Consider the following 55,387-nt stretch of genomic DNA (forward strand, 5'->3'; position numbering starts at 1 on the left):
CATATCCGAATTGGCTGGCATGTCCATCTGGACGTTCTGGCAACAGAATTTCTTGACGACCATAGAGCATTGGAACCACCTGATCCCATCCCGAACTCAGCAGTGAAACGATGCATCGCCGATGGTAGTGTGGGGCTTCCCCATGTGAGAGTAGGTCATCGTCAAGATTCATTTCGCAAAACCCCTATCTGCGCGAGCAGGTAGGGGTTTTGTCTTTCCGGGTCTGATAACCGCGCCCGGGGTCTACGGCCGCTGCGCGCCCGCAAACCTGCATCCTCGATTGATCTCAACCGCGTGCCAGCTCCGCCAGGTGTGCCGTAGCTTCTTCACTCTTGAGCACCAGCACATCCCCTTCGAGCGAGTCGAGCACCACCTCTGAAGTATTGCCAATCAAGGCGCCTGAAATACCAGTGCGGGCGACGGTACCTATAACAGTCACCACGGCATCAAGCTGCTTCTCTGTATAAGGAATCAATACATCTGCCGGCCCTTCGGCGATATGCAGATGATCGTCGGGAATATCGAATTCCGCCTGAAAAGCCTTACATGCCTCCCGATAGCGCTGCTCGATGGTTTCCGAAAGCTGGTAGGCCGGGTCGGACGCTGCGAGCATGGGGGAGGGGTGGGCGCTGATCACATGCAATTGGCCCTTGGCCAGCCCCGCAATGGCGTAGCCGTGATCAACGATGCTGGCATGCAGGCGTCGATGGTCTTCATCAGTGTTGCCGACATCCACGGCCGCGAGGATCGCACCGCCTGTCCATGGGCGCTCGCTCTTGACCATCAGTACCGCGCAGGGGCACTGACGCAGCAGCTTCCAGTCGTTGGGCGTGAGCAATGCCTTGCGCAAGGGGTTGTCCGGGCGATGCTCCTTGATCACCAGTTCGCAGCCCTCGGCCTGCTGCACGTCGATGATGGACTCATGCAAGCTGTCATGCCAGGCCTGCTCATGGGTAACGTTATCGTACCCATCATCGTGCAGTTGGCTACTGAGCAGGCTGAGCAAGGCGCTATGGTCTTGTCGCTTGTCGCACATCAACAGGTGCAGGCGTGCGCCTGTTACGCCGGAAATGAGCTTGGCGCGGGTCAGGGCGCGACTGTGGGCATGCTCGGGGTCAAGGACGACGAGAATACTGCGGACGGCTTGCATGGGCGTGAGCTCCCTTGGTAAGTAACGGCCAGTGCCTGACTATAGTTGGCGTTGCGCGCAGTGCCGCTTGATGTGTATCAAGCATAGTCGCTGGCGATTGCCGCTACCCCCGGTATAATCGCCGATCCTGCCGTTGGCCTGTAGTTTATGAGCTTATGTCCCTGATTCCTGAAATCGACGCCTTCCTTGGCTGCCCAACTCCCGACGCCTGGATCGAAGCGGCGCTGGCCGACCAGGAAACCCTGTTGATCGACCACAAGAACTGCGAATTCAAGGCTGCCAGCACCGCATTGAGCCTGATCGCCAAGTACAACACGCACATTGACCTGATCAACATGATGTCGCGCCTGGCCCGCGAGGAGCTGGTCCATCATGAGCAGGTGCTGCGCCTGATGAAGCGCCGCGGTGTACCGCTGCGGCCGGTTTCGGCGGGGCGCTATGCCTCTGGCTTGCGGCGCTTGGTACGGGCACACGAGCCGGTCAAGCTGGTCGATACCCTAGTGGTCGGTGCTTTCATCGAGGCCCGTAGCTGCGAACGTTTCGCGGCCCTGGTGCCGCACTTGGACGAAGAACTGGGGGCGTTCTACCATGGTCTGCTCAAAAGCGAGGCGCGCCATTACCAAGGCTACCTGAAGCTGGCCCACCAATATGGTGACGAAGCGGATATTGCGCATGTCGTGGAGCAGGTGCGCGAGGCGGAAGCGCACTTGATCCTCTCTGCCGACCAGGAGCTGCGTTTCCACAGCGGCGTGCCCATGGCCCGTGCAGCCTGAGTGCATAGCGCGCCAACGCGATCAACGACGCCGCCCCAGCAGCAGCCCGACGACCAAGCCCAGGCCTGCGCTAATCGCTACCGTTTGCCATGGGTGACCACCTATATAGTCTTCGGCGGCTGCTACCGCAGGTTGTGCCTTGCCCCGCAACCTGGCCACGGCCCGATTCGCCTGTCGCAGCTTCAGGTTGACCTGGGCACGTAAGGTATCGGCTTCATCGCCTACCAGCGCAGCGCTGTCGTTCAGCAGCCGCTCCGACTCTTCGATCAAAGCCTGCAATTCACTGAATACCTGGTCCTTGATCTGTTCGCTGTCTGTTTGCGGGGCGCTTTTCCTGGCCATGAACACGTCCTCATTCGCTGATTGTCAGGGCAATGGATACCGCTGCCCGTGGAAAGTTGCGTCGGCGTACCGGTCGCTCGCCGCTACAGTGTAAGATAGCGGCCATTTTCAAGCGGCAGGTAATACCATGAGTTTCAATCTGGCCAACAGAAGCTTCGAGGAACGGGCGCAGATCGAGGCGGAAAAGGCCCGGCTGTTCGAGTATTGGCAGAACAACCTCGGCAAGGCCAAGGGCGAAGCTGCGCGGCTGATCGGTGAAAAGCCCCGGCGCAAGAGCAAATGGGCCGAGTGGGTCCGCGCCGAGCTCGATGGCATGTCGCCTCCGGAATTCGTCGGCCTGGTGCGCAGCGAAGTCAACAAGATGATGGCTGCCGCCAGCAGTAATCGCTGATCCATCAACGGACCAGGCTGCCCTCGGGCAGGTCGAGTGTGCCCTCGTCGGTAAAGCGCACGGTGCCCAAGGGGCCGCCGGCCATCTTGCCACGCAGTACGTACGGCAGGCCCTGCAGTGAATCCAGTCGGCTCAAGCCATAGGCTTGGCGCAATACAGCAAAGGCAGTGATGCTCACCGGCACCACCAGGACCGCTTCGTCATAACGCCCGATATGCCCTTTCTGGTCACTGACGCCAGCCGCCAGGGGCTGGTCGTTGACTTCGAGGTTAAGCGCAATGCCGTTGAAATCGACGGGCGTCTCGTTGGGGTTCTGCACGCGGATCTTCACCGCCATGCGCATTTCCAACGCCTGCGACGGAAGTGGCTCGATGCCGACCACGCTGATGTTCAACGGGTCCCGCGGCTGGAACAGCGCGCAGGCGTTGAGCGTACAGGCAAGCAGGACAGTCAGCCAGAAACGGCTTGGTCGCAAGTTCATGGCATATGCCTTGTGTCCAGTTCCAGACCGCAGTGTGGCAAAAGCACGCGAACGTTGAAAGCACTGGCGCACGAACCCTCGATCATTGGGCACTGCGCAGCGGGCCCTTCGGGCCATACTGAAATATCAGGAATCATCTCTACCGGCATTCGCTCTTTCGACGCGAACCTGTCGCGCCTTAGGCTATCCAACGTTTGAGCGCGCCTTTCGCAAAGGAGGTGAAGCATGAATTCGACACTGCCAACCCTGGCCATCGGCCTGTTGCTGAGCCTGCCATTGCCGACTGCCCCCCTGGCGCAACCGCTGTCCATTGCCAGCGACAGAAACAACCCCTACAACAGCCCGATCCAACGCGCCAACCCCAACAGCCGCCAAGGCAGCATGCCTGCGGCGCCGCCGATCCGGGGGCCTTCGACGCAACCCAACCCGCGACCGCCAACCTTGGATAACCGCGGTGTCGGTAACGGCGACAACCTGCGACGCGAACAGCGTGCGCCCAATCTGGAACCCACCCGGCCACCACGGGATAGCCAACGTCTGCCCTGAGCCGCCACCTGGAAGGAACCAAACATGAAGCCACGTACCTGGTTGTTCACCCTGGCCGTTGCAGCCCTGATGCCGCTGGCACAGGCCGCCTCCGAACGCCAATTGCCCAGCGAGGAAGGCCAGCTGACGGTCAGCACGGTAGCCGACGGTCTGCGCCATCCTTGGGCCTTGGCCTTCCTGCCCGAAGGCAAGGGCATGCTCGTCACCGAACGGCCTGGCAACCTGCGCGTGGTCAGCGCAGACGGCAAGGTCGGCCCGGCCATGAGCGGCGTGCCCAAGGTCTGGGCCGAAGGGCAGGGCGGGCTGCTGGATGTGGCACTGTCACCGGATTTTGCCAAGGACCGTACGGTGTACCTGTCGTTTGCCGAGCGAGGTGCCGATGGCAAGGGCGGTACTGCGGTCGGCCGCGGCCAACTGTCTCAGGACCTGTCCCGCCTGGAGAATTTCACCGTGATCTTCCGCCAGCAGCCCAAACTGTCCGATGGTATCCATTTCGGTTCGCGGCTGGTGTTCGACCATGATGGTCACCTGTTCGTCGCCTTGGGGGAAAACAACCAGCGCCCTACCGCCCAAGACCTGGACAAGCTGCAGGGCAAGGTCGTTCGGATCCTGCCGGATGGCGAAGTGCCCAAGGACAACCCGTTCGTCGGCCAGGCCAATGTACGGCCGGAAATCTGGTCCTACGGCCACCGTAACCAGCAGGGCGCCGCCCTCAACCCCTGGACCGGCCAGTTATGGACCCATGAGCACGGCCCCCGAGGGGGCGACGAAATCAACATCCCGCGACCGGGCAAGAACTATGGCTGGCCGATGGCCACCCACGGAATCAACTATTCGTTGCTGCCGATTCCGGAGGCCAAGGGCAAGCATGTGGAGGGTACCCAGCCCCCGCACCATGTATGGGAAAAATCACCGGGCATAAGCGGCATGGCCTTCTACGACAGCCCGACCTTCAAGGCCTGGGACCATAACCTGTTCATCGGCGCGCTGGTGTCCCGCGAACTGATCCGCTTACAGCTCGAGGGCGACAAGGTCGTACACCAAGAGCGTCTGCTCGGGGAACTGGAGGCGCGGATCCGTGACGTGCGGGTAGGGCCGGATGGCTACTTGTACCTATTGACCGATGCCGAGGACGGCGCACTGCTCAAGGTCGGCCTGAGCGAAAACTGACAGGTCGAGGCCCCAGCCGTTACGAATCGGCTGCCCACTCGGTCGCTTCGCCGGTTACCATGGCGCTTTTGCCCAAGGCTCCGGCATGTCACTCGACCCGAAAACCCTCTACCGCCAGGCTCTCGACGAACACGGATTTGTCCCCGATGTAGCCCAGGCCCTGGCAGTAGACGAGCTTCAGGCCTGTTTCGAGGCACTGCGCCAGGGCACGCCCACCCAGGGTATCTACCTCTGGGGCCCGGTCGGGCGTGGCAAGACCTGGCTGATGGATCAGTTCCATCGAGCGCTGCAAGTGCCGGCGCGCCGCCAGCATTTCCACCACTTCATGGCCTGGGTGCATCAACGGTTGTTCCAGCTCAATGGTACTGCCGACCCATTGCAGGCCCTGGCGCGGGCGCTGGCGCAAGAGATTCGCGTATTGTGCTTCGATGAACTGTTCGTCAGCGATATTGGCGACGCGATCATCCTCGGCCGTCTGTTTCAGACACTGTTCGACCAAGGCGTGGTGGTCGTGGCGACCTCCAACCAGCCTCCGGAGCAACTCTACCGCGACGGATTCAACCGCGAGCGTTTCCTGCCGGCCATCGCTGCCATCAAGCGGCATATGCGGGTTTTGCCTGTGGCCGGTGAACAGGACCATCGCCTGCACCCCGGTGCCTCGCACCAACGCTACTGGGTAACCGAACCTGGGCGACCCAGTGCTCTGCCGGCAGTGTTTCATCAGCTGAGCCACGGCGACGCCGGCACCGATGCGCCTCTGTCGATAGGTGCCCGTCAGGTCAATGTGATACGGCGCAGCGACGCGGTTGTGTGGTGTCGCTTCAACGACCTGTGCGAGCAACCCCTGGCAGCCCTGGAGTTCATGGCCTTGTGCGACCTGTTTCCGGCGATCCTGGTGGAAGGTATCCCGGCGCTCGGTGGGCAACCGCAGGCCGGTCGCATCGCCCGCGGTACCGAGGATGGGGCTGAGCGTGTGGTTGCCGGGGACCGTGAGCTGCCGACCCTGGCACCCAAGGATGACGGTGTGCGGCGCTTCATCGCCTTGGTCGACGAATGCTACGACCGTCGGGTCGCCCTTTACCTGGAAGCCGAAGTACCGCTCGAAGCACTCTACACTCAAGGGTATCTGGCGTTCCCGTTCCAGCGAACCCTGAGCCGGCTACGGGAGATGCAGCTGCAACGCTTCGTCTGAAGGAGCCGACCATGGAGCCGCTGTCGCATCATCTGCTGACCCAGGCCTACAACAATGGCTGGGCCAACCATCGCCTGTACAAGGCGTGCCTGCAACTGACCCACGACGAGTTCGTCGCCCCCCGATGCAGCTTCTTCCCCTCGATCAAGGCCACCCTCAATCACCTGCTGACGGTGGATTGGTTCTATCTGCATGCGCTGGAATGCGAGCAGCGTGGCGAAGCGCCAGGCCCCGACGGTGAGCGCTTCTTCGAACCCGAGCAACCATTCGCCACCTGCACCGATCTGCTGGCCGAGCAGGCCCAGGCCGATCATCGACTCATTGCCTATTGCCGGTCGCTGCAGGACGACCAACTGCAACGCTATGTGAGCATCGTGCGCCCCGATCGCCTGCAACGCGAGCCGCGCCTGCGCCTGCTGGCCCACCTGTTCGAGCACCAGATCCATCACCGGGGCCAGGTGCATGCGATGCTCAGCGATACCTCCGTGCATCCACCGCAGTTGGATGAGTTCTTCTGCGAGGAGGAGGCGAACCTGCGAGCCGATGACTTTGCCGAGCTTGGTTGGAGCGAGGCGCTGATCTGGGGAAGGACCTGACGGTGCAGAGCACTGGCGCATGAGGCGGTAGGCGCAGGTTCTTCTCCGACGGCAGGCCCCCGCGACCGGGCTGGTCCTACCATCGAATGGATAGCGAGGGCTGCGCCCTTGATCGCGGGGCGCGCCAGGCTCGCGCAATAGCGTGTGGGAGCCTAGCGCTCCAGCCAATCGACCAAGGTCTTGTGGAAGCGCGCCGGCTCTTCGATCTGCGGCGCATGCCCCAGCCCTTCGAAGGTGACCAGTTCACCTTGTGGTATTAGCCCGGCCACCTTTGGCCCCAGTTCCTTGTACTTGCCCAGCCGTGCCTTCACCTCGGGCGAGGCGATATCGCTGCCAATGGCGGTGGTGTCCTGATCGCCGATCAGCAACAGGGTCGGCATCTGCAGGTCCTTGAATTCGTAGTACACCGGCTGGGTGAAGATCATGTCGTAGATCAATGCCGAGTTCCACGCCACCGCCTCATGTCCCGGGCCTTGGTTCAGGCCCACCAGCATCTGTACCCAGCGTTCGTATTCCGGCTTCCAGCGCCCGGCGTAATAGGTGTTGCGCTCATAGTTGCGCACCCCGTCGGCATCGAGCTTGAGCTCGCGTTGGTACCACTGGTCCACACTGCGATAGGGCACACCCAGGGCCTTCCAGTCTTCAAGACCGATGGGGTTGACCATGGCCAGGCGCTCGACCTGCGCGGGGTACATCAAGGCATAGCGGGTGGCGAGCATGCCGCCGGTGGAATGCCCGAGAATAATCGCCTGTTTCACACCCAGGTGTTCGAGCAGCTCATGGGTGTTGTGCGCCAGCTGCTGGAAGCTGTACTGGTAGTGCGCCGGCTTGCTGGAGGAGCAAAAACCGACCTGGTCCGGAGCGATGACTCGGTAGCCTGCCTGGCTCAAGGCGTCCAGGCTGGTTTCCCAGGTGGCGGCGCAGAAGTTTTTGCCGTGCATCAGCACCACACTGCGGCCATTGGCCTTACCTTTGGGAGGCACGTCCATGTAGCCCATTTGCAGCGCTTGGCCTTGGGACTGGAAGTCGTAGTGCTTGAGAGGGTGCGGGTAGGTGAAACCTTCGAGTTGCTTGCCGTAGGTCGGCGCCGGGGCGGCGAAGGCCGGGCTGCCCAGGAAGCAGGCCAGGGCCAGGGCGGTTGCGCGCAGCATGGGGCACTCCGTGTTGGGCCATGTAGGAATAGGCGACTTTAGCAGTCAGAAGAAAGCCAAACGCGTAAAAAATGTCACCGGCCGTGTAGCCAGCCCAGGGTGATCATGGCCAACACCAGGTAGCGCCCTCCCTTGGCCAGGGTAACCAGCAACAGGAAACGCCAGAAGGGTTCGCGCATGATGCCGGCAATCAAGGTGAGGGGGTCGCCGATCACCGGCATCCAGCTCAACAGCAGCGACCATTGCCCCCAGCGCCTGTAGCGTTGCTGTGCGCGTTCGAGCTGGGTGGCGCTGAAGGGGAACCAGCGACGTTCGCGCAGGTGCTCGATGGCGCGCCCTAACAGCCAGTTGACGATCGAACCCAATACGTTGCCCAGAGTGGCGACCAGCAGCAACGTCGCCCAGGCGGCCGGCTCTCGCAGCAACAGCCCCACCAGCACCGCTTCCGATTGCAACGGCAGCAGCGTGGCGGCGCCGAAGGCGCTGAGAAACAGCGCCCAGAGGCTGAGCATCAATAGTCGGCCAGTACTTCGTCCTTGCCCTCGCGGGTCACACCGATGACCTGGTAATGGTCCTTGTGGTCGCCCATTTCCATGCCAGGCGAGCCCATAGGCATGCCGGGAACAGCGATACCCTTGAGGTCATCGCGCTTTGCCAGCAGGCGAACCTGCTCGGCCGGCACATGGCCTTCGACGAACTTGCCATCGATCACGCCGGTGTGGCATGAAGCCAGGCGCGGTGCCACACCCAGGCGCTGCTTGACTTCGCTCATGTTCGGCTCGACATGATCATTGACGGTGAAGCCATTGTCGCGCAGGTGGCTGATCCACTCCTTGCAGCAGCCGCAGTTGGGGTCGCGGTAGACATCGATGGTCTCGGCGGCCTGGGCCAGGCTGGAAATCGCCAGCAGGCCGAGGGGGAGCAGGTGTTTGCGCAGCATGGTGAAACTCCTCTTCAAACGCAGGCGTGCAGGCTGCCTGGCAGGTATGGCCCGCAGCATAGCGCAAGCCGGCCCCAGGCGCAGCGCGAGCGGTGCCGGTCGCGCTTGTTGCAATGCTCGCCTGTGCAGGCTGTCATTGAGCTGAAGGCAAGATTACAGCGTTGTCAGGTGGCGTTTTGCCCTGGGTCCAGATCACGCATCAGCAAGCCATGCTCGAGCGGCACCTGCTCCGGGATCGGCAGATAGACCACATGACCATCCCCGGGAGCTACCTGGATCGCCTGTTGCTGGCGATCGCTCAAGCGATCCAGGTCGAAGTGGTAGTTGCCGCGAGGCGTCATCAGCTCCAGGTGATCACCCACGGCAAAGCGGTTCTTGACCGTGACCTCGGCCAGGCCATCCACCCGAACACCGGTCAGTTCACCAACGAATTGCTGGCGCTCGGACACAGAATTACCACGCTGGTAGTTCTGGTATTCATCGTGCACATGGCGTCGCAAGAAGCCTTCGGTGTAGCCGCGTTGCGCCAGGGACTCCAGGTTGTCCATCAGGGCCAGATCGAACGGGCGCCCGGCCACCGCATCGTCGATGGCCTGGCGGTAGGACTGCACGGCACGGGCGCAATAGAAGTGCGACTTGGTCCGCCCCTCGATCTTCAACGAGTGCACGCCCATCCGGGCGAGCCGTTCCACATGCTGGATCGCGCGCAGGTCCTTGGCATTCATGATGTAGGTGCCATGTTCGTCCTCGAAGGCGGGCATTTCTTCGCCTGGGCGGTTGCCCTCCTGGAGCAGGAATACCTGGTCGGTGGGCGTTCCCAGGCCTAGGGTCGGTTCGACTTCGCGAACGATCTCGCCTGTGGTGTTCTCGGTGGCAAGTGTTGCCTGGTATTTCCAGCGGCAAGCGTTGGTGCAGGTGCCCTGGTTGGCGTCGCGACGGTTGAGGTAGCCCGACAACAGGCAGCGCCCGGAATAGGCCATGCACAGGGCGCCGTGGACGAACACTTCCAGCTCCATGTTGGGTACTTGCTGACGGATCTCTTCGATCTCCTCCAGCGACAGCTCGCGTGACAGGATCACCCGGGCTACACCTTGCTGCCGCCAGAACTCGACGCTGGCCCAGTTGACCGTATTGGCCTGCACCGAAAGGTGGATGGGCATGTTCGGGAAATGCTGGCGCACCAGCATGATCAGGCCTGGGTCGGACATGATCAGCGCATCCGGCGCCATCTCGATCACCGGTGCCAGGTCCTTGAGGAAGGTCTTGAGCTTGGCGTTGTGCGGGGCGATGTTGACCACCACGTAGAAACGCTTGCCCAGGGCATGTGCCTCCTGGATGCCCAGGGCCAGGTTGGCATGGTCGAATTCGTTGTTGCGCACCCGCAGGCTGTAACGTGGCTGGCCGGCGTAGACCGCATCGGCGCCGTAGGCGAAGGCATAGCGCATGGTCTTGAGGGTGCCGGCAGGGGCCAGCAATTCGGGCTTGGCGAGTGGGATCATGGACGCACCAGGGGCAAAAGGCGCGGATGCTACGGCCTGTTCGTCGAAGCGATATTGACGTGGATCAACGGCACTTTTGCGCGCGCCGGGGGCACTAAATTGTTGAGCCCACGAGGAATGCCCATGAACGAGATCGCATTGCAGAACAAGGCCCTGGCCGTGCTCCTGGCGCTGGTGACCATCGCTTTCGTGTGGATCCTGCTGCCATTCTACGGCGCGGTGTTCTGGGCAGTGATACTCGCCATCCTGTTCGCCCCGCTGCAACGCGACCTGGTGCTGCGCCTGGGACGCCGACGCAACCTGGCCGCAGCGGTCACCCTACTGGTGTGCCTGCTGATTGCTGTGCTGCCAGTCATCATCATCAGTGCCCTGCTGGTGCAGGAAGGCGCAACGATCTACCAACGCATCGAGAAAGGCGAGCTGGACATCGCCGGCCACATCGAAGGGCTCAAGACGCTATTGCCGTCATTCGCCCAGAGCGGCCTGGAGCGCGTGGGCATGGGCGACCTGGAAGGGCTGCGCGAGAAGATCACCAAATGGGCGATGCAAGGCAGCCAGTTCCTGGCCAGCCAGGCGTTCAGCTTTGGCCAGGGAACCTTCGACTTCCTGGTGAGCTTCGGTGTGATGCTCTACCTATTGTTCTTCTTCCTGCGCGAGGGGGCGGAGCTGGCGCGCAAGGTGCGTATGGCCGTGCCACTGCCCGAACAGCAAAAGCGCCGCCTGCAGCTCAAGTTCAGCCGTGTGGTACGGGCCACGGTCAAGGGCAACCTGCTGGTCGCCGCTACCCAGGGCGCCCTGGGCGGGCTGATTTTCTGGGTGCTGGGCATTCCCAGCGCGCTGGTCTGGGGCGTGCTGATGGCTTTTCTGTCATTGCTGCCGGCGGTGGGGGCCGCCATGGTCTGGGCGCCGGTGGCCGCCTATTTCCTTGCCACTGGCGCGATCGTACCGGGCCTGGTGCTGATCGCCTTCGGCGTGCTGGTGATTGGCCTGGTGGACAACCTGCTGCGCCCGGTCCTGGTGGGCAAGGATACGCGCATGCCCGACTACCTGATCCTGATTTCAACCATCGGCGGCCTGGCGGTGTTTGGGCTCAACGGATTCGTCATCGGACCGCTGATCGCCGCGCTGTTCATGTCCAGCTGGGCGATCTTCACTGGCAGTCGAATGCAGGTACAACTTCCGTAGTCGTCAGCGCAAGCTGTAGGACACGCCCGCATACACGGCGAACCCTTCACCGGGCGTGGAGTGCGGGTTATCCAGGCCTTGGTCGTCATACCCGGGCGTGACCGTGGCGGCGTAGCGCTTGTTGGTCAGGTTGCGCAGGTCCAGCCAGGTCTGCCAATCCTGCTTGAGCGAATTCCAGCCCAGGCGTGCGCCGAGCAGGGCATAAGCGTCGGCATGGTAGCTGTTGGCATAGTCGACCTGGACCTGGGAAGCCATCTGGGTGTTGAGCCCGGCATAGAACCCGTTGGGCCAGTCGTAGCGCATCTCGGCCTGGTAGTAGTGCATGGGAATGCCGGGCAGGCGGTTGTCGCCGAACCGGTCATCGTCGCGGTAGTGGAAGTCGCTGAAGGTGTAGGCCTGGCGCAGGGAGAGCCTGCCGATACCGGCCTGCTCCCACAGGGTGCTGTCCAGGCCGGCCTCGATGCCGTGGTGGATGGTGGGGCTGGCGTTGAACTCTTTGGCTGGAGCGCCCTGCACGATTTCCACGGCCAGTAGTTCGTGACGCACACGCGAGTAGTACCAGGTCAGGTCCCAATCGCCCAAGACCGAATCGCCGCGCGCACCCAGCTCCAGCGTGGTGGCAGTCTGGTTTTGCATCTCGATTGGCTGGGTGGCGACTGTCGAACTCCAGATGAGCGACCATGGGTGTGGCGGCTCGACCGATCGGCTCAGGTTGCCATAGACCTGCAATTGCGGATTGATGTCGTAGCGCAGGCCAAGGCGCGGTGCGTAGTCCCAATCGTGCTGGCTGACCTTGCCGCCATCAGCAGGGTAGGTGACATCGCTCTCACGGCGGGTGTAGATCATCGCCAGGCCGGTGGTCAGCCATAGATCGGGAATGAGCTCGAGATCGTTGCCAATATGAAAGACGGTATCCGAGCCTTGGTAGCTGAAGTCGCGGCTTCGAGGTCCGAAGACATCACCATCGCGCTCAAACTGCGAGGCGCCGCTGTTAGGCAGGTGCTTGGTCGTGCGCCAACCGACGGTGGTCTTGCTCTCATGGCCGAGCAGGGTCTCACGACGTACGTAGTTGAGTGTCCCGCTGACATCGGTATAGGCGACTTTCAGACGCATTGGGCCTTCGCGCAGATCCATCGGGTAGTCGTGGTAGACCAGTCCTGCCTCAAAGTGTGAATCATCGTCGAGGTAAAATGTGGTCTTGTTGGCCAACCAAGTACTGCCCGGCTGTGGTCGGCTGTCGTCACGCTCCACGTAGGCAGGGTTAGCCGCACGCGGGTCATGCTTGATCTGCTGCTTGGTCAAGCGCCCGGCCAACTCGTTCTCGGTCTCCCGGTAGCGCAGGTAGAAGCGCGTTTCCAGGTTGGCGTTGAAGCGATAACCGATATTGGCGGCGATGCCCTTGGCACTGCCGCTGCTGTGTGCCTGGTAACCGTCGTATTCGGCATCGGTCAGGGCGACGTAGTAGTCCAGGTCAGCCAGCACCTGGCCAGAGCTGATGTGCCGGTGGGCGTAGCCGCGGCTGCCCACTTCGTAACGCAACTGCAAAGGGGCGGCGTCATGACCGGTATGGGTCACATAGTTGATCGCGCCGCCCAGGGCCAGGGCGCCCTGGTCGAACCCGTTGGCCCCGCGCAACACTTCGGCGCGGCTCAGCCACAACGGCTCGAACAGTTCATAGGGCGTGCCGCCAGGGCCTGTCAGCGGAAGGCCGTCGAACATCGTATAGACCCCTGACCCGTGGGCGCCAGGGGCGCGGTTGATACCCGAACCACGAATCGACAGCTTGATGCCATCGTTGCCAGCCGATTGGGCGAAGACCCCTGGCTGATAGGCAAGTACGTCCTGGTTGCTGGCAACCCGTCCTTGCTCCACCCGTTGCATGTCCACCAGGTTGGTCGCGCCTGGTGTTTGCCGCAGACGTTGCGCGGCCAGCTCCTGTTCGTCTTGCTGTTCCTGGATCAATACCTGGTCCAGCTCCACGGGGGCAGCCGCCAGGTCAGGGCTATTGGCACAGATCGCCAACACGCCAGCAGCGCAAGTGACAGGTAAAACGGAACGCATCGCAAAACTCCAGGCAATTTACAGGCGGCAACCCTCCTCAGACGAACGAAAAATCCACCAGAGCACGTCGAATAATCCAAAGGTGTGCGCATTAAATGCCAGTCATTTTTGTCGGGAGCGCTTTTACAACGCTCACTGCTGGAGCGTGCCGCTCATTAGTTCGTAAGGTGCAAGGACAGCAACAGCGAAGCCCCTGAGGGGCAAATTATGAACGTATGGAGAGCGTCCTATGAACCTGCAAAGCCAACTGAAGCCCGACGCCACCGTCGAGCAGTCCATCCATCTCACCCCAAGGGAAAAAGAAGTTCTGCTTTGGTGCGCCTATGGCAAGACATCTTGGGAAATTGGCCAGATCGTAGGATGCAAAGAGTCAACTGTTAATTTTCATATCAGCAATATCCTACGCAAGTTTGCTGTAAATACCCGGGTCGCTGCGGTGATCAAGGCCATGCGGTACGGCCTGTTGAAAGACCAGTAAGAAGGAAGCCGTCGATGAACCGTAACGCTTCAGCAACTACCGAGGTCGACTCCCAACTCCAGGGGGCGCGTTATCTGGCATGCCACGACTTGTTCTGGCCACGTATCGATCTGGATGTATTGCGTGACCGCTTGCGCCTTCCTCCTGGAATCAGCGATACGCAATTGGAATTGGCCGCCAGGGCGTCGGTTGAACTGGCAGCCCAGGAGTTCGCCCAATGGCGGCGGTGCCTGCGCGAGCGTGGCTATAGGCGGCTCATCGACGTGGCTCGGCACGACCAGGGCAGGGCGCTTTCGACCTGCTACCTACGGCTGGTGGAAGCGGGTACCCGCAGAGCCTTGGCCCGACATGTCACCGAGGTTGGGCTGGGCGCGCCATTACGCAACGAGGTGTCCCATGAATGAACTGCTGGAGACGACCCTGCATACCCTGGAGCACTTCCAGGAGGTCGGCGGACCGACCAGCCTGGACTTCAATGCCCTGTTCGGAGCGATGCTCGGCGCCTGGCTGGTCAGCAGCTCACGACGTCGGCTAAGGCAATGGGGCATTCTGAGCAACGACGACCGGTTGAAGGTCTGGCAACGCATGGTCGCCTTGGCATTGGCAGGTGGCGTTGGCTACCTCTTCACGCCATTCGTGCTGTCGCTCGCGCCCTCCCTGCCCAGTGGTGTCGCTGCATTTGTCGCTGCCCTGGTAGTCATTCCCATCAGCATCAAGGTCATGCACTGGGTGGATCATGCAGACCTGCAGGACATGATCCAGCGCTGGCGCAAAGGACATTAGGAATGATTGCCGGGACGGCTTGCAAGCTCTTCGAGGCGACGCTCCAGTTGATAGATGCGCAGCTTGTCCTGAACGGTCGCACGGATGGTTTGCAGGTCCAGGTCGGACAACTCCCTCAACTGCACGAGCAGATCCGCCTCCCAGGTCGGCATCGAGGTGTCCGCCTGTGGGGCTGGGGATATCCGAGCCTGGGGGCCATCCCCCAACAATAACCAGTCCAGTGACAAACCCTGTTGTTCGGCCAGCGCGACGCACAGCGAATAAGGGACGCGCCCACGCACTTTCCAACTACTCAGGGTTTGCGGGCTGATGCCCAACGCTCTGGCAAGCTCGATATCGGTTGTGCAACCGGAAATTAGCTTCAGTCGGCTCAATATCGCAGCAATGCAGGTTTTACTCATTGTGAATACCATGGAAGAGTAGTGATAAGATTTGTAGGCAAAGGTATGCAATATGAATATATTGGCGATATATCACTCGGCGTGGATGGCACAAAATATGGCTGCGATGAAAAGGACTACATATATTTGGGTATGTGCCTACGATAATTCCAATGCAAGATTATAGAGTGTTCTGGCGCAATAAGCTAAGAGGGCAGGGTTGCCCGGCTCTGTTGTTGCGATGCGGAAGTATTACTCAATATGAGTATCGTGGTGATGGCTATTTTTTCGCCGCGATCAAGCTCATCCCATTAGATTGGCAGGATTCCACTCAGCATAGAATGGTAAGTAATATGAATTTGTTGAAAAAACTTATAGGTGCATTGGCACATGCTTACTGCAACTTCCGAATAGTCTTGCGAGGGCTGTGCGAGGCACTAAGTATGAGTGAGCAGGGCTGCGTCAAGGTGCTCAGCGGTTCGAATATTTCCCTGAAGGACGGCGGGAGGCTCCTATGAGTAGCTACAAACTGGTATGCCCGCATTGCAGCGGCAAGATGCGGATCCGAACCAGTGAAGGGCGTCACGTCTTTCTCCGGATCGCTTACCTGCAATGTGTCAACGAAGCCTGCGGTTGGTCGGTGCGCGCTCAGTTCGAGATGACTCATGAACTGTCTCCAAGTGGCATGCCCAACCCGGACGTTCACCTTCCAAGCGCTGCCGGTGAGTTGCGCCGGGCAGCCAATAATCCGGGCCGGCCACGCAAGACCACCCGCAGCGTTACGAACGCCTCCGGTGTGGCGTGATCTTCCGCGCACCGTAATAAGAACCCCAAAACAAAACACCCCGCATAAGCGGGGTGTTTTGTTTTGGGCGGGTGATCAGCCGATCAGTTGCAGGCCGGCTTGTTGCACCATTTCCAGCAGAGGCTGTGGGTACACACCCAGGACGAAGGCGAGGATGGCGATGGCCAGCAGCATGACGCCGCCGGTGCGCTGTTCCCACTTCAGCGGGGCATCGTGGCGACGCAGGTTCGGCTCGACCAGGTACAGAGTGACCATGACGCGCAGGTAGTAGTAGACGCCGATGGCGCTACCAATCACCAGGGCACCGACCAGCCACCACAGGTGCGACTCGACGCCGGTGGCGATGATGTAGAACTTGCCGATGAAGCCTGCGGTCAGCGGGATACCGGCCAGCGACAGCATCATCACGGTCAGTACCGCGGTCAGGTACGGACGACGCCAGAACAGGCCACGGTACTCGTACAGGGCGTCGGCGTCACGGCCGGCATAAGGCGAGGACATCAACGTGATCACGCCGAAGGCGCCCAGGCTGGTGATCACGTAGGTGACCAGGTACACGCCGATGGCTTCGGTGGCCAGGCCCTTGCTCGCCACCAGGGCGATGACCAGGTAGCCGAAGTGGGCGATGGACGAGTAACCGAGCAGACGCTTGAGGTTGCTCTGGGTCAGTGCCAGCAGGTTGCCGATGATGATCGAGGCTACTGCGATCACGGCCAGCACAGTGCTCAGCACGCCGCTGCTGGCAGCAGGGGAGAGCATGAACAGGCGCACGACCACGGCGAACACCGCGACCTTGCTGGCGGTGGCCAGGAAGGCGGCGACCGGCGCCGGAGCACCTTCGTACACGTCCGGGGTCCACAGGTGGAACGGTACCAGCGACAGTTTGAAGGCCAGGCCGACCAGCATCATGCCCAGGCCCAGTTGGGCCAGCAGGCTTGGCATGCTGGTGCTGGCCAGGGCCTTGCCGATCTGGTCGAAGGTCAGGCTGCCGGCGTCGGCATACAGCAGGGCCATGCCGAACAGCAGGAAGGCCGAGCCCGCGGCCGAGAGCACCATGTACTTGATACCGGCTTCCAGCGAACGCTTGTTGAAGAAGGCATACGCCACCAGGCCGTAGACCGGTACCGACAGCAGCTCCAGGCCGATGAACAGGCCGGCCAAGTGGTTGGCGCTGACCAGCACCAGGCCGCCCAGGGCAGACATCAGCAGCAGCAGGTACAGCTCTTCACGGTTGCCTGGGTAGCCCTTGGCGCCCTCGCCCAGGTAGGCGTGGGCAAGGGTGACGCAGGCGAGCGTGGCCACCAGGATCAGGGCCATGTACAGGCAGGCGAACTTGTCGATGGTCACCAGCGAGGTGACCGCCAGCGGCGCGACCTTCAGCGCCGGCAGGATCGACAACAGGGCCAGGTTCAGGCCCACGGTGGACAGCAGGAAGGTCTGCGAGTGATTGCGCTTCCAGGCGATCGCCAGCATCACCACCACCGTGGTCACGGTGGTGATGAGCATCGGCGCCAATGCGATGAAGTGTTGAGTGGTGAATTCCATAGCGCTCTTACCGGGCCGAAGCGAGTTGAGTGAAAGCGGAACCGAGCCACTGCTGCACACCGCTCATGGTGGCGGCAGAGGTGTCCAGGAACGGCTGCGGGTACACGCCCAGCAGGATCAGCAGGCCCGCCAGGCCCAGGACCATGACCAGCTCGCGACCGTCCATGCCGGCCAGTACGGTATCGCTCTTGGCCGGGCCGAAGTAGGCGCGGTGGATCATGATCAGCGAGTAGACCGAACCGAACACCAGGCCGGTGGTGGCGATCACGGTGATCCACGGCACGCTGGCGAAGCTGCCGATCAGGATCAGGAACTCGCCCACGAAGTTGCCGGTGCCTGGCAAGCCGAGCGATGCAGCGGCGAAGAACAGGCTGATGGCCGGCAGGTAGGCGATGCGGTGCCACAGGCCGCCCATCTGGCGCATGTCACGGGTATGCAGGCGCTCGTACAGCTGGCCGGCCAGGATGAACAGCGCGGCAGCCGACAGACCGTGGGCCAGCATCTGGATCACCGCGCCCTGCAGGGCCTGCTGGCTGCCGGAGTAGATGCCGATCAGCACGAAGCCCATGTGCGAGACGCTGGAGAACGCGACCAGGCGCTTGATGTCCGTTTGCGCGAAGGCCAGGAAGGCACCGTAGAAGATACCGATCAGGCCCAGGGTCATGGCGATCGGCGCGAACTCGGCCGAGGCGTTCGGGAACAGCGGCAGGGCGAAGCGCAGCAGGCCGTACGCCGCCGTCTTCAGCAAGATACCCGCCAGGTCCACGGAGCCCGCGGTCGGCGCCTGGGCGTGGGCATCAGGCAGCCAGGAGTGGAACGGCACCACCGGCAGCTTCACCGCGAAGGCGATGAAGAAGCCCAGCATCAGCACGTACTCGACACCGGCCGGCAGTTCGGCCTTGAGCAGGTCGCTGTAGTTGAAGGTGATCACGCCGGTGGCGTTGTAGTTCACCAGCACCAGGCCGAGGATCGCCACCAGCATGATCAGGCCGCTGGCCTGGGTGAAGATGAAGAACTTGGTCGCGGCGTAGATCCGGGTCTTCTTGCCATCCGCGGAGCTGTGACCCCAGAGCGCGATGAGGAAGTACATCGGCACCAGCATCATTTCCCAGAAGAAGAAGAACAGGAACAGGTCCAGGGCCAGGAACACACCGACCACGCCGCCGAGGATCCACATCAGGTTGAGGTGGAAGAAGCCGACGTGGCGCTGGATCTCTTTCCAGGAACACAGCACCGACAGCACACCCAGCAGGCCGGTGAGCAGGATCATCAGCAGCGACAGGCCGTCGAGGGCCAGGTGGATGCTGATGCCGAAGCGCTTGATCCACTCGACCTTGTATTCGAGGGTCCAGGCAGGTTCGGCGCCCGGGGCCGGGGCCAGGGTGTAGTCGCCGTTACCCCACAGCCACAGGCCGATGCCGAGCAGCAGGGACATGGTCAGCAGCGCGATCCAGCGGGGCAGGGTGGTGCCGAAGCGCTCACCCAGCCAGCACAGGAGGCCGCCGATGAAGGGGATCAGGATCAGCCAAGGCAGAATCATGACGGGTTCGTTTCCTTTCGCAGAGTCGCAAGGTTCGCAAGGTTCATAGTCATACCGCCGCCACTACCACGGCGCCCAGTACCAGTACGGCACCCACGGCGATGGAGGCTGTGTACCAGCGCAGCTGGCCGGTCTCGGTCTTGCTCATGGCGACGTGACCGCCGCGAGCCATGCGAGGAATCAGGCCGATGCTGCGGTCAACCGGGTCCTTGCGCAGGAGGTGGCTGATCAGCAGGTAAGGTTTGACGAACAGCTTGTCGTAGATCCAGTCGAAGCCCCAGGCAGCGAACCACCAGGCCGACAGGACGCGGCCGATGCCGCTGTTTGCGATGGCCGTGACCAGGGTACGCTTGCCCAGGAATAGCACCGCGGCCAGCAGGATACCGGCGATGGCGATGGCACCGGAGACGATTTCCAGCGAGTGCTGGGCTTCGCCACCGGCATGGCCGACGCTCTGCGGCAGTACGCCTGCCAGCGGTGGGTGGATCCAGGCGCCGACGAAGGTCGACAGCACGATCAGCACGCCCAGCGGCAGCCAGTGGGAGATCCCGTGGCCGGCATGGGCTTCGGTCTTCGCTTCGCCGTGGAAGGCGATGAAGATCAGGCGGAAGGTGTACAGCGAAGTCATGAACGCACCGACCAGGCCGGCGTACAGCAGGCCGGAGTGGCCGCTGGCGAAGGCTTCCCAGAGGATCTCGTCCTTTGAGTAGAAACCTGCGGTCAGGATCGGCAAGGCGGCCAGGGCAGCGCCACCGACCACGAAGCTGGCATAGGCCAGCGGCAGCTTCTTCCACAGCCCGCCCATCTTGAAGATGTTCTGCTCGTGGTGGCAGGCGACGATCACCGCACCGGAGGCAAGGAACAGCAGGGCCTTGAAGAAGGCGTGGGTCATCAGGTGGAAGATCGCGCCTTCCCAGGCACCGACACCCAGGGCCAGGAACATGTAGCCGATCTGGCTCATGGTCGAGTAAGCGAGGATACGCTTGATGTCGGTCTGGACCAGCGCGGCGAAGCCGGCCAGGACCAGGGTCACGCCGCCGACGATGCCCACCAGGTGCAGGATGTCCGGCGCCAGCAGGAACAGGCCATGGGTACGAGCGATCAGGTAGACGCCTGCGGTCACCATGGTGGCGGCGTGGATCAGCGCGGAGACCGGGGTCGGGCCGGCCATCGCGTCGGCCAGCCAGGTCTGCAGCGGCAGCTGGGCCGACTTACCGACCGCACCACCGAGCAGCATCAAGGTCGCCAGAACCATCCAGGTGTCGCCAGCCTGGAACTTCTGCGGTGCCAGCACCAGCAGTTCCTGCACGTTCAGGGTACCCAGCTGGGCGAACAGGATGAACAGGCCGATGGCCATGAACACGTCGCCGATACGGGTGACGATGAAGGCTTTCAGTGCCGCGTTACCGTTGTTGCGGTTGCTGTAGTAGAAACCGATCAACAGGTACGAGCACAGGCCCACGCCTTCCCAGCCGAAGTAGATGAACAGCAGGTTGTCGCCCAGCACCAGGAACAGCATGCTGGCGATGAACAGGTTGGTGTACGAGAAGAAGCGCGAGTAACCGGCTTCGCCGCGCATGTACCAGGAGGCGAACAGGTGGATCAGGAAGCCCACACCGGTGACCACGCCGAGCATGGTGACCGACAGGCCGTCCAGGTAGAGGGTGAAGTTCGGCGCGAAGCCGTCCACCGACATCCACTGCCACAGCAGCTGGCTGTACGCGCCACCTTCAGGCGGCGCGACGTTGAATTGCCAGATCACGTAGGCGGCGACCGCGGCCGAGAGGCCGACGGAGCCAACGCCGATCAGCGCGGACAGGTTCTCCGAGAACCGCCCGCGCGAGAACGACAGCAGCAGGAAGCCGATCAGGGGGAAGACGAAAGTCAGGAAGAGAAGGTTCATCCGCGCATCTCACTGGCAGCATCGATGTCGAGAGTGTGGAAGCGGCGATACAGCTGCAGCAGGATCGCCAGGCCAATGCTGGCCTCGGCGGCTGCCAGGCTGATCACCAGAATGAACATCACCTGGCCGTCGGGCTGGACCCAACGGGCACCGGCGACGATGAACGCCAGGGCAGAGGCGTTCATCATGACTTCCAGGCTCATGAGTACGAAGAGGATGTTGCGGCGGACCATCAGGCCGACCAGACCGAGGCAGAACAGAATACCGGCGACTGCCAGACCGTGCTCGAGAGGGATAGCACCCATGATTTACTCCTTCGCCTCGTTGCGGCCCAGGTGGAAGGCCGTGACGGCTGCAGCCAGCAGCAGCATCGAGGCCAGTTCGACCACCAGCAGGTACGGGCCGAACAGGCTGATGCCCACGGCCTTGGCATCCACGGTGGTACCGCTGATGGCTGCGCCGCTTGGCTCGGCGAACAGCACGTAGAGCAGCTCGAGCAGCAGCAGGGCGCCCAGGACCACAGGCCCCGCCCAGATGCCTGGCTTGAGCCAGCCACGTTCCTGGGCGACCGAGGCCGGCCCGAGGTTGAGCATCATCACCACGAAGACGAACAGCACCATGATGGCGCCGGCATAGGCGATCACTTCCAGGGCGCCGGCGAACGGCGCACCCAGGGAGAAGAAGATCATCGCCACGGAGATCAGGGAAATGATCAGGTAGAGCAGGGCGTGCACGGGGTTGGTGCCGGTCACCACCCGGAGGGTGGAGACCACGGCGATCCCGGATGCGAAGTAGAAAGCGAATTCCATCTTTCTGTCCTTATGGGAGCAAGCTCTTCACGTTGATCGGCTCGGCTTCGTTCTGCGCAGCGCCTTTCGGCTTGCCAGCGATCGCCATACCCGCAACACGGTAGAAGTTGTAGTCAGGGTTCTTGCCGGGGCCGGAGATCAGGAGGTCTTCCTTCTCGTACACCAGGTCCTGACGCTTGAACTCGGCCATTTCGAAATCCGGAGTCAGCTGGATCGCGGTGGTCGGGCACGCTTCCTCGCACAGGCCGCAGAAGATGCAGCGCGAGAAGTTGATGCGGAAGAACTCCGGGTACCAGCGGCCGTCCTCGGTCTCGGCCTTCTGCAGCGAGATGCAGCCTACCGGGCAGGCCACCGCGCAGAGGTTGCACGCTACGCAGCGCTCCTCGCCGTCGGGGTCGCGGGTCAGGACGATGCGGCCGCGATAGCGCGGCGGCAGGTACACGGGCTCTTCAGGGTATTGCAGGGTGTCGCGCTTGCGGAACCCGTGGGAGAACACCATGGCCAGGCTGCGCAGCTGGGTGCCGGTGCCCTTAACGATGTCGCCGATATACTTGAACATGGGTCAAATCCTCACTGGGCCGCGACGGCTGGCGTGTTGTAGAGCACGATCGCAGCGGTCACCAGCAAATTGATCAGGGTCAGCGGCAGGCAGAACTTCCAGCTGAAGTCCATCACCTGGTCATAGCGTGGGCGCGGGATCGAGGCGCGCAGCAGGATGAACAGCATGATGAAGAACGCGGTCTTGAGGGCGAACCACAGGAATGGAACCTGTGGCAGCAGGCCGAACGGGCCATGCCAGCCGCCGAAGAACAGGGTCACCAGCAGCGCCGAGATCAGGATGATGCCGATGTACTCACCGACGAAGAACATGCCCCATTTCATGCCGGCATATTCGATGTGGTAGCCGTCGGCCAGTTCCTGCTCCGCTTCCGGTTGGTCGAACGGGTGACGGTGGGTCACGGCGACGCCAGCGATGAAGAAGGTGCAGAAGCCGAAGAACTGCGGAATGATGAACCACAGGTTCTGCGCCTGGTAGTCGACGATGTCGCGCATGTTGAACGAACCGGCCTGGACCACCACGCCCATCAGCGCAAGGCCCAGGAACACTTCGTACGACACGGTCTGGGCCGAGGCACGCAGGCTGCCGAGCAGGGCGTACTTGTTGTTCGACGACCAGCCGGCGAACAGCACGGCGTACACCGACAGACCGGCCATGGCGAAGAAGAACAACAAGCCGATGTTCAGGTCCGCCACGCCCCACAGCGGGGTGATCGGGATGATCACGAAGGCGATCAGCAGGGCGCTCATGGCCACCACCGGTGCCAGGGTGAAGATCATGCGATCGACGAAGGGCGGGTTCCAGTCTTCCTTGAAGAACATCTTCAGCATGTCGGCAGCGATCTGGAACATGCCGAACGGGCCGACACGGTTCGGACCGTAGCGGTCCTGCCACCAGCCGAGCAGGCGGCGCTCGACGAAGCTGAGCAGCGCGCCGCAGACCACCACCGCCAGCAGCACCACGATGGCCCGGACGACGGTGAGGATCACATCGATCACTTCGGGGGTGAACCAGCTCATTGTGCTGCCTCCTGCAGGCCTTCGACGGATGCGCCGAAGATGGCTGGCGGGATACCGGCCAGGCCTTTCGGCAGGGCGACCAGGCCTGCGCCCAGCTGTTCATTGACGCGCAGCGGCAGGCGCAGCGACACGCCGGCCACATTCAGGCTCAGCAGGGCGCCATCGTTGACGCCCAGGCGGTCGGCTTCGGACTTGGCCAGGGCCACGTAGGCGGCCGGGATGCGCTCTTGTACCGGGGCGGCGCGGGAGGAGGATTCCTCGCTGCCGAACAGGTGGTAGAACGGCACGGCAGTCCAGGTACCGCGGGCCGGGTTGAAGGCGCCCGGGATGGCGGTGAACCAGTTCAGGCGATCACCCTGCGATTCGATCAGGCGTACGCCTGGGTCGCCGGCGCGCAGGTGCCCTCCGACCTCGTCCTGGAATTTGTTCCAGGCCTGGGGCGAGTTCCAGCCCGGCGACCAGGCGAACGGCACCTGCTGACGCGGTTCGGCGCTGCCCGAGTAGCCTTCCATGGAGAAGGCGAAGGCGGTGTCCTTGTCCTGCGGGGTACGCGGCTCGTGCACGCTGATATTGGCGCGCATGGCGGTGCGGCCGGAGTAGCGCAGCGGTTCACGGGCCAGCTTCATGCCCTTGATGCGGAACGCGGCGGAAGGCGCGGCGTTGACGATGCCGGCCAGTTGCGGCGCGGCCTCGGCGCAGGCGCTGGTGACCTGGTCGAGCTGGGTCCAGTCGACCGGCTTGTTCAGCAGGGTGGCACGCAGGGCGTGCATCCAACGCCAGCCTTCGTGGACCAGGATGCTGCTGTCCAGGTACTGCGGGTCGAACACCTGGAAGAAGCGCTGGGCACGGCCTTCCTGGCTGACCAGGGTGCCGTCGCCTTCGGCGAAGGTGGCGGCCGGCAGCACCAGGTGGGCGCGGTCGACGGTCGGGGTCTTGGAGTGGTCTGCGACGATCACCACCTTGGCCGCAGCCAGGGCTGCATCGACCTTGGCGGCCGGCACGCGGGCGTACAGGTCGTTCTCCAGGACCACGATGGCGTCGGCCTTGCCGCTGATGACGGCATCCAGCGCGGCGTCGACGGATTCGCCGCCCATCATGGCCATGCCGAGGCTGTTGGCCTCAGGCACCACCAGGCTCAGCGAGCCGTTCTTCTCGCGCAGCTTCAGGGCCTTGGCGATGTTGGCGGCGGCTTCGATCAGTGCAGGATCGGCCAGGGAAGTGCCGGCGACCACCAGTGGGCGGTTGGCGGCGACCAGGGCGTCGGCGATGCGCTGGGCCAGGGCCTTGGCTTCGTCATCCAGGCCGGCAACGGCAGGCGCGCTCGGGTCGATGGCATGGGCCACGGCGAAGCCCAGGCGGGCGAGGTCGGCGGGAGCTGCGTGTACGCATTCCTCGGCGACGTCGTCCAGCTTGGTTTCAGCCAGGCTGGCAATGAACAGCGGGTACAGGGCGTGCTGGCCGATGTTCTTCACCGCAGCGTCGAGCCAGGGCTGTACGCGCATGGCGTCGGCCATGGCCTCGGCCTTGCCCTTGGTGGCCTGGCGCACGGCCAGGGCGACACGGGCAGCGGTCTGGGTCAGGTCTTCACCGAGCACGAACACGGCGTCGTGGTCTTCGATGTCGCGCAGGGTCGGAACCGGCAGCGGGCTGTTGTTCAGCACGTCCAGAACCAGGCGCACGCGGGCCAGCTCACCGGCTTCCATGCCCGAGTAGAAGTAATCGGCGCCGACCAGTTCGCGCAGGCCATAGTTGCTCTCGAGGCTCGCGCGCGGCGAGCCGATGCCGACGATGGTGCGGCCGCGCAGCAGGTCGGCGGCCTTGTCCAGGGCGGCGTCCAGGCCCAGCTTGGTGCCGTCGGCCAGGTGTGGTTGGCGCGGGCGGTCGGTGCGGTTGACATAGCCATAGCCGAAGCGGCCGCGGTCGCACAGGAAGTACTGGTTGACCGAACCGTTGAAGCGGTTCTCGACGCGGCGCAGCTCGCCGTAGCGCTCACCGGGGCTGATGTTGCAGCCGCTGGAGCAACCGTGGCAGATGCTCGGGGCGAACTGCATGTCCCACTTGCGGTTATAGCGCTCGGAGTGGGTCTTGTCGGTGAATACGCCGGTCGGGCAGACCTCGGTCAGGTTGCCGGAGAACTCGCTCTCCAGCACGCCGTCCTCGACGCGACCGAAGTACACGTTGTCGTGGGCGCCATAGACACCCAGGTCGGTGCCGCCTGCGTAGTCCTTGTAGTAGCGCACGCAGCGGTAGCAGGCGATGCAGCGGTTCATCTCGTGGGCGATGAACGGGCCGAGGTCCTGGTTCTGGTGGGTACGCTTGGTGAAACGGTAGCGGCGCTCGTTGTGGCCGGTCATTACCGTCATGTCCTGCAGGTGGCAGTGACCGCCTTCCTCGCACACCGGGCAGTCGTGCGGGTGGTTGGTCATCAGCCATTCGACGACGCTGGCGCGAAACGCCTTGGACTCTTCATCGTCGATGGAGATCCAGGTGCCGTCGGAGGCAGGGGTCATGCAGGACATGACGATACGACCACGGGTGTCGTTCTCGTCGGTGTACTGCTTGACCGCACATTGCCGGCAGGCGCCGACGCTACCGAGCGCCGGGTGCCAGCAGAAATAGGGGATGTCGAGGCCGAGCGACAGACAGGCCTGTAACAGGTTGTCTGCACCGTTGACTTCGAGCGCTTTGCCGTCTACGTGGATAGTGGCCATGGTTCAAAGTTCTTCGTTGGCCCGCGTGAGCGGGCGTGGCTAATGGAAATCGGTGTGCCTGCGGCTCGCTCCTGGGCGGGCCTGCTGGCAGGCGGATGGCTGGGCCATCCGCGTTTCATCTTGTTATGCGCCGACCACGACCGGCCCGGCCGGGACAGGCTTTGCCAGGTTCGGGCGCAGGGCGTCGCCAGCCGCGGCTGGGGCGACACCGGCCTCGAATTCCGAGCGGAAGTACTTGATGGCGCTGCCCAATGGCTCCACGGCGCCCGGTGCGTGGGCACAGAAGGTGCGGCCTGGGCCGAGGAAGTTGACCAGACCCAGCAGGGTCTCGATGTCTTCGGCGCGGCCCTGGCCTTTCTCCAGGGCGCGCAGCATCTTCACGCTCCAAGGCAGGCCGTCGCGGCAGGGGGTGCACCAGCCGCAGGACTCACGGGCGAAGAACTCTTCCATGTTGCGCAGCAGCGAGACCATGTTGATGCTGTCGTCGACCGCCATGGCCAGGCCTGTACCCATACGGGTACCGACCTTGGCGATGCCACCGGCGTACATCTGCGCATCCAGGTGCTCGGGCAGCAGGAAGCCGGTACCGGCGCCGCCAGGCTGCCAGCACTTGAGCTTGTAGCCGTCGCGCATACCACCGGCGTAGTCCTCGAACAGTTCGCGGGCGGTGACGCCGAACGGCAGTTCCCACAGGCCCGGGTTCTTCACCTTGCCGGAGAAGCCCATCAGCTTGGTGCCGTGGTCCTCGCTGCCTTCGCGGGCTAGCGACTTGTACCAGTCGTTGCCGTTGGCGACGATGGCCGGGACGTTGCACAGGGTCTCGACGTTGTTCACGCAGGTCGGCTTGCCCCACACGCCAACGGCGGCAGGGAAGGGCGGCTTGGAGCGCGGGTTGGCGCGGCGGCCTTCCAGGGAGTTGATCAGTGCGGTTTCTTCACCGCAGATGTAGCGCCCGGCACCGGTGTGCACGAACAGCTCGAAATCAAAGCCGCTGCCGAGGATGTTCTTGCCCAGCAGGCCGGCGGCCTTGGCTTCCTCGATGGCGCGGTTGAGGTTCTTCGCCGCGGTGGTGTATTCGCCGCGCAGGAAGATGTAGCCGCGGTAGGCCTTCAGGGCGCGGGCGCTGATCAGCATGCCCTCGACCAGCAGATGGGGCTGTTGCTCCATCAGCATGCGGTCCTTCCAGGTGTTGGGTTCCATCTCGTCCGCGTTGCACAGCAGGTAGCGGATGTTCAGGGACTCGTCCTTGGGCATCAGGCCCCACTTCACGCCAGTGGGGAAGCCTGCGCCGCCACGGCCTTTGAGGCCGGAGTCCTTGACGCTCTGGACGATATCGTCGGCGGACATCTGCGCCAGCGCCTTGCGGGCGGCCGCATAGCCGTTCTTGGCCTGGTACTCCTCGAGCCAGATCGGCTCGCCGTCGTCGCGCAGGCGCCAGGTCAGTGGGTGGGTTTCAGCCGAACGCGCGATGCGGTTGGCCGGGCCGAAGGAAGTGATGGTCATACGTAGCCCTCCAGCAATTTGGCAACGCCGGCAGGCTGGACGTCGCCGAAGGTGTCGTCGTCGATCATCAGCGCCGGGGCCTTGTCGCAGTTGCCCAGGCAGCACACCGGCAGCAGGGTGAAGCGCCCGTCGGCGGTGGTCTGGCCCAGGCCGATGCCCAGCTCGCTCTGGATCTGGCTGACCACCGACTCGTGGCCGCCGATGTAGCAGACCATGCTGTCGCAGACACGGATGATGTGACGGCCGACAGGTTGGCGGAAGATCTGGCTGTAGAAGGTGGCCACGCCTTCGACGTCGCTGGCCGGAATACCGAGCACTTCACCGATGGCGTAGATGGCGCCGTCCGGTACCCAGCCACGTTCCTTCTGAACGATCTTCAAGGCCTCGATGGACGCCGCGCGCGGGTCCTCGTAGTGGTGCATCTCGTGCTCGATGGCCGAGCGCTCGGTTTCGCTCAGGACGAAACGGTCGGTTTGGATAAGCGTGCTGTTCATGCTTAGCGGTCCACGTCAGCCATAACGAAGTCGATACTGCCCAGGTACGCGATGAGGTCCGCGACCATGCTGCCTTTGATCACCGAAGGGATCTGCTGCAGGTGCGGGTAGCTCGGCGTACGGATCCGGGTGCGGTAGCTCATGGTGCCGCCATCGCTCGTCAGGTAGTAACTGTTGATGCCCTTGGTCGCCTCGATCATCTGGAACGACTCGTTGGCCGGCATGACCGGGCCCCACGAGACTTGCAGGAAGTGGGTGATCAGGGTCTCGATGTGCTGCAGGGTGCGCTCTTTCGGTGGCGGCGTGGTCAGCGGGTGGTCCGCCTTGTACGGGCCTTCCGGCATGTTGCGCAGGCACTGGTCGATGATGCGGATACTCTGGCGCATCTCCTCGACGCGGACCATGCAGCGATCGTAGGCATCGCCGTTGTGGGCCAGCGGCACTTCGAACTCGAAGTTCTCGTAGCCGGAGTAGGGGCGGGCCTTGCGCAGGTCGAAGTTGCAACCGGTGGCACGCAGGCCGGCACCGGTGGTGCCCCATTCCAGGGCTTCCTTGGTGTTGTACGCGGCAACGCCGATGGTACGGCCCTTGAGGATGCTGTTCTGCAGGGCGGCCTTCTCGTACTCGTCCAGGCGCTTGGGCAGCCATTCGACGAAGTCCTTGACCAGCTTGTCCCAGCCGCGCGGCAGGTCGTGGGCGACGCCACCGATGCGGTACCAGGCCGGGTGCAGGCGGAAACCGGTGATCGCCTCGATCACGGTGTAGGCGCGCTGGCGGTCGGTGAAGGTGAAGAAGACCGGGGTCATGGCGCCCACGTCCTGGATGTAGGTACCCAGGAACAGCAGGTGGCTGGTGATGCGGAAGAACTCGGCCAGCATGACGCGGATGGTGTCGACCTTCTGCGGCACCTTGATGCCGGCCAGCTTCTCGACGGCCAGCACGTACGGCAGGTTGTTCATCACCCCGCCGAGGTAGTCGATACGGTCGGTGTAGGGGATGAAGCTGTGCCAGGACTGGCGCTCGGCCATCTTCTCGGCGCCACGGTGGTGGTAGCCGATGTCCGGGACGCAATCGACGATCTCTTCGCCGTCCAGCTGCAGGACGATACGGAAGGCACCGTGGGCGGAAGGGTGGTTGGGGCCCAGGTTGAGGAACATGTAGTCCTCGTTGGCGCCATGACGCTTCATGCCCCAGGCTTCAGGGTTGAAGCGAGCCGACTCTTCTTCAAGCTGCTGCTTGGCCAGGTTCAGGCTGTACGGGTCGAACTCGGTGGCACGCGCCGGGAAGTCCTTGCGCAGCGGGTGGCCTTCCCAGGTCGGCGGCATGAGGATGCGCGACAGGTGCGGGTGGCCGGCGAAGTCGATGCCGAACATGTCCCAGACTTCGCGCTCGTACCAGTTGGCATTGGGCCAGATACCGGTGACCGACGGCAGGTTCAGGTCGCCTTCGCTCAAGGCCACCTTGATCATCACGTCGCTGTTACGCTCGACCGACAGCAGGTGGTAGAACACGCTGAAGTCGGCAGCCGGCAAGCCGCGGCGCTGGGTGCGCAGGCGCTCGTCGACGCCATGCAGGTCGAACAGCATGCTGTACGGCTTGGCGACGTTGCGCAGGAAGGAGAGGACGTCTTTGAGCTGGGCGCGGTTTACCCACAGGACCGGCATGCCGGTGCGGGTTTCCTGGGCGACGAATGCGTCGGCGCCAAAACGGTTGTGCAGTTCGACGACCACATCTTGGTCGTCAGCCTTGTAAGGCGGAATATAAATAGCGGTGTCCGCTGTCATGGTCTCGGTCGCTTTGAGTCAACGTAGAGAATGAAGCCAGGCCGCCGGCTCCTGGTGGAGCGGGCGGCATGTCGCTGGATCAGACTTCGTCGGGGCTGCGCAGGTTAGTGACCTGGATGCGCTGTTCACGACGCAGGTCTTTCTGGGCGGGCATCTCGGCACGGTAAATGCCTTGATCACCGACGACCCAGGAAAGCGGGCGTCGCTCCTGGCCGATCGACTCCTGCAGCAGCATCAGGCCCTGCAGGAAGGCTTCGGGGCGAGGCGGGCAGCCAGGCACATAGACATCCACGGGGAGGAACTTGTCGACCCCCTGAACGACCGAGTAAATGTCGTACATGCCGCCGGAGTTGGCGCACGAGCCCATGGAGATCACCCACTTGGGTTCGAGCATCTGCTCGTAGAGGCGCTGGATGATCGGCGCCATCTTGATGAAGCAGGTGCCGGCGACGACCATGAAGTCGGCCTGACGTGGCGAGGCCCGGATGACTTCGGCGCCGAAGCGGGCGATGTCGTGGGGTGCCGTGAAGGCCGTGGTCATTTCCACGTAGCAGCAGGACAGGCCGAAGTTGTACGGCCAGAGGGAGTTCTTGCGACCCCAGTTGACCGCGCCACGCAGCACATCTTCGAGCTTGCCCATGAAGATGTTCTTGTGGACCTGGTCCTCTAGCAGCTGATCGGTGACGGTTTCCCGGTCACCGACAGGATACTGCTCGTTGGGCGCATCCGGATCGATTCTGGTGAGATTGTATTGCATGCCAAAGCCTCATTGTTTCAGCTTCGCTTGCCGCTTGCGGCGACCTTCGGGAGCCCAATCGAGCGCCCCGACGCGCCATAGGTAGACAAGACCAGCCAACAGAATTGCAATGAAAACGAGTGCTTCGACGAATCCGGTCCAGCCGCTTTCGCGGACGGACACAGACCATGCATACAGGAATAGGGCTTCGATATCGAAGATCACGAACAGCATCGCGACCAGATAGAATTTGGCGGACAGGCGCAGGCGGGCGCTGCCAACGGGCAGCATGCCGGATTCGAAGGGTTCGTTCTTGGCGCGGCCCCATGCCTTGCTACCGAGCAGGCTGGACAGGCCGAGCATGAAGGCACACAGGCCGACGACACCCAGGAGGAAGATGGCAAAGCCCCAGTTGTGGGCGATGAGTCCTACCGAATCGGACATGCTAGAAATCCTTATACAGAGACCCAGCTCTGCAGTCTGAAATAAGTAGAGCAGCGACGCGGTGTCGCGGTTGCAGTGACCAAATGTCGCAGCTGAATCAATCGGGCTGATTTTATGGGTAAACCCAGTGCAAGTAAAATTTCTGTGGCAAATTTATTCGTAGGATTAAGAACAAAAAATGTTCGTAAATGGCTGAAACCCTTGAGTTTCGGGCATTCCCGCCGCTTTTGTTAATTATGTTTCTTGCCTGGCGTAACGACACCTTGCTCATGTAATGATAATTAATATCATTTGGGCTGTTCGGCCGTTTTTAACTTGGCCTGGTGCTTGCTAAGTTCATTTCAGTGCTACCCCGGCTTGCAAATGCGAAAGGGTCTCGTTCTAGCAGGTGCTAGTCGCGTTTGTACCGCTCTGGATCAATACTTTATCGATTGAGCGGCCTGGGCTGAATCGCGATCGCGCCGATGCATATATATAGGAGGGCGCGACCCTGGATAGGGCGCCAGGGCGAAGCACGCGCTCTGGTTGGCGAACAGTCATAAGCATAGACGTGATTCGCCGGGGCACTGCACGGGCTTCATCGCCGGCAAGCCGGCTCCCACAGAGAGCTCGCCATTGGTAGGGTTTGCAGGATTCTGTAGGAGCGGGCTTCTCCCGCGATTGGATCGGCCCCGATATCACTGTTGCCAGGCAAGGGCTCCGCCATTGATCGCGGACTCCCGCAAAAACCTCAAAATCAATGAGTTAAGCGCTGTTCTTCGAGTGCTGGCTTGTCGGCGATAGGCCGAGGCCAAAACAAAAGGCCCAGGGCTTTCGCAAGCCCTGGGCCTTCATCAGCGCTTCGCTATCAGTGGAACTGCTCTTCCTCGGTCGAGCCGGTCAGCGCCGTCACCGAGGACGCGCCACCCTGGATCACGGTGGTCATGTCGTCGAAGTAGCCGGTACCGACTTCCTGCTGGTGCGCCACGAAGGTGTAGCCTTTGCTCGCATCGGCGAACTCCTGCTCCTGCAGCTTCACGTAGGCGGTCATGTCGTTGCGGGCGTAGTCGTGCGCCAGGTTGAACATGCCGTGCCACATGTTGTGGATGCCCGCCAGGGTGATGAACTGGTGCTTGTAGCCCATGGCCGACAGCTCGCGCTGGAACTTGGCGATGGTGGCGTCGTCCAGGTTCTTCTTCCAGTTGAAGGACGGCGAGCAGTTGTACGACAGAATCTGGTCCGGGTATTCCTTTTTGATCGCCTCGGCGAAGCGACGGGCTTCTTCCAGGTCCGGCTTGGCGGTTTCGCACCAGATCAGGTCGGCGTACGGGGCATAGGCCAGGCCGCGGGCGATGGCCTGGTCGAGGCCGGCGCGCACCTTGTAGAAGCCTTCGCGGGTGCGCTCGCCCACCACGAACGGCTGGTCGTACGGGTCGCAGTCGCTGGTCAACAGGTCGGCGGCGTTGGCGTCGGTACGGGCCAGGATGATGGTCGGCACGCCAGCGACGTCCGCTGCAAGGCGTGCGGCAACCAGTTTCTGCACCGCTTCCTGGGTCGGCACCAGGACCTTGCCGCCCATGTGGCCGCATTTCTTCACCGAAGCCAGCTGGTCTTCGAAGTGCACGCCGGCGGCGCCTGCCTCGATCATGTTCTTCATCAGTTCGTAGGCGTTCAGTACGCCGCCGAAACCGGCCTCGGCATCCGCCACGATCGGGGCGAAGTAATCGATGTAGCCATCGTCGCCTGGGTTCTTGCCGGCTTTCCACTGGATCTGGTCGGCGCGACGGAAGGCATTGTTGATGCGCTTGACCACGGTCGGTACCGAGTCGACCGGGTACAGCGACTGGTCAGGGTACATGGACTCGGCCGAGTTGTTGTCGGCGGCCACCTGCCAGCCTGACAGGTAGATGGCCTGGATGCCGGCCTTCACCTGCTGGACTGCCTGGCCGCCGGTCAGGGCGCCCATGCAGTTGACGAAATCTTTCTCGGGGCGGAAGGACGGGTGGGCACCTTCGGTGACCAGCTTCCACAGTTTTTCTGCACCCTGGCGGGCGAAGGTGTGTTCCGGCTGCAGAGAGCCACGCAGGCGGACGACATCGGCGGCGGTATAGGTACGGGTCACGCCTTTCCAGCGCGGGTTCTCGGCCCAGTCTTTCTCAAGGGCTGCAATTTGCTGTTCGCGTGTCAGTGCCATGGAAATAAAACCTCGTCGCATCAGTCTTGTGAAGTAGGTGCTTGTGCTCGACGCGGTCAGAGGCCTGGCGGCTGTCTGCCCGGCGGGAGGCGCTTGCGGACGAGGAGGCTCGAAGGGGAAGAGGGTGCAGGCGGGCAGGGTGTGACTACAGGTCGGCTCGTGGTTGCCTTGCTGCGGTACGACAGGACTGCCGGTTGCTGCGGTGATGCGCTTCCGTCCCTCGGGACAACTTCTTCGTCGCAGTCGCAATCCCGTCGAACCGCCTTGTGGGCCGTATGGACACGAGACGCCTCCAGGGGTAGGGAGGAGCGCATCTCGAAGGCCCTTGCCAGGGCCTCTGATTAGCGGGAGCGAGGCCATCATGCCCTTGGGAAAAAGTGCCTGTCAAATGTTTTGTAGTGCTTTTTTTCGCTTACTACATCTTTGGTCTAATGAGACTCTTCGGTCAGTTTCAAGGCTTTTGGTCGAGGCCTTGAAATGCCTGGGATCACTCCAGAAGGTCGACTTTCACCCGTAGTGTCATGTTTTCACCGCGCTGGGTGCTGTAGGTGATGGCCGAGGCGCTTTGTCCGGCCTGGCTCTGCTGGTTGTGTCCGGCCAGGGTGATCCACTCGCCGAGCTTGCCGGTGACCGTCGTGTCGGTGCTCTGAACTTTTACTACATCCTGGCGTTCGTTGCTCATTCGGTCATTATTGGTGCTTATTTGCAGACGAACCGTATCTCCGCTCAGGCTTGGGGTGACGTAGAAGCCTTGGGTGACATTGCGATATTCGGTATCGCTCTGGATGCGGCCATAGCCGTCGGTGCTGGTACTGGTGATGGGGATGCTCTGGCCCACCTGGATCAGCGCCGGCTGGCCTTCGCTGGCCTGTATCTGCTGCATGCCGCCTTCGCGGTTGCTGGTGCCATATTGGATGACCCGGGCGTTGCCGCGGTTGTCCTGGAAGTTGCTGTCATCGTTGTCGACGCTGATCAGCAGGCGCTTGGGCGCGGTGTCGAGCTGCTGCAGCAGGGTGCGCAGGTCGTCGATGCGTTCGGGGCTGGCGTTGATGATCAGCTTGTTCTCGAAGGCGCTGACGGTGCCGTCCTTGCCCAGGAACGATTGGGCCGTCGGCAACAGTTCGGCGCTGGTGCGGTGCTGCAGCGGCAGGACTTCGGTGGCGGCCAGTGCATTGAGGCTTGCGGCCAGCAGCAGGGAGGCGATGAGAGGGCGTAGCGGCATGTCCATGATCTCCGCGGGTGGAATGATCATGATGGCAAATTTGTCGAGGATGTGCCGGGTATGAATCACGGCGCCGGGCATTTTTGCCTGCCTGGGGCGGTCGCAGGTACCAGATGCGCTGGAATTTGTGGGAGCGGGCTTGCCCGCGATAGGGCCCTCACAGGCCACATGAACCTTTGCTCCGACCCGACAGTCGCAGCCAAGGGAAGCCAACGGATTGCCGCCTATGAAGCCCGTTCTCACCTTGCTGCTGTACCTGGTCGCGACTACCACTTACGCCTCCGAGGAACCGCTGCGCATCAAGCACCTGCAACGCTGCGGCGATCTGCTCAGCGATGCCCCGCAGCAATGGTGCCTGCGCACCCAAGGCCTTGGGCAGGGCAAGCCGGCGGTATGGCTCGATGGCCAGCCGCTGCCCGAAGCCCAGGTCCTTCGCGACGGCGATACGCTCAAGCTGACTCTCGACCGACCTCGCCAGCGCAGTGCGCCGCTGTGGCTCCAGGCCGATGACCAGCGGAGCAACCCTGTGTGGCTCACCCAGCGGCGTAGCCACGTGGTGGCTGCCGGCCCCGGCGAGGTGGTGAAGAACATGGATGGCCTGACCACCTACCTGGACCTGGTCAGCCTGTTGATCGAGGAAAAGCACGACGGCCTACCCGAGGCACAGCGCATTGCCGCGAAATACGGCGCCCAGGTGGTCGGTGCGATCCCGCCATTGAACGTCTACCAATTGCGCCTGCCGGTGCACGACTTGGTGCAGCGCGATGCGTTGATCCTGCGCATGGGCAGCGAGACCAGCGTCGATGCCGTGATCATCGAGGAGTCCGCCCCGGAGCGAGGCGAGGAAAGTGCCGGTCGCACGGCCAAGGCCATCGACCAGCAGGACGAGTGGGCGGCCAACCGCTTCCTGGATGCGCTGTATTTCTACCAGCGGCGCATCCCGGCTTCGTCCATACCCGTCCAGCCGCTGCGTATTGGCGTCATCGAGCGGGAGGTGGATTTCGATGCGCCGGCATTCAAGGCCTACCGTGGCGGCTGTGGCCAAGCGCCGGTGTGCCTCTACGCCCGCGATGGTGACCAGGCGGACAGCCACGGCAGCCATGTGGCCGGCATCCTGGCCGGACGCGGGGAGGGCGTGCAGGGTGGTTTCCTCAGTGGCCTGGGCAAGGTGAGCCCGGGCTTCGAGGTGATCGTCGAGCGTAACGCCGATGCCGGCATCACCGCCAACATCGCCGCCTCGGTGAACCTGGTGGAGGATGGCGTGCGGGTGTTGAACTGGAGCTGGGGCATCCACCGCGTCGGCGCGAAGAACGTGCAAGGCGACGAGGTGGACTCGCTGGTGCGCTCGGGCCTGGCCATGAGTGGTTACGAGGAGTTGCTGGAGGAGTTCTTCCTGTGGCTGCGCAAGGCGCACCCTGATGTGGTGGTGGTCAACTCGGCGGGCAATGGGGCGTCCTGGTCCGGCACCGACGAGTACCGCTTGCCGTCGTCGTTCGTCACCGAGCAGTTGCTGGTGGTCGGCGGCCACCAGCGCAGCGACCAGGCCGTTCCCGTGGATGCCCCGGAGCATGTGGTCAAGCGGCGCAGCTCCAACATCGACATGCGCGTGGATGTCAGCGCCGCAGCGTGTATTCGCCCCTCCCAGGCCGGCGACCCGCATTGCGGCACGTCCTATGCCACGCCGCTGGTGACCGCGACCGTGGCGGCCATGTTGTCGATCAACCCGGACCTGACCCCCGAACACGTGCGCATGCTGCTGCGCCGCAGCGCCCTGACCCTGGGCCCGCGACAAGACTTCGAGGCCATGGACGCCGAGGACCTGACGGCGCCGATCCTGCCGTCGGAGCGCAACGGCCAGCTACAGCACCCGGACCTGGGCCGCTCGGCACGCCTGGACATGCAACGTGCGTTGGACCTTGCGATACAGAGCCGCGAACGGGTGCGCTGAGGCCGCCGATGGTGGCCGCTGGCAGACAAATTTCGTAACATCGCGCCCCTCGATGTTCAGCCCGGGCCGTCGTTACCACCCGGAAACCACAGGAAGCCCATGAAACCCGCCCGACTCCGTGCCGACGTGCTCGCCGGCCTCACGACCTCGTTCGCCCTGGTGCCCGAGTGCATCGCCTTCGCCCTGGTGGCCCACCTCAACCCGCTCATGGGCCTGTATGGCGCTTTCATCATCTGTACCCTGACCGCGTTGTTCGGCGGCCGTCCGGGCATGATCTCCGGTGCCGCGGGTTCCATGGCGGTGGTCATCGTTGCCCTGGTGGTGCAGCACGGCGCCCAGTACCTGCTGGCCACGGTCCTGCTCGGAGGGGTGGTGATGATCCTGTTCGGCGTGCTGCGCCTGGGCAAGCTGGTGCGCCTGGTGCCATACCCGGTGATGCTCGGCTTCGTCAACGGCCTGGCCATCGTCATTGCCCTGGCCCAGCTCGAGCACTTCAAGGACGGCGAGCACTGGCTCAGTGGCTCGCCCCTGTATCTGATGATCGGCCTGGTGGCCCTGACCATGCTGGTCGTCTACATTTTGCCGCGCCTGACCCGTGCCGTGCCCCCGGCCCTGGTCGCGATCCTCGGGGTGGGCCTGCTGGTCTACCTGCTCGACCTGCCGACCCGCACCCTCGGCGACATGGCGCACATCGCCGGCGGCCTGCCGCAGTTGGCCCTGCCGCAGGTGCCTTGGAACCTGGAGACCCTTACGATCATCTGGCCCTATGCGGTGCTGATGGCCATGGTCGGTCTGCTGGAAACCCTGCTGACCCTCAACCTCACCGACGAGATCACCGAGAGCCGTGGCTACCCGGACCGCGAATGCGTGGCCTTGGGCGCGGCCAACATGGTCTCGGGCCTGTGCGGCGGCATGGGCGGCTGCGCGATGATCGGCCAGACGGTGATCAACCTCAGCTCCAATGGTCGAGGCCGGCTGTCGGGCGTGGTGGCCGGGGTGATGATCCTGCTGTTCGTGCTGTTCCTGTCGCCGTTGATCGAGCGCATCCCGCTGGCGGCGCTGGTGGGAGTGATGTTCGTGGTGGCCCAGCAGACCTTTGCCTGGGCGTCGCTGCGGGTGTTGCACAAGGTGCCCGCTAGTGATGTGCTGGCGATCGTTGCGGTGACCGTGGTCACGGTGTTCACCGATCTGGCCACTGCGGTGCTGTTCGGCATCGTCATCGCAGCGATCAACTTCGCCTGGCAGCACGCCCGCGAGCTGTATGCCGACAGCCATGACGACGGCGAGGGCGGCAAGGTCTACCAAGTGCATGGCACCCTGTTCTTCGCTTCGACCACGCCCTTCCTCAACCAGTTCGATCCGGCGCAGGATCCGGCCAGCGTGACCCTGGACTGCAAGCACTTGAGCTTCGTGGACTATTCGGCGATCGCGGCGCTGAAGACCTTGCGCGAACGCTATGCCAAGGCCGGGAAGCACCTGCGGGTAGTGCATCTGTCGGAGCGTTGCAAGAAGTTGCTCAAGCGGGCCGGCGAGCAGCACTGAGCTTGTGTTGTTCATGCTGGCGCCATCGCGGGGCGAGCCCGCTCCCACATTAGGTCGGCGCAGCCCTAGAAAGCAGCGGCGTCCCTGTGGGAGCGGGCTTGTCCCGCGATGGGAAGGTGCGGCCGAACAGACCCGATCTATTCCCCGCGCCCTTTCTTGACGATCACATCGGCAATGCTCGCCGGCGCTTCGGCGTACCGGGTGAACTCCATCGAGTAGCTTGCCCGGCCCTGGGTCATCGAACGCATGGCCGTGGCGTAGCCGAACATCTCGCCCAGCGGCACCTCGGCACGGATCACCTTGCCCGCCGGTGTCTCGTCACCGTCCTGGATCATCCCCCGACGCCGGCTCAGGTCGCCCATGATGTCGCCCTGGTACTCCTCGGGGGTCACCACTTCCACCTTCATCACCGGTTCCAGCAGCACCGCGCCGCCTTTGTGCGACAGCTGCTTGGTGGCCATCGACGCGGCGATCTTGTAGGCCATCTCGTTGGAGTCGACGTCGTGATACGAGCCGTCATATACCGCGGCTTTCAGGCTGATCAGCGGGTAGCCGGCCAGCACCCCGTTCTTCATCTGTTCCTCGATACCTTTCTGAATCGCGGGGATGTACTCGCGCGGCACCACGCCGCCGACGATCTCGTTGACGAATTCCAGGCCTTCCTTGCCCTCGTCGCCCGGGGCGAAGCGGATCCAGCAATGACCGTACTGGCCGCGTCCGCCGGACTGGCGCACGAACCGGCCCTCGATCTCGCAGGTATTGCGGATTTTCTCGCGGTAGGCCACTTGTGGCTTGCCGATATTGGCCTCGACGTTGAACTCGCGCTTCATGCGGTCGACGATGATGTCCAGGTGCAGCTCGCCCATGCCGGAGATGATCGTCTGGCCGGTTTCTTCATCGGTCTTGACCCGGAACGACGGGTCTTCCTGGGCCAGCTTGCCCAGGGCGATGCCCATCTTCTCTTGGTCGGCCTTGGTCTTGGGTTCCACGGCAACGGAAATCACCGGGTCGGGGAAGTCCATGCGCTCGAGGATGATCGGCTTGTCCATGTCGCACAGCGTATCGCCGGTGGTCACGTCCTTCATGCCGATCAGTGCGGCGATATCGCCGGCGCAGACATCCTTGATTTCGGCGCGCTGGTTGGCGTGCATCTGTACCATGCGGCCGATGCGCTCCTTCTTGCCCTTGACCGAATTGAGCACGGCATTGCCTGAGCTGAGCACGCCGGAATACACCCGGGCGAACGTCAAGGTGCCGACGAAGGGGTCGGTGGCGATCTTGAAGGCCAGGGCGGAGAAGGGCTCGTTGTCGTCGGCGTGGCGCTCCAGGTGCTTGTCCTCATCGTCCGGGTCGGTGCCCTTGATCGCCGGAATCTCGCTGGGGGCGGGCAGGTAGTCGATCACCGCGTCGAGCATCAGCGGCACGCCCTTGTTCTTGAACGACGAACCGAGGATGGTCGGCACGATCTCGTTGGCCAGGGTGCGCTGGCGCAGGCCGGCCTTGATCTCGTCGATGCTCAGTTCCTCACCGTCGAGGAACTTCATGGTCAGCTCGTCGTTGGCCTCGGCCGCGGCTTCGATCATGTGCGCCCGCCATTGCTCGGCCAGGTCGCGCAACTCGTCAGGGATCTCTTCCTCGCGGTAGCTGGTGCCCTGGTCGGCGTCGTTCCAGTAGATGGCCTTCATCTTCACCAGGTCGATCTGCCCAGCGAAGGTTTCTTCGCTGCCGATGGCCAGCTGGATCGGTACCGGGTGATGGCCCAGGCGCTGGTCGATCTGTTTCACCACCCGCAGGAAGTCGGCGCCCTGGCGATCCATCTTGTTGACGTAGGCCAGGCGCGGCACATGGTACTTGTTGGCTTGGCGCCACACCGTTTCCGATTGCGGCTCGACCCCGTCGGCGCCGCTGAACACCACCACCGCGCCGTCGAGCACGCGCAACGAACGCTCCACCTCGATGGTGAAATCCACATGGCCGGGGGTATCGATGATGTTGAAGCGGTACTTGTCGGCGAACTGCTTGGTCGAGCCTTGCCAGAAGGCCGTGGTGGCCGCCGAGGTGATGGTGATGCCGCGCTCCTGTTCCTGGGCCATCCAGTCCATGGTGGCGGCGCCGTCATGGACCTCGCCCATCTTGTGGTTGACCCCGGTGTAGAACAGGATGCGTTCGGTGGTGGTGGTCTTGCCGGCGTCGACGTGGGCGACGATGCCGATGTTGCGGTACAGCTCGATGGGAGTCGTGCGGGCCATGGTCAGTCACCTGTGGGTGAGCGGGTTCTCCCAAGGTAGCAGACGATGACGAACCTGCCGGGGCGGCGGCTGAGTATCCGACGGTTGCCAAGGCAAGGGCATGTGCCGCCTAATCCAGGGCTCGTTCGCCGATTCCCTGGAGTCCCCCATGGCCCTTGCCGTCCCGCTGGAAACCTGGTGCCAGCAGCACCCGCTGATCGCCGACCTGGTGCGCCATGCGCAGGTTGCCTGGTTCAACCCGGGCGTCGCGCCCAGCGCACAGGCTCTTGCCGATGTGCCGCTGGGCGCTGCCGATATCGCCCAGGCCAGCGCCCGGCTTGAGCGTTTTGCGCCGTTCATCGCCTCGGCGTTTACGCAGACGGCGGCGTCCGCAGGCCTCATCGAGTCACCCTTGCGGCCCTTGCCGACCCTGCAGGCCGCGCTGTGCGACGAGTTGGATATCGCACCCAGCGGCCGGCTGTGGCTCAAGGCCGACAACCAGCTGCCCATTTCCGGTTCGATCAAGGCCCGGGGCGGTATCTACGAGGTGCTCAAGCACGCCGAGGACCTCGCCCTGGCCCACGGCCTGCTCAAGCCGGGGGATGATTACGCAAGGCTCGACAGCGACGCGGCGCGCGCCTTCTTCGGCCAATACAGCATCGCCGTCGGCTCCACCGGCAACCTGGGGCTGTCCATTGGTGTGATGGGGGCCCGGCTTGGGTTCCGGACCACGGTGCACATGTCCGCCGATGCCCGTCAATGGAAGAAGGATCGCCTACGCGCCTGTGGCGTGGAGGTGCGCGAATACGAGGCCGACTACGGCGTTGCCGTGGCCCAAGGGCGGCGCGAAGCGGATGCCGACCCTAACTGCCATTTCGTCGATGACGAAAACTCCACCGATCTGTTCCTCGGCTACGCCGTGGCCGCCGAGCGCCTGCGCGGGCAGTTGCAGGACGCAGGCATCCAGGTCGATATCGACCACCCGTTGTTCGTCTACCTGCCGTGTGGCGTCGGCGGTGGGCCCGGTGGTGTGGCCTTTGGCCTGAAGCAGGCGTTCGGCGATGCGGTGCATTGCCTATTCGCCGAGCCCACCCATTCGCCATGCATGCTGCTGGGGGTCTATACCGGGCTGCACGAGCAGGTCTCGGTCTATGACTTCGGCCTGGACAACCATACCGCCGCCGACGGGCTAGCGGTCGGACGGCCCTCGGGGTTCGTCGGGCGCAGCATGCAGCGTTTGGTAGATGGCTATTACACCGTCAGCGATGCCGAACTGTTCCGCCTGCTGGCCCTGATGGACCGGCTCGAAGACGAGCAGCTGGAGCCCTCGGCGGCGGCGGGCGTGCCGGGCATGGGCCAGGTGCTGCTGGAAAACCAAGGGTATCGCCAGCGCATGGGGCTAGACGCGCGGCGCATGGCCAATGCCACCCACCTGGTATGGGCGACGGGCGGCAGCATGGTGCCGCAGCAGGAGATGGATGCGTACCTGGAGAAGGGTCGCGCCATCCTGCATGGCCGCCAGGGGCACTGAGCCCGGGCGGCCAGCGGTGTGCGTCAGTCGGCCAGGGCCAGCAGGTGCCACTGGCCGTCGCTTTCCCGGGCCAGGCCGCTGGCGGGCAGCAGGGCCAGCAGGCGTTCGTGCAGCGCCGCCTCGGTGAACGCCTTGACGGTGGCCAGGTCCAGTTCGCCCACCTGCTGCAGGTCGGCCTTGGTGTAGGACAGCCAGGCCTTCTTCAGTACCTGCAGCACATCGCTGCCGGCGGTGTTGGCGAAGCGCCGATGCAGCGTGCGGCCTTCCAGCGCGAAGGTGTGGCGGTGGGCGTAGCCGCTCTCGTCGCCGCCCAGGTCGGCGCAACGGTGGCAGCGGCAGGCCCCTTCACCGAAGGCGTTGCGCAGGTAGCTGTTGAAATCCACGACGGGCTTGAGGGTCAGGCGTTTGTCGACCTCGAACAGGTCGGCGATCAGGGGTTCTTCGGCGCTCACTCGGGATCCTCGTGTGGTGTGGCGTGCATCGGCGGGCACCCTAACAGATTGGGGCGGGGGAGGCCATGTCGGTGGGCAGAGGGAGGTCTCCTCAGCACTGGCCCAATCGCCGGCAAGCCGGCTCCCACCAGGCCTGCGCTGACTTCATGCTTGTGGGAGCCGGCTTGCCGGCGATTGGGCCAGTATGCCCGTACAAATATTCCCTGCGCCCCTCGCGCCTGGCCGTTACCTGCCGTACCCTGGTGTGGTGTTTTGCAAATACGACCAAAAAGCGCCGCGACTTATGGTTGTTATTTGTGAAACACCACACTAGACCCCCCTGGCGCCTGCTGCGCCGTCCCAGTTTTCACGAGGCACCTCGATTGAGCAAATACCCCTACATCGCCACCGTAACCGTCAGCGCCGAAGACCGTGGGGGCGATGCCGAAGCAATGGAAAATCCCAACATGCGCGTGGGTCTGGAAGCGGTTACCGAAACCCTGAAGAAAGTGCACTTCGTTGGCACCTTGGCGGCGCCGGAAAAGCCCGCCACGCATATCTGCGTGACCCTGGAAAACGGCTTGACCTACTACGGCCCCATCGTCAACGGCCACGCCGAGCTCGAAGGCGGCTGGATCGCCTTCGAGTCCGACATGCTCACGCCCGAGGAACTGGGGCTCTGAAAGCCCGGAGCTCAGTCCAGTTCGGCCAGGCACTGCTCGAGGATATCCAGGCCTTGCTCGAGCACGTCAGGTTCGATGGTCAGCGGGGCCAACAGGCGAATGATGTGCCGCGCCTTGCCGCTGGGCATCAATAACAGCCCTTTGGCTCGCGCAGCCTCCATCACCTTGGCCAGCTGCGCAGGTGCCGGGCTGCCGTCGGCAGTGACCAACTCCAGGCCGCGCATGGCCCCGGTGCCTGTCAGGCGGCCCAGGGCCGAGGTCAGGCCAGAGGCCTTCCAACGTTCGTAGCGTGCGACGATAGCCTGTTCCTGGCGCTCGCCCCAGGTCGCCAGGTTCTCGTCGCTCATCTGCGCCAGGCTGGCCAGTGCCGCCGCGCAGGCGATCGGGTTGCCGGAATAGGTGCCGCCCAGGCCGCCCTTGGGCAGCGAGTCCATGATCGCCTTGCGCCCGACCACGGCGCCCAGGGGCATGCCACCGGCGATGCTCTTGGCCAGCAACAACAGGTCTGGCTCGATCCCCAGGCGCGGGAAGGCGAAGCGCTGGCCGGTGCGGCCGAACCCGGACTGGATCTCATCGATGATGATCAAAATCCCATGCGCGTCGCAGAATCGGCGTAGTGCCTGGGCGAATACCGGGTCCAACGCCAGGAAGCCGCCTTCGCCCTGCACCGGTTCGAAGATGAATGCCGCCACGTCCTCCACCGCCAGCTCGACGCTGAACAGCCGGTCCATGGCCTTGAGCGCCTGTTCGCAGGTCACCCCGGTATCGGCGCTGGGGTAGGGCAGGTGGTAGACCGGCCCCGGCAGCTCACCCACGCGTTGCTTGTAGGGCGCTACCTTGCCGTTGAGGTTCAGGGTGGCCAGAGTGCGCCCATGGAACCCGCCATCGAAGGCGACGATGGCACGCTTGCCCGTCGCGCCGCGTGCCACTTTCAGGGCATTTTCAGCCGCTTCGGCACCGCTGTTGGTCAGCATGCCCGCCAAGGGGTAGCTGACCGGCACGAAGTGTCGCAGCCGCTCCATCAGTTCCAGGTATGGGCCGTGGGGCGCCGCGTTGAACGCGTAATGGGTCAGGCGAGTGGCCTGAACCTGGATCGCCTCTACCACGGCGGGGTTGCAATGGCCCAGGTTGAGTACCCCGATGCCACCGACGAAGTCGATGTAACGCTTGCCGTCGGTATCCCAGACTTCGGCATTGCGGCCATGGGAAAGTGTAATCGGATGAACGATGGCAATGGATTGGCTGATACTTTCCTGTTGCATGTGCACGCAAACCTTTTGTTTGGGTTTTTTATTATCGAAGCGTGCCGGCCTCTACTTGTGCAAACGAATTATTCGATTGCGGTCATTCCTTCAATTCGTGAATAAAGCGGTTTTACAGGCCTTGGGCCACGCGTTCTCGTATCCATTGCACGAACGCCCGTACCTTGGGCACCTCGGCCGCATGTTCGGCATGGGCGATGAAATGCCTGCCGTTGCTCGCCACCGGGTGGTCCCAGGCCACCACCAGCTTGCCTTCCGCCAGCTCCTCGGCCACCAGGTAGCGCGGGATCAGGGCGATGCCGCAGCCGGCAATGGCCGCGCGGATGCACAGGTAGAACGTGTCGAAACGCGGGCCGTGATAGCTGTTCTCGCTGTGCAGGCCCAGGCCGAGGAACCATTCATGCCATGCCTCCGGCCGCGAGGCGCATTGCAACAGGCGGTGCTCGGTGAGTGCCTGGGCGCTGTCCAGGCGGTGCTGCTCGCGCAGGCCCGGTGCGCAGACCGGCACCACTTCCTCGCTGAACAGCTCGATGCAGGTGGCGCCCGGCCAGGTGCCTTGGCCGAAGAAGAAAGCGATGTCGGCCTTGGCCTGCAGCAGGTCGAACGGCTCCAGCTCGTTGCGGATATCCAGGTGGATGCGCGGGTGGCGTTCACCGAACCCCTTGAGCCTGGGCACCAGCCAGCGCGCGCCGAAGGTCGGCTGGGTGGCGATGCGCAGCACCTCGGTCTCGTCACCGTAGCTGAGGATGTAGCGGCTGGAGATGTCGATCTGGGTGAGGATCTTGTTCACTTCGGTCAGGTACAGCGCGCCGGCCGGCGTCAGGTGCAGGCGCCGGCGGATGCGCTGGAACAGTGGGTGCGACAGCATGTCCTCGAGCTGCGCCACCTGCTTGCTGACCGCGCTCTGGGTCAGGTGCAGCTCCTGTGCGGCGCGGGTGAAGCTCAGGTGGCGGGCAGCTGCCTCGAAGCACTGCAGGGCGGTGGTGGAGGGCATCAGGCGTTTGGACATGGGCAGCGCGTACCGAGCAAAAATGGAAGGAATTCATTCCTAAACGGAATTATGTGCTTCGAAAAGGTCGTTTGTTGACCTCGCCTTATAGATTAATACTGACCCGCGTCAACGATTACAACCCGCTGTCGATGTAGGAGAAAAACATGAAGGTTGTCGATCTGCCAACGCGTATTGGTTGTGCCGAAAGTTATGCGCCCAAGATAACTATCCGCACGCGGCCTTGACGTTCGGATGATCGGCACGCAGGCGTGCCCCGCGCCTGTTTCCGAACAAAACAACAACAACTCAACAATTACGACTTACCCGCATTCTGCTCCATTTTTCAGCCGCCCCTTGCGGCGGCCGACCCATTCGAGGGTTCCCCATGGCATCGCAACAACAAAAGAAACAGCGTTCGCTGCAGCACGGCCTGACGTCGCGTCAGGTTTCCATGATTTCCATCGCCGGCATCATCGGCGCGGGCCTGTTCATCGGCTCCTCCAACGCCATCGCCACCGCCGGCCCGGCCATCCTCATCTCCTACGCCATGACCGGCCTGCTGGTCCTGCTGGTGATGCGCATGCTCGGCGAAATGGCCATCGCCAACCCCAACAGCGGTTCGTTCTCCACCTATGCTGCCGAGGCTATCGGCCCGTGGGCGGGCTTCACCATCGGCTGGCTGTACTGGTGGTTCTGGGTGTTGATCATCCCGGTCGAGGCCATCGCTGGCGCGGACATCCTCCACGCCTACTTCCCGGCGGTGCCGTCCTGGCTGTTTGCCTTCCTGATCATGATCGTGCTGTCGGGCACCAACCTCATCAGCGTGAAGAACTTCGGTGAGTTCGAATACTGGTTCGCCCTGGTCAAGGTGATCGCCATCCTGGCTTTCATCGGTATCTGCAGCCTTGCCGTGTTCGGCGTCTGGCCCTTGGCCGAGACCTCCGGTGTCAGCCAGCTGTGGGCCAACGGCGGTTTCATGCCCAATGGCTTCGGTACCGTGCTCGGGGGCGTGCTGATCACCATCTTTTCGTTCTTCGGCGCGGAAATCGTCACCATCGCGGCCGACGAGACCGCCAACCCCAAGGAGAAGATCCGCCGCGCGACCAACCTGGTGGTGTATCGCATCGCCATCTTCTATCTGGCGTCCATTTTCCTGGTGGTGTCGCTGGTGGCCTGGAACGACCCGGGCCTGAAGGCCGTTGGTTCGTTCCAGCGCGTACTCGAGGTGCTGAACGTACCGGGTGCCAAGCTGATGGTAGACCTGGTGGTACTGGTGGCGGTGACCAGTTGCATGAACTCAGGCCTCTACACTGCGTCGCGCATGCTCTACTCGCTGGGTGCACGGGGCGAGGCTCCGCGGACGATCAAGCGCATCTCCGGCAACGGCGTGCCCACCGTGGCGGTGGTGCTGTCCACCCTGGCGGGCTTCGTCGGCTGCTTCGTCAACTATGTGTTCCCAGGCAAGGTATTCGGCTTCCTGCTGTCGACCACCGGCGCCATCGCCTTGCTGGTGTACCTGGTGATCGCCGTGTCGCAACTGCGCATGCGTGCCCGAGCTGAGCGCGAAGGCGCGGAGCTGGCGCTGAAGATGTGGCTGTTCCCCTGGCTGACCTGGCTGGTGATCGGCCTGATCGTCATGGTGCTGGGCTACATGTTGTTCAGCGATGCCTACCGCTACGAGACGCTGATGACTGCCGGGGTGACCTGCTTCATCCTGCTGATTGCCTTGACCCGTCGGCGTGCAGCTGCAAGGGCCGCGCAGCCTGCCTGACTACATTCGTGGAGCCAGGCCCAGCTGCTGCAGGGCCTGGCCCGCGATCTGCCGGGTCAGCTCGCCCGCATCCAGGTGCTGCCCCAGGCGCAACGCCTGGCCCGCCCATAAGTTGCTGAAGTCGCTGTTGCCTTGAGGGTCACGGATCGCTCGCAAAGGCATCAGCGCACCCCCGGCCAGCGGGAAACGCGGTGCCAGCGGGCTCATCGGCCCCAGCTCGCGCATGATACGGTTGTTGATGCCGCGGGCGGGGCGACCGGTGAACAGGTTGGTCAATGCCGTGTCGCTGGCCGGGGCGCTGTCCAGCGCGCGGCGATGGGCCGGCGATACCTTGGCCTGCGGGCAGAACAGGTAGGCGGTGCCCACCTGCACCGCCGAGGCGCCCAGGGCCAGGGCGGCGACCAGGCCGCGGTGGTCGCCGATGCCGCCGGCAGCGATCACCGGTACCTGGACCGCATCCGCTACCTGGGGCACCAAGGCGAAGGTGCCGACCTGGCTGGTGATGTCTTCGCTCAGGAACATGCCGCGATGACCACCCGCCTCGTAGCCCATGGCGATGATCGCGTCGCAGCCATTGGCCTCAAGCCACACCGCTTCTTCCACCGTGGTGGCGCTGGACAGCACCTTGGCGCCACTGGCCTTGACCCGTTGCAGCAGGTCGGCCTGGGGCAGGCCGAAGTGAAAGCTCACCACCTCGGGGCGTAGTTGCTCCACCAACTGGCAGCTTTGCTCATCGAACGGTGCGCGGTTTGAGACCGGTGTCGGTGCGTCGAAGTCCGCCCCCGTTTCCTCGTAGTAGGGCTTGAGTGCCTGCTTCCAGCGCAGGTCGCGCTCGGCGTCGGGCGCCGGCGGCTGATGGCAGAAGAAATTCAGGTTGAGCGGGCCCTGGCAGCCTGCACGAAACGCCTCGATCTCGGCGCGCACCTGCTCGGCGCTGAGCATGGCACAGGGCAGGGCGCCGAGCCCGCCGGCGTTGCCCACGGCGATGGCCATGGCCGACCCGGTGGCCCCCGCCATGGGGGCCTGGAGGATGGGCAACTCGATGCCCAGCAGATCGAGAATGCGTCGGTCGGGCCAGTTGCTCATGCGCTACTCCTTGTGGGCGAGGATCGGGCGGGGAATTACAGGGCCTTGCTGACCTGGATGTCGCTGATTTTCTCGGCGTCTTCGCCATGGATCTTGCGCAGCGCTTCCAGGGCCTGTTCCTGGGAGGCGTCGGGCATCAAGGCGAAGTCCCAGCGGCGCTCGCCGTCGAGCTTGTACTTGATCACGTATTTGATGGTCTGGGTCATGGCGGGGCCTTATCCGAGTCTGGAGGACGAACGGCGAATGATCTTGATCTTGTGGGTGAAGGTCGGCTTGCGCGTCACCGAGATCGGGCGCGGGCTCACGGTGTCGATGGTGATGTTCCAGAAGCCGGTGCTGGGTACGGTGATCTTGGCTGGGAACTTGATGAAGTGGCCACCGTGGTAGGTGTGCCGGCCGCCATTCTTGAAGCTGCGGAAGTTGGCGTCGTTCATCAGGCGGATATTGCAGCGCTGGGAGCATTCGATGACGACCACGTCGTCCTCGTTCAGGTGCTCGCGCTGGTGTACGAATTTCATGGGGTGCTCCGCAAGGATTGGTTCAGCAAAGGCAAACGATACCACGATGTCAGGATGGACTCGCGCCCGGATGGTTAGGCCAAAGATAAATCTGCCAAAGCAGGGAGCAAATCCGCCCGGCTGTTGTCCAACCGTTTCTTGTCGATCGAAAGGTGGTGCGAATGAAGGGGTTGGTAGCGGCGATGTCGTTGGTGGCGCTGGGCGGCTGTGTCAGTGTTTCGGAGCTTGAACAATCCCGGGAGACCCTGGACGTGATGTCCGGCAAGACGCCTCGCCAGTATGCCGACTGCGTCAAGAGCAAGTTGGCCGAAACCCGCGACCCTCTGGTCGAAGAGCCCCTGGGCGACGACGGCCTGCGCCTGATCGTGCCGCAGAAACTGTCCGCAGGTGCCGGTCCTGCGGCGCTGGTGGACATCGACAAACGTGGCAGTGGCAGCAGCATCAAGCTGCACGAGCGCCTGAACAACTTCCCCCTGCGCCTGGGTGACGTGCGCACCGCGGCGACCCAGTGCATCTCAGGATCTTGATCCAGCTCAGTTAATGAGCGATTAGCAGGCAAATTGCCATTTTCTTGTCCGGTGGGCGTTGTTCCCCACCGGGGATAGGCCTACTCTTTTTTGGCTTATACCGAATAAGCCTAAGCTTATAACAAGGAAAATGGAGCGTTCCGTGATGAAACCGTTGAGTCGCGTCGCGATCGGCAGCCTGCTGATCCTGGCCTGGCCCACGGCGCATGCCGTCGATGGCCAGAAGATCTTCACCCAGGGCGGGCAGAACCCCGCCGCCATGGCTTGCCTGGGCTGCCATGGCCCGGACGGCAAAGGCATCGCCGCCGCCGGCTTCCCCCGCCTGGCTGGCCTGTCGGCCGGCTACCTGAGCAAGCAATTGAGCGATTTTCGCAAGGGCAGCCGCAAGCAGGCCGTCATGGAACCGCTCGCCAAGGCCTTGGACGAGGAAGAAATCAAGGCCGTCAGCGCCTACCTCGCCAGCCTGCCTGCCGACCCTGCACCCAACCTGCGCCGCCAGCAGATCGCCGGGGACCCGGTGTCGCGCCTGGCCCTGTATGGCGACTGGAGCCGCCAGATACCAGGCTGCGTGCAGTGTCACGGTCCGGGCGGTGGTGGCGTCGGTGAGCACTTCCCGCCATTGGCCGGGCAGCCGGCCAGTTACCTGGTGGCGCAGCTCAATGCCTGGCGCGACGGCAGCCGCAGCAACGATCCCAACCAGTTGATGGTCGGCGTGGCCAAGGCCATGACCGATGACGAGGTCAAGGCCGTCGCCGCGTTCTTCGCCCAGCCCGTCAGCCAGGAGGCCCAGCCATGAAGCCGATATACCCAGCCCTGGTATTACTGGCCCTGGGCAATGCCCAGGCGGCGCCGATCGCCATGGAAGACCAGTCCCAGCTCAAGGTGCCCGGCAGCCAGGCCGCGCCGAAGTTCAGCCCGCCGGCCGAAAGCGACTTGCCCGACAATGCCTTCGGCGAGATGGTGCGTCAGGGGCATGCCCTGTTCGTCGACACCCGACGCTTGATGCCCGAAGCGGTGGGCAACGGCATGAACTGCAGCAACTGCCACCTGGACCAAGGGCGCCTGGCCCATTCTGCACCGCTGTGGGGCGCCTACCCAATGTATCCGGCCTATCGCAAGAAGAACGACAAGGTCAACACCTTCGCCGAGCGTATCCAGGGGTGCTTCCAGTTCAGCATGAATGGCACGCCGCCGGCGGCCGATAGCCCGCAGATGACGGCGCTCAGTGTCTACGCCTACTGGCTGTCGACCCAGGCACCCACGGGGGTCGAGACGCCAGGGCGTGGCTATCCGGAAGTGGCGCAGCCGGCCGCTGGCTATGATTTCAAGCGCGGCGAGCAGGTCTATCGCGAGCAGTGCGCGCTGTGCCACGGTGACCAGGGCGAAGGCCAGAAGGTGGCCGGCGAGTACGTGATGCCGCCGTTGTGGGGCAAGGACTCCTACAACTGGGGCGCCGGTATGCACCGAATCAACACTGCGGCCTCGTTCATCAAGCACAACATGCCCCTGGGGCGCGCCGGCAGCCTGAGCGACCAGCAGGCCTGGGACGTGGCCGCGTGGATCAACCGCCACGAACGCCCTCAGGATCCGCGCCTGGTGGACGGCTCGATCGAGAAGACCCGAGTGAAGTATCACGCCAATGACGGTGTCAACCTGTACGGGCAGAAGGTCGATGGCGTGCTGGTCGGGCAGGGCACCGGCAGTTGACGTGTCACACCCTTGACCCCGACCTGTCACGGCCCTGCAACGGCGCCTGGGGTGCAATGGCCGCAATCTTCGAAAGGGAGCGCGGCCATGGAACTCTGTGTGATCGGGGCGGGGTATGTGGGGTTGGTCACGGCGGCCTGTTTTGCCGAAATGGGCAACCGCGTGGTGTGCCTGGAGCGCGACCAGGCGCGCCTGGCGCAATTGCGTCAGGGGCAATGCCCGATCTACGAACCCGGGTTGCAGGCGCTGCTGCAGACCGGCTTGGGTACCGGCCAGTTGAGGTTCAGCAACCAATGGGGCCAGGCCCTGGCAGGTGCCGAGGTGGTGTTCATCGCCGTCGGCACGCCGAGCCAGGAGGATGGCTCGGCCGACCTGCAACATGTGCTGGGTGTGGCCGACAGCCTTGGTCGCCACTTGAGCAGGGCGTGCCTGGTGGTGAACAAGTCCACCGTGCCGGTGGGCACAGCCGAGCGCGTCGCCCGGCATATCGCCAATGGGCTGCGCGAGCGGGGTGCGCGCTTTGCCGTGGAGGTGGCGAGCAACCCTGAGTTTCTCAAGGAAGGCAGCGCCGTGGATGACTTCATGCGCCCCGACCGGGTCATCATCGGCAGCGACAGTGAACCGGCCAGCCAGTGCCTGCAGCGCCTCTATGCGCCGTTCGTGCGCAACCGCGAGCGGGTGCTGCTGATGTCCACGCGCGCCGCCGAGTTCAGCAAGTACGCGGCCAACGCCTTCCTCGCCACGCGCATTTCCTTCGTCAATGAACTGGCCGGGCTCTGCGCGCGCCTGGGCGTGGATATCGAGCAGGTGCGCCGGGGTATCGGCAGCGACCGGCGTATCGGCAGCCATTTCATCTACGCCGGCTGCGGCTATGGCGGCTCCTGCTTCCCCAAGGATGTGCGTGCGTTGATCCACTGCGCCGAGCAGCAGGGCTACCAGCCGGCCATTCTCCAGGCCGTGCAGGCGCGCAACGAAACGCAGAAGACCTTGCTGTTCGAAGCCCTGCGCCAGCACTTCGGCGGCTTCCTGCGTGGGCGTAACGTGGCGATCTGGGGGATGGCCTTCAAACCGGGCACCGACGACCTGCGCGAAGCCCCCAGCCTGGTGCTGCTCGACGCCCTGTTGGCTGCGGGGGTACGGGTGCAGGCGTGCGACCCGGCCGCCCTGGGCGGGGTCGCCGCACGTTATCCACAGGCGTTGGCCAGCGCCCAATTGCGCCTGACCCAGGACCCCTATGCCTGTGTCGAGGGGGCCGACGCACTGGTGCTGGTGACCGAATGGAAGCAGTTCCGTCAACCGGATTTCCTGCGCGTGCGCGGCCTTATGCGCATGCCGGTGCTGTTCGATGGTCGCAATATTTATGACCCGTCGGAACTATCGGCACTGGGTTATCTCTATCATGGCATCGGTCGGCCAGGGGCAGGGCATTGTAAGGTGAGTGCCGCCTGATTAGACTGCGCCGAACTCCACAGGCCCAGCCTTTGTTTAAGGATGTATATGATCAAGAAATGCTTGTTCCCGGCAGCCGGCTACGGCACTCGCTTCCTGCCTGCTACCAAAGCCATGCCCAAGGAAATGCTGCCGGTGGTCAACAAGCCACTGATCCAGTATGGCGTCGAAGAGGCCCTGGATGCCGGCCTGAGCGAAATCTCCATCGTTACCGGCCGCGGCAAGCGCGCCCTGGAAGACCACTTCGACATCAGCTACGAGCTGGAAACCCAGATCAAGGGCACCGACAAGGAAAAGTACCTGGTCGGTATTCGCCGCCTGCTGGATGAGTGCTCCTTCTCCTACACCCGCCAGACCGAGATGAAAGGCCTGGGCCACGCCATTCTGACCGGCCGTCCGCTGATCGGCGACGAGCCGTTCGCCGTGGTGCTGGCGGATGACCTGTGCGTCAACCCCGAGGGCGACGGCATCCTGACCCAGATGGTCAAGCTGTACAACCAGTTCCGCTGCTCGATCGTCGCCATCCAGGAAGTCGACCCGCAGGAAACCAACAAGTACGGTGTGATCGCCGGTGACATGATCCGCGATGACATTTACCGGGTGACCAACATGGTCGAGAAGCCCAAGCCCGAAGATGCCCCGTCGAACCTGGCGATCATCGGCCGCTACATCCTGACCCCGGATATCTTCGACATCATCCAGAACACCGAGCCAGGCAAGGGTGGTGAAATCCAGATCACCGACGCGCTGATGAAGCAGGCCCAGGACGGCTGCGTGCTGGCCTACAAGTTCAAGGGCAAGCGTTTCGACTGCGGTGGCGCCGAAGGCTACATCGAGGCGACCAACTTCTGCTTCGAGAACTACTACAAGACCGGCAAGGCGTACTGATTCGCCTCCGGTTCGAAATCACGCGTGACATTCATTGGGGCCGCTACGCGCCCCATCGAGGCACAAGCCCGTTCCTACAAGGGCTTGTCCGGCGATGGGGGGCGTAGCGGCCCTGATCGTTTATTCCTTGGGTAGCTTTTTTGTTCCCGGCGCGCAACGGCGGTATGCTGGGCGCAGCCAAGGAGACTGAATACATGGCCTACGATTTTGATCTGTTCGTGATTGGCGCCGGTTCCGGCGGTGTGCGTGCGGCGCGCTTCGCCGCGGGGTTCGGCGCCAAGGTGGCGGTGGCCGAGAGCCGCTACCTGGGAGGCACCTGTGTCAACGTCGGTTGTGTGCCCAAGAAGCTGCTGGTGTACGGTGCCCATGTGGCCGATGAGCTCGAGCAGGCGGCAGGTTTCGGCTGGACCCTCGAGGAAGGGCACTTCGACTGGGCCACCCTGATCGCCAACAAGAACCGCGAGATCGAGCGCCTCAACGGTATCTACCGCAACCTGCTGGTCAACAGCGGTGTGACCCTGCTGCAGGGCCATGCACGCATCACTGGCGCCCAAGAGGTGGAAGTCGAAGGCCAGCGCTACAGCGCCCGGCATATTCTCATTGCCACCGGCGGCTGGCCGCAGGTGCCTGACATCCCGGGCAAGGAACTGGCCATCACCTCCAACGAGGCGTTCTACCTCAAGGCATTGCCGCGACGTGTACTGGTGGTTGGCGGCGGCTACATCGCCGTGGAGTTCGCGGGGATCTTCCAGGGGCTGGGTGCCGACACCACGCTGCTCTACCGGGGTGACTTGTTCCTGCGCGGCTTCGACGGCTCGGTGCGTTCCCACCTCAAGGAAGAACTGGAAAAGCGCGGCCTGGACCTGCAGTTCAACAGCGACATCCAACGCATCGACCAGCAGGACGACGGCAGCCTCAAGGCCACCCTCAAGGACGGCCGCGAGCTGGTCGCCGATTGCGTGTTCTACGCCACCGGGCGCCGTCCGATGCTGGACAACCTGGGGCTGGAAAATACCGGGGTCGAGCTCGATGCCCGCGGCTTCATCCGTGTCGATGAGCAGTACCAGACCACCGAGCCCTCGATCATCGCCATCGGCGACGTGATCGGCCGCGTCCAGCTCACACCGGTGGCCCTGGCCGAAGGCATGGCCGTGGCGCGGCGTCTGTTCAAGCCCGAGCAGTACCGCCCGGTCGACTACCAGAACATCCCCACCGCGGTGTTCAGCCAGCCGCCGATCGGCACCGTGGGCCTGACCGAGGAGCAGGCGCTGGAGGCCGGGCACAACGTGCAGATCTTCGAGAGCCGCTTCCGCGCGATGAAACTCACCTTGACCGACATCCAGGAAAAGACCCTGATGAAGCTGGTGGTCGATGCCGACACTGACAAGGTCCTGGGCTGCCACATGGTCGGGCCGGATGCCGGCGAGATCATCCAGGGCCTGGGTATCGCCCTCAAGGCCGGCGCGACCAAACAGCAGTTCGACGAGACCATCGGCGTGCACCCGACCGCTGCCGAAGAGTTCGTCACCATGCGCACGGCCACGCGCTGATCTGTCATTTCTCATTGCCGGCAAGCCGGCTCCCACAGAGGTACATTGTTCTCTGCGCGACAGCGCAGCTGTGGGAGATTCTATGGTTGTGGGCAAGCCGGCTCCCACTGGTGCAGCGCCAACCGCACCCTGTGGGAGCCGGCTTGCCGGCGATGAAGACAACCCTTTACCCAAAGCCAGATCGCATCCCTGTGTGGGTAATCACCCTGCACTCAACCAGCCCTGCTCGCTCAGGATTCATGATGCTGTTGCCCGTTCTGGCCAATCGCCGGCAAGCCGGCTCCCACCGGTACTTCGCCAACCACACCCTGTGGGAGCGGGCTTGCCGGCGAATGATCCAAGCCCCCGCAATCCTTTGCTCAGCCCAATCCCTTCTATTAATTAACCGCGGTTATAGCCAAAACCAATCACAAGCATGAGGTTTGCCAATGAGCGTTTATCGATCTCGTTGGTTAGGATTCTCTCCGTCAACTGATTTCAACCCCATGAAGGAGTGTCTCTCATGCCAATCATCAACAGCCAGGTCAAACCGTTCAACGCTACCGCCTACCACAAGGGCGAGTTCGTCCAGGTCAGCGAAGCCGACCTGAAAGGCAAGTGGTCCGTCGTGTTCTTCTACCCAGCCGACTTCACCTTCGTCTGCCCGACCGAACTGGGTGACCTGGCCGACAACTACGCCGAGTTCCAGAAGCTGGGCGTGGAAATCTACGGTGTGTCCACCGACACCCACTTCACCCATAAGGCCTGGCACGACACCTCGGACACCATCGGCAAGATTCAGTACCCGCTGATCGGTGACCCGACCCACGTCATCGCCCGCAACTTCGACGTACTGATCGAAGAAGCCGGCCTGGCTGATCGCGGCACCTTCGTGATCAACCCCGAAGGCCAGATCAAGATCGTCGAAATC

General features: G+C 63.2%; 54 protein-coding genes and 1 rRNA gene (1 of these 55 cut by a window edge). 24 read left to right on the forward strand and 31 right to left on the reverse strand.

Annotation, left to right across the window (positions count from 1 at the left end; translation table 11 throughout):
- The first annotated feature begins 51 nt into the window (after window positions 1-51).
- Window positions 52-167, forward strand: a 5S ribosomal RNA gene (gene rrf / locus ACNFG0_RS00005).
- A gap of 119 nt (window positions 168-286) precedes the next feature.
- On the opposite strand, the gene ACNFG0_RS00010 is transcribed toward rrf, so the two are convergent.
- Entirely contained in the window at window positions 287-1,150 is an 864-nt protein-coding gene (locus ACNFG0_RS00010) for a universal stress protein (protein WP_196155936.1), read from the reverse strand.
- Window positions 1,151-1,305: 155 nt separating this feature from the next.
- Here ACNFG0_RS00010 and ACNFG0_RS00015 point away from each other — a divergent pair, with 155 nt between their 5' ends.
- Window positions 1,306-1,923, forward strand: a complete 618-nt coding sequence (locus ACNFG0_RS00015; protein WP_196155937.1) for a tRNA-(ms[2]io[6]A)-hydroxylase — start codon at window positions 1,306-1,308, stop codon at window positions 1,921-1,923.
- Between the two features lie 21 nt (window positions 1,924-1,944).
- Here the strand turns inward: ACNFG0_RS00015 and ACNFG0_RS00020 are convergent, their stop codons facing one another.
- On the reverse strand, window positions 1,945-2,265 hold the full coding sequence (locus ACNFG0_RS00020) for a DUF883 family protein (RefSeq protein ID WP_416763711.1): 321 nt from the start codon (window positions 2,263-2,265) through the stop codon (window positions 1,945-1,947).
- Between the two features lie 127 nt (window positions 2,266-2,392).
- Here ACNFG0_RS00020 and ACNFG0_RS00025 point away from each other — a divergent pair, with 127 nt between their 5' ends.
- Complete coding sequence (locus ACNFG0_RS00025) at window positions 2,393-2,656, forward strand: hypothetical protein (protein WP_196143347.1); 264 nt, start codon at window positions 2,393-2,395, stop codon at window positions 2,654-2,656.
- A gap of 4 nt (window positions 2,657-2,660) precedes the next feature.
- Here ACNFG0_RS00025 and ACNFG0_RS00030 read toward each other — a convergent pair whose 3' ends face one another.
- The gene (locus ACNFG0_RS00030) at window positions 2,661-3,137 is read right to left on the reverse strand and encodes an LEA type 2 family protein (protein WP_416763712.1); all 477 of its coding nucleotides are present in this window, start codon (window positions 3,135-3,137) and stop codon (window positions 2,661-2,663) included.
- Window positions 3,138-3,362: 225 nt separating this feature from the next.
- Between ACNFG0_RS00030 and ACNFG0_RS00035 the strand changes: the two genes are divergently transcribed.
- From ACNFG0_RS00035 to ACNFG0_RS00050, 4 genes are all read left to right on the forward strand, one after another.
- Entirely contained in the window at window positions 3,363-3,683 is a 321-nt protein-coding gene (locus ACNFG0_RS00035; protein WP_416763713.1) for a hypothetical protein, read from the forward strand.
- Window positions 3,684-3,707: 24 nt separating this feature from the next.
- Window positions 3,708-4,853, forward strand: coding sequence for a PQQ-dependent sugar dehydrogenase (locus ACNFG0_RS00040; RefSeq protein ID WP_416763714.1), 1,146 nt, complete (start codon window positions 3,708-3,710; stop codon window positions 4,851-4,853).
- 85 nt (window positions 4,854-4,938) lie between these two features.
- Entirely contained in the window at window positions 4,939-6,045 is a 1,107-nt protein-coding gene (gene zapE / locus ACNFG0_RS00045) for a cell division protein ZapE (RefSeq protein ID WP_196143343.1), read from the forward strand.
- 11 nt (window positions 6,046-6,056) lie between these two features.
- Window positions 6,057-6,641: a DinB family protein gene (locus ACNFG0_RS00050; RefSeq protein ID WP_196143342.1), complete on the forward strand. Its 585-nt coding sequence runs from the start codon at window positions 6,057-6,059 to the stop codon at window positions 6,639-6,641.
- Between the two features lie 152 nt (window positions 6,642-6,793).
- Here the strand turns inward: ACNFG0_RS00050 and ACNFG0_RS00055 are convergent, their stop codons facing one another.
- The 4 genes from ACNFG0_RS00055 to yegQ all read right to left on the reverse strand — a co-directional run bounded on the left by ACNFG0_RS00055 (window position 6,794) and on the right by yegQ (window position 10,231).
- Entirely contained in the window at window positions 6,794-7,792 is a 999-nt protein-coding gene (locus tag ACNFG0_RS00055; RefSeq protein ID WP_196155944.1) for an alpha/beta fold hydrolase, read from the reverse strand.
- A 74-nt stretch (window positions 7,793-7,866) separates the two neighbouring features.
- Window positions 7,867-8,304: a YqaA family protein gene (locus ACNFG0_RS00060; RefSeq protein ID WP_196143340.1), complete on the reverse strand. Its 438-nt coding sequence runs from the start codon at window positions 8,302-8,304 to the stop codon at window positions 7,867-7,869.
- Window positions 8,304-8,732, reverse strand: coding sequence for a DUF411 domain-containing protein (locus ACNFG0_RS00065; protein ID WP_196166999.1), 429 nt, complete (start codon window positions 8,730-8,732; stop codon window positions 8,304-8,306). The genes ACNFG0_RS00060 and ACNFG0_RS00065 overlap by 1 nt, the downstream gene beginning before the upstream one ends.
- A gap of 164 nt (window positions 8,733-8,896) precedes the next feature.
- Window positions 8,897-10,231 (reverse strand): tRNA 5-hydroxyuridine modification protein YegQ, encoded by a 1,335-nt coding sequence (yegQ, locus tag ACNFG0_RS00070; RefSeq protein ID WP_416763715.1) that lies wholly within the window; start codon window positions 10,229-10,231, stop codon window positions 8,897-8,899.
- Window positions 10,232-10,354: 123 nt separating this feature from the next.
- Here yegQ and ACNFG0_RS00075 point away from each other — a divergent pair, with 123 nt between their 5' ends.
- Entirely contained in the window at window positions 10,355-11,416 is a 1,062-nt protein-coding gene (locus tag ACNFG0_RS00075; RefSeq protein ID WP_416763716.1) for an AI-2E family transporter, read from the forward strand.
- A gap of 3 nt (window positions 11,417-11,419) precedes the next feature.
- Here ACNFG0_RS00075 and ACNFG0_RS00080 read toward each other — a convergent pair whose 3' ends face one another.
- Entirely contained in the window at window positions 11,420-13,477 is a 2,058-nt protein-coding gene (locus tag ACNFG0_RS00080) for a TonB-dependent receptor family protein (RefSeq protein ID WP_416763717.1), read from the reverse strand.
- A 229-nt stretch (window positions 13,478-13,706) separates the two neighbouring features.
- Here ACNFG0_RS00080 and ACNFG0_RS00085 point away from each other — a divergent pair, with 229 nt between their 5' ends.
- From ACNFG0_RS00085 to ACNFG0_RS00095, 3 genes are read left to right on the forward strand one after another with little or no spacing between them, the layout of a single operon-like run.
- On the forward strand, window positions 13,707-13,955 hold the full coding sequence (locus ACNFG0_RS00085; protein WP_416763718.1) for a helix-turn-helix domain-containing protein: 249 nt from the start codon (window positions 13,707-13,709) through the stop codon (window positions 13,953-13,955).
- 14 nt (window positions 13,956-13,969) lie between these two features.
- Window positions 13,970-14,359 (forward strand): head completion/stabilization protein, encoded by a 390-nt coding sequence (locus tag ACNFG0_RS00090; protein ID WP_196143334.1) that lies wholly within the window; start codon window positions 13,970-13,972, stop codon window positions 14,357-14,359.
- Complete coding sequence (locus ACNFG0_RS00095) at window positions 14,352-14,738, forward strand: hypothetical protein (protein ID WP_416763719.1); 387 nt, start codon at window positions 14,352-14,354, stop codon at window positions 14,736-14,738. The genes ACNFG0_RS00090 and ACNFG0_RS00095 overlap by 8 nt, the downstream gene beginning before the upstream one ends.
- Here the strand turns inward: ACNFG0_RS00095 and ACNFG0_RS00100 are convergent.
- Window positions 14,735-15,139 carry a helix-turn-helix domain-containing protein gene (locus ACNFG0_RS00100; RefSeq protein ID WP_416763720.1) on the reverse strand — a complete coding sequence of 135 codons (405 nt, stop codon included), beginning with the start codon at window positions 15,137-15,139 and terminating at the stop codon, window positions 14,735-14,737. The two genes, ACNFG0_RS00095 and ACNFG0_RS00100, sit on opposite strands and share 4 nt — an antisense overlap.
- A gap of 493 nt (window positions 15,140-15,632) precedes the next feature.
- On the opposite strand from ACNFG0_RS00100, the gene ACNFG0_RS00105 reads away from it, so the two are divergent.
- Window positions 15,633-15,923 carry an ogr/Delta-like zinc finger family protein gene (locus tag ACNFG0_RS00105; RefSeq protein ID WP_196143332.1) on the forward strand — a complete coding sequence of 97 codons (291 nt, stop codon included), beginning with the start codon at window positions 15,633-15,635 and terminating at the stop codon, window positions 15,921-15,923.
- 75 nt (window positions 15,924-15,998) lie between these two features.
- On the opposite strand, the gene nuoN is transcribed toward ACNFG0_RS00105, so the two are convergent.
- The 15 genes from nuoN to ACNFG0_RS00180 form a co-directional block, all read right to left on the reverse strand.
- Complete coding sequence (gene nuoN, locus ACNFG0_RS00110) at window positions 15,999-17,468, reverse strand: NADH-quinone oxidoreductase subunit NuoN (protein ID WP_084859178.1); 1,470 nt, start codon at window positions 17,466-17,468, stop codon at window positions 15,999-16,001.
- Window positions 17,469-17,475: 7 nt separating this feature from the next.
- Window positions 17,476-19,008 (reverse strand): NADH-quinone oxidoreductase subunit M, encoded by a 1,533-nt coding sequence (nuoM, locus tag ACNFG0_RS00115; RefSeq protein ID WP_416763721.1) that lies wholly within the window; start codon window positions 19,006-19,008, stop codon window positions 17,476-17,478.
- 49 nt (window positions 19,009-19,057) lie between these two features.
- Entirely contained in the window at window positions 19,058-20,911 is a 1,854-nt protein-coding gene (nuoL, locus tag ACNFG0_RS00120; RefSeq protein ID WP_196143330.1) for an NADH-quinone oxidoreductase subunit L, read from the reverse strand.
- A complete protein-coding gene (gene nuoK, locus ACNFG0_RS00125; protein ID WP_008096201.1) occupies window positions 20,908-21,216 on the reverse strand; it encodes an NADH-quinone oxidoreductase subunit NuoK in 309 nt (102 codons plus the stop codon). Before nuoK ends, nuoL begins: the two co-directional genes overlap by 4 nt.
- A gap of 3 nt (window positions 21,217-21,219) precedes the next feature.
- Window positions 21,220-21,720: an NADH-quinone oxidoreductase subunit J gene (gene nuoJ, locus ACNFG0_RS00130; protein WP_196143329.1), complete on the reverse strand. Its 501-nt coding sequence runs from the start codon at window positions 21,718-21,720 to the stop codon at window positions 21,220-21,222.
- 10 nt (window positions 21,721-21,730) lie between these two features.
- Window positions 21,731-22,279 (reverse strand): NADH-quinone oxidoreductase subunit NuoI, encoded by a 549-nt coding sequence (gene nuoI / locus ACNFG0_RS00135; RefSeq protein WP_016488223.1) that lies wholly within the window; start codon window positions 22,277-22,279, stop codon window positions 21,731-21,733.
- An 11-nt stretch (window positions 22,280-22,290) separates the two neighbouring features.
- Window positions 22,291-23,298, reverse strand: coding sequence for an NADH-quinone oxidoreductase subunit NuoH (nuoH, locus tag ACNFG0_RS00140; RefSeq protein ID WP_084859172.1), 1,008 nt, complete (start codon window positions 23,296-23,298; stop codon window positions 22,291-22,293).
- Entirely contained in the window at window positions 23,295-26,009 is a 2,715-nt protein-coding gene (nuoG, locus tag ACNFG0_RS00145) for an NADH-quinone oxidoreductase subunit NuoG (RefSeq protein WP_196155950.1), read from the reverse strand. Before nuoG ends, nuoH begins: the two co-directional genes overlap by 4 nt.
- Before the next feature lie 123 nt (window positions 26,010-26,132).
- Window positions 26,133-27,512, reverse strand: coding sequence for an NADH-quinone oxidoreductase subunit NuoF (nuoF, locus tag ACNFG0_RS00150; RefSeq protein ID WP_196143327.1), 1,380 nt, complete (start codon window positions 27,510-27,512; stop codon window positions 26,133-26,135).
- Entirely contained in the window at window positions 27,509-28,006 is a 498-nt protein-coding gene (nuoE, locus tag ACNFG0_RS00155) for an NADH-quinone oxidoreductase subunit NuoE (RefSeq protein ID WP_084859167.1), read from the reverse strand. Before nuoE ends, nuoF begins: the two co-directional genes overlap by 4 nt.
- Window positions 28,007-28,008: 2 nt before the next feature.
- Entirely contained in the window at window positions 28,009-29,790 is a 1,782-nt protein-coding gene (nuoC, locus tag ACNFG0_RS00160) for an NADH-quinone oxidoreductase subunit C/D (protein WP_196143326.1), read from the reverse strand.
- Window positions 29,791-29,869: 79 nt separating this feature from the next.
- On the reverse strand, window positions 29,870-30,547 hold the full coding sequence (locus ACNFG0_RS00165) for a NuoB/complex I 20 kDa subunit family protein (RefSeq protein ID WP_196143325.1): 678 nt from the start codon (window positions 30,545-30,547) through the stop codon (window positions 29,870-29,872).
- 9 nt (window positions 30,548-30,556) lie between these two features.
- Window positions 30,557-30,970 (reverse strand): NADH-quinone oxidoreductase subunit A, encoded by a 414-nt coding sequence (locus ACNFG0_RS00170; RefSeq protein ID WP_043209159.1) that lies wholly within the window; start codon window positions 30,968-30,970, stop codon window positions 30,557-30,559.
- An 847-nt stretch (window positions 30,971-31,817) separates the two neighbouring features.
- The gene (gene aceA / locus ACNFG0_RS00175) at window positions 31,818-33,143 is read right to left on the reverse strand and encodes an isocitrate lyase (RefSeq protein WP_196155951.1); all 1,326 of its coding nucleotides are present in this window, start codon (window positions 33,141-33,143) and stop codon (window positions 31,818-31,820) included.
- Between the two features lie 487 nt (window positions 33,144-33,630).
- Window positions 33,631-34,395 carry a secretin N-terminal domain-containing protein gene (locus tag ACNFG0_RS00180; RefSeq protein WP_416763722.1) on the reverse strand — a complete coding sequence of 255 codons (765 nt, stop codon included), beginning with the start codon at window positions 34,393-34,395 and terminating at the stop codon, window positions 33,631-33,633.
- A gap of 196 nt (window positions 34,396-34,591) precedes the next feature.
- On the opposite strand from ACNFG0_RS00180, the gene ACNFG0_RS00185 reads away from it, so the two are divergent.
- Both ACNFG0_RS00185 and ACNFG0_RS00190 read left to right on the forward strand, forming a co-directional pair.
- Window positions 34,592-36,313: a S8/S53 family peptidase gene (locus tag ACNFG0_RS00185; RefSeq protein ID WP_416763723.1), complete on the forward strand. Its 1,722-nt coding sequence runs from the start codon at window positions 34,592-34,594 to the stop codon at window positions 36,311-36,313.
- Window positions 36,314-36,412: 99 nt separating this feature from the next.
- On the forward strand, window positions 36,413-37,855 hold the full coding sequence (locus ACNFG0_RS00190) for a SulP family inorganic anion transporter (RefSeq protein WP_416763724.1): 1,443 nt from the start codon (window positions 36,413-36,415) through the stop codon (window positions 37,853-37,855).
- A gap of 137 nt (window positions 37,856-37,992) precedes the next feature.
- Here ACNFG0_RS00190 and fusA read toward each other — a convergent pair whose 3' ends face one another.
- Entirely contained in the window at window positions 37,993-40,104 is a 2,112-nt protein-coding gene (gene fusA, locus ACNFG0_RS00195; protein ID WP_416763725.1) for an elongation factor G, read from the reverse strand.
- A gap of 148 nt (window positions 40,105-40,252) precedes the next feature.
- On the opposite strand from fusA, the gene dsdA reads away from it, so the two are divergent.
- Entirely contained in the window at window positions 40,253-41,614 is a 1,362-nt protein-coding gene (dsdA, locus tag ACNFG0_RS00200; protein ID WP_416763726.1) for a D-serine ammonia-lyase, read from the forward strand.
- 23 nt (window positions 41,615-41,637) lie between these two features.
- Here dsdA and ACNFG0_RS00205 read toward each other — a convergent pair whose 3' ends face one another.
- Window positions 41,638-42,066 (reverse strand): hypothetical protein, encoded by a 429-nt coding sequence (locus tag ACNFG0_RS00205; RefSeq protein WP_196167003.1) that lies wholly within the window; start codon window positions 42,064-42,066, stop codon window positions 41,638-41,640.
- A gap of 362 nt (window positions 42,067-42,428) precedes the next feature.
- On the opposite strand from ACNFG0_RS00205, the gene ACNFG0_RS00210 reads away from it, so the two are divergent.
- The gene (locus ACNFG0_RS00210; protein ID WP_084859152.1) at window positions 42,429-42,728 is read left to right on the forward strand and encodes a hypothetical protein; all 300 of its coding nucleotides are present in this window, start codon (window positions 42,429-42,431) and stop codon (window positions 42,726-42,728) included.
- Between the two features lie 11 nt (window positions 42,729-42,739).
- On the opposite strand, the gene ACNFG0_RS00215 is transcribed toward ACNFG0_RS00210, so the two are convergent.
- Both ACNFG0_RS00215 and gcvA read right to left on the reverse strand, forming a co-directional pair.
- Window positions 42,740-43,990, reverse strand: coding sequence for an aspartate aminotransferase family protein (locus ACNFG0_RS00215; protein WP_196143318.1), 1,251 nt, complete (start codon window positions 43,988-43,990; stop codon window positions 42,740-42,742).
- Window positions 43,991-44,102: 112 nt separating this feature from the next.
- Complete coding sequence (gcvA, locus tag ACNFG0_RS00220) at window positions 44,103-44,999, reverse strand: transcriptional regulator GcvA (protein WP_416763727.1); 897 nt, start codon at window positions 44,997-44,999, stop codon at window positions 44,103-44,105.
- Between the two features lie 367 nt (window positions 45,000-45,366).
- Here gcvA and ACNFG0_RS00225 point away from each other — a divergent pair, with 367 nt between their 5' ends.
- Window positions 45,367-46,752, forward strand: coding sequence for an amino acid permease (locus ACNFG0_RS00225; protein WP_196143316.1), 1,386 nt, complete (start codon window positions 45,367-45,369; stop codon window positions 46,750-46,752).
- Here the strand turns inward: ACNFG0_RS00225 and ACNFG0_RS00230 are convergent, their stop codons facing one another.
- From ACNFG0_RS00230 to ACNFG0_RS00240, 3 genes are read right to left on the reverse strand one after another with little or no spacing between them, the layout of a single operon-like run.
- Complete coding sequence (locus ACNFG0_RS00230) at window positions 46,753-47,838, reverse strand: NAD(P)H-dependent flavin oxidoreductase (RefSeq protein WP_196155958.1); 1,086 nt, start codon at window positions 47,836-47,838, stop codon at window positions 46,753-46,755.
- Between the two features lie 35 nt (window positions 47,839-47,873).
- Window positions 47,874-48,044 carry a hypothetical protein gene (locus ACNFG0_RS00235; protein WP_172403075.1) on the reverse strand — a complete coding sequence of 57 codons (171 nt, stop codon included), beginning with the start codon at window positions 48,042-48,044 and terminating at the stop codon, window positions 47,874-47,876.
- A 9-nt stretch (window positions 48,045-48,053) separates the two neighbouring features.
- Window positions 48,054-48,356, reverse strand: a complete 303-nt coding sequence (locus tag ACNFG0_RS00240; RefSeq protein WP_084859148.1) for a DUF1883 domain-containing protein — start codon at window positions 48,354-48,356, stop codon at window positions 48,054-48,056.
- A gap of 161 nt (window positions 48,357-48,517) precedes the next feature.
- Here ACNFG0_RS00240 and ACNFG0_RS00245 point away from each other — a divergent pair, with 161 nt between their 5' ends.
- The 7 genes from ACNFG0_RS00245 to ahpC all read left to right on the forward strand — a co-directional run.
- A complete protein-coding gene (locus ACNFG0_RS00245) occupies window positions 48,518-48,883 on the forward strand; it encodes a hypothetical protein (protein ID WP_196143314.1) in 366 nt (121 codons plus the stop codon).
- 145 nt (window positions 48,884-49,028) lie between these two features.
- A complete protein-coding gene (locus ACNFG0_RS00250; RefSeq protein WP_416763728.1) occupies window positions 49,029-49,679 on the forward strand; it encodes a c-type cytochrome in 651 nt (216 codons plus the stop codon).
- Window positions 49,676-50,590 (forward strand): c-type cytochrome, encoded by a 915-nt coding sequence (locus tag ACNFG0_RS00255; protein WP_416763729.1) that lies wholly within the window; start codon window positions 49,676-49,678, stop codon window positions 50,588-50,590. The genes ACNFG0_RS00250 and ACNFG0_RS00255 overlap by 4 nt, the downstream gene beginning before the upstream one ends.
- Window positions 50,591-50,677: 87 nt before the next feature.
- Window positions 50,678-52,039, forward strand: coding sequence for a UDP-glucose dehydrogenase family protein (locus tag ACNFG0_RS00260; protein ID WP_196155960.1), 1,362 nt, complete (start codon window positions 50,678-50,680; stop codon window positions 52,037-52,039).
- 48 nt (window positions 52,040-52,087) lie between these two features.
- Window positions 52,088-52,927, forward strand: coding sequence for a UTP--glucose-1-phosphate uridylyltransferase GalU (gene galU / locus ACNFG0_RS00265; RefSeq protein ID WP_084859143.1), 840 nt, complete (start codon window positions 52,088-52,090; stop codon window positions 52,925-52,927).
- Between the two features lie 194 nt (window positions 52,928-53,121).
- The gene (gene gorA, locus ACNFG0_RS00270; protein ID WP_196143310.1) at window positions 53,122-54,477 is read left to right on the forward strand and encodes a glutathione-disulfide reductase; all 1,356 of its coding nucleotides are present in this window, start codon (window positions 53,122-53,124) and stop codon (window positions 54,475-54,477) included.
- Between the two features lie 502 nt (window positions 54,478-54,979).
- A protein-coding gene (gene ahpC, locus ACNFG0_RS00275; RefSeq protein WP_070091596.1) for an alkyl hydroperoxide reductase subunit C crosses the window boundary here: on the forward strand, window positions 54,980-55,387 show its 5' portion. 156 nt of this gene lie beyond the right edge of the window; 408 of the gene's 564 nt are visible here — the first part of the coding sequence; it begins with the start codon at window positions 54,980-54,982; the stop codon falls past the right edge of the window.

This window comes from Pseudomonas sp. NY15372 (genome assembly GCF_048068215.1).
GTDB lineage: Bacteria > Pseudomonadota > Gammaproteobacteria > Pseudomonadales > Pseudomonadaceae > Aquipseudomonas > Aquipseudomonas guariconensis_A.

Bases quoted from the DNA above. Each gene is read 5' to 3' on its own strand.
- ACNFG0_RS00010 (WP_196155936.1), bottom strand. From the start codon at position 1,150: ATGCAAGCCGTCCGCAGTATTCTCGTCGTCCTTGACCCCGAGCATGCC.
- ACNFG0_RS00015 (WP_196155937.1), top strand. From the start codon at position 1,306: ATGTCCCTGATTCCTGAAATCGACGCCTTCCTTGGCTGCCCAACTCCC.
- ACNFG0_RS00020 (WP_416763711.1), bottom strand. From the start codon at position 2,265: ATGGCCAGGAAAAGCGCCCCGCAAACAGACAGCGAACAGATCAAGGAC.
- ACNFG0_RS00025 (WP_196143347.1), top strand. From the start codon at position 2,393: ATGAGTTTCAATCTGGCCAACAGAAGCTTCGAGGAACGGGCGCAGATC.
- ACNFG0_RS00030 (WP_416763712.1), bottom strand. From the start codon at position 3,137: ATGAACTTGCGACCAAGCCGTTTCTGGCTGACTGTCCTGCTTGCCTGT.
- ACNFG0_RS00035 (WP_416763713.1), top strand. From the start codon at position 3,363: ATGAATTCGACACTGCCAACCCTGGCCATCGGCCTGTTGCTGAGCCTG.
- ACNFG0_RS00040 (WP_416763714.1), top strand. From the start codon at position 3,708: ATGAAGCCACGTACCTGGTTGTTCACCCTGGCCGTTGCAGCCCTGATG.
- zapE (WP_196143343.1), top strand. From the start codon at position 4,939: ATGTCACTCGACCCGAAAACCCTCTACCGCCAGGCTCTCGACGAACAC.
- ACNFG0_RS00050 (WP_196143342.1), top strand. From the start codon at position 6,057: ATGGAGCCGCTGTCGCATCATCTGCTGACCCAGGCCTACAACAATGGC.
- ACNFG0_RS00055 (WP_196155944.1), bottom strand. From the start codon at position 7,792: ATGCTGCGCGCAACCGCCCTGGCCCTGGCCTGCTTCCTGGGCAGCCCG.
- ACNFG0_RS00060 (WP_196143340.1), bottom strand. From the start codon at position 8,304: ATGCTCAGCCTCTGGGCGCTGTTTCTCAGCGCCTTCGGCGCCGCCACG.
- ACNFG0_RS00065 (WP_196166999.1), bottom strand. From the start codon at position 8,732: ATGCTGCGCAAACACCTGCTCCCCCTCGGCCTGCTGGCGATTTCCAGC.
- yegQ (WP_416763715.1), bottom strand. From the start codon at position 10,231: ATGATCCCACTCGCCAAGCCCGAATTGCTGGCCCCTGCCGGCACCCTC.
- ACNFG0_RS00075 (WP_416763716.1), top strand. From the start codon at position 10,355: ATGAACGAGATCGCATTGCAGAACAAGGCCCTGGCCGTGCTCCTGGCG.
- ACNFG0_RS00080 (WP_416763717.1), bottom strand. From the start codon at position 13,477: ATGCGTTCCGTTTTACCTGTCACTTGCGCTGCTGGCGTGTTGGCGATC.
- ACNFG0_RS00085 (WP_416763718.1), top strand. From the start codon at position 13,707: ATGAACCTGCAAAGCCAACTGAAGCCCGACGCCACCGTCGAGCAGTCC.
- ACNFG0_RS00090 (WP_196143334.1), top strand. From the start codon at position 13,970: ATGAACCGTAACGCTTCAGCAACTACCGAGGTCGACTCCCAACTCCAG.
- ACNFG0_RS00095 (WP_416763719.1), top strand. From the start codon at position 14,352: ATGAATGAACTGCTGGAGACGACCCTGCATACCCTGGAGCACTTCCAG.
- ACNFG0_RS00100 (WP_416763720.1), bottom strand. From the start codon at position 15,139: ATGAGTAAAACCTGCATTGCTGCGATATTGAGCCGACTGAAGCTAATT.
- ACNFG0_RS00105 (WP_196143332.1), top strand. From the start codon at position 15,633: ATGAGTAGCTACAAACTGGTATGCCCGCATTGCAGCGGCAAGATGCGG.
- nuoN (WP_084859178.1), bottom strand. From the start codon at position 17,468: ATGGAATTCACCACTCAACACTTCATCGCATTGGCGCCGATGCTCATC.
- nuoM (WP_416763721.1), bottom strand. From the start codon at position 19,008: ATGATTCTGCCTTGGCTGATCCTGATCCCCTTCATCGGCGGCCTCCTG.
- nuoL (WP_196143330.1), bottom strand. From the start codon at position 20,911: ATGAACCTTCTCTTCCTGACTTTCGTCTTCCCCCTGATCGGCTTCCTG.
- nuoK (WP_008096201.1), bottom strand. From the start codon at position 21,216: ATGGGTGCTATCCCTCTCGAGCACGGTCTGGCAGTCGCCGGTATTCTG.
- nuoJ (WP_196143329.1), bottom strand. From the start codon at position 21,720: ATGGAATTCGCTTTCTACTTCGCATCCGGGATCGCCGTGGTCTCCACC.
- nuoI (WP_016488223.1), bottom strand. From the start codon at position 22,279: ATGTTCAAGTATATCGGCGACATCGTTAAGGGCACCGGCACCCAGCTG.
- nuoH (WP_084859172.1), bottom strand. From the start codon at position 23,298: ATGAGCTGGTTCACCCCCGAAGTGATCGATGTGATCCTCACCGTCGTC.
- nuoG (WP_196155950.1), bottom strand. From the start codon at position 26,009: ATGGCCACTATCCACGTAGACGGCAAAGCGCTCGAAGTCAACGGTGCA.
- nuoF (WP_196143327.1), bottom strand. From the start codon at position 27,512: ATGACCATCACTTCCTTCGGCCCGGCCAACCGCATCGCGCGTTCGGCT.
- nuoE (WP_084859167.1), bottom strand. From the start codon at position 28,006: ATGAACAGCACGCTTATCCAAACCGACCGTTTCGTCCTGAGCGAAACC.
- nuoC (WP_196143326.1), bottom strand. From the start codon at position 29,790: ATGACAGCGGACACCGCTATTTATATTCCGCCTTACAAGGCTGACGAC.
- ACNFG0_RS00165 (WP_196143325.1), bottom strand. From the start codon at position 30,547: ATGCAATACAATCTCACCAGAATCGATCCGGATGCGCCCAACGAGCAG.
- ACNFG0_RS00170 (WP_043209159.1), bottom strand. From the start codon at position 30,970: ATGTCCGATTCGGTAGGACTCATCGCCCACAACTGGGGCTTTGCCATC.
- aceA (WP_196155951.1), bottom strand. From the start codon at position 33,143: ATGGCACTGACACGCGAACAGCAAATTGCAGCCCTTGAGAAAGACTGG.
- ACNFG0_RS00180 (WP_416763722.1), bottom strand. From the start codon at position 34,395: ATGATCATTCCACCCGCGGAGATCATGGACATGCCGCTACGCCCTCTC.
- ACNFG0_RS00185 (WP_416763723.1), top strand. From the start codon at position 34,592: ATGAAGCCCGTTCTCACCTTGCTGCTGTACCTGGTCGCGACTACCACT.
- ACNFG0_RS00190 (WP_416763724.1), top strand. From the start codon at position 36,413: ATGAAACCCGCCCGACTCCGTGCCGACGTGCTCGCCGGCCTCACGACC.
- fusA (WP_416763725.1), bottom strand. From the start codon at position 40,104: ATGGCCCGCACGACTCCCATCGAGCTGTACCGCAACATCGGCATCGTC.
- dsdA (WP_416763726.1), top strand. From the start codon at position 40,253: ATGGCCCTTGCCGTCCCGCTGGAAACCTGGTGCCAGCAGCACCCGCTG.
- ACNFG0_RS00215 (WP_196143318.1), bottom strand. From the start codon at position 43,990: ATGCAACAGGAAAGTATCAGCCAATCCATTGCCATCGTTCATCCGATT.
- gcvA (WP_416763727.1), bottom strand. From the start codon at position 44,999: ATGTCCAAACGCCTGATGCCCTCCACCACCGCCCTGCAGTGCTTCGAG.
- ACNFG0_RS00225 (WP_196143316.1), top strand. From the start codon at position 45,367: ATGGCATCGCAACAACAAAAGAAACAGCGTTCGCTGCAGCACGGCCTG.
- ACNFG0_RS00230 (WP_196155958.1), bottom strand. From the start codon at position 47,838: ATGAGCAACTGGCCCGACCGACGCATTCTCGATCTGCTGGGCATCGAG.
- ACNFG0_RS00235 (WP_172403075.1), bottom strand. From the start codon at position 48,044: ATGACCCAGACCATCAAATACGTGATCAAGTACAAGCTCGACGGCGAG.
- ACNFG0_RS00240 (WP_084859148.1), bottom strand. From the start codon at position 48,356: ATGAAATTCGTACACCAGCGCGAGCACCTGAACGAGGACGACGTGGTC.
- ACNFG0_RS00245 (WP_196143314.1), top strand. From the start codon at position 48,518: ATGAAGGGGTTGGTAGCGGCGATGTCGTTGGTGGCGCTGGGCGGCTGT.
- ACNFG0_RS00250 (WP_416763728.1), top strand. From the start codon at position 49,029: ATGAAACCGTTGAGTCGCGTCGCGATCGGCAGCCTGCTGATCCTGGCC.
- ACNFG0_RS00255 (WP_416763729.1), top strand. From the start codon at position 49,676: ATGAAGCCGATATACCCAGCCCTGGTATTACTGGCCCTGGGCAATGCC.
- ACNFG0_RS00260 (WP_196155960.1), top strand. From the start codon at position 50,678: ATGGAACTCTGTGTGATCGGGGCGGGGTATGTGGGGTTGGTCACGGCG.
- galU (WP_084859143.1), top strand. From the start codon at position 52,088: ATGATCAAGAAATGCTTGTTCCCGGCAGCCGGCTACGGCACTCGCTTC.
- gorA (WP_196143310.1), top strand. From the start codon at position 53,122: ATGGCCTACGATTTTGATCTGTTCGTGATTGGCGCCGGTTCCGGCGGT.